Raw genomic sequence first — 57,671 nt, forward strand, 5'->3', positions numbered from 1 at the left:
AGATTCACCTGATTTGGTGAAGAATACTAAGAATATTAAATCTTATAATGATATAAAAAACGTTGAGTATTTCGGAGATAACATTGAAGGTTTTAATAAATTGAAGAAACAAGTTAAAGAAAAATATAATCTAAATTAGAGAAGTAGAGCTTATATGTTCTACTTCTTTTAATTTTCAAATAAAAGATATCTAACAAATTCAAATTCATTGGCTACTACATTTTATACATTAAAATAAAATTCAATGCAAAAAATATTGTTATTCATGTTTAATCTTTATAAGAAAGAGGTAAAAGTATGTTGTGGGTTACTATGGAATCCAAAAAACTACAACAAGTACTAACATCCATGGTAATCCGTCTTCTTTTGAATCTTTTTGAAATCTTTATGATTCTATTTAGTAGGCTTAATGCTTCTACGACCCCTAAAGACACCTCAATTCTATTTTGGGGTGTTTTATAACGAATTACCAAGAATAATGTATCTATAATTGTTTACTTGCTATTAAAAAGTCCCTTATTTAAGCATGGCATTGTAAGTATTTTTGTGCTTGAATTAAGACAAACATCCTATTTAAACTTCTTTTCTAATGTTTCCTATTATAGAACAGAGGACTTAAAACTCCTGGTGTTTCACTGACATCAGGAGTTTTTTCGTGTATTTTATATATTGATTACCTGTTAATATAAAGATGAGAAATAAAAATATTTAGAATATCATCGAAATATAAGGAAAATATAGAAAAAGTGAAAATAAAATAGGAGGTTATGTTTATGAGCTCGAATGGTTTATCTAGTGATGATTTAGCTAAGATTCCTACTTTCAATAGCCATAAACAGGCTCGCGAATGGTTAAGGCAGCAATATGGTCAAGATTTAATATTAGTAAATGCAGAACTGGTAGATGACAAGAAATGTTATTACTATTATTTAATATTGGATTATGAAGCGTTAAGAAAGGTTCAAGAAGAAATTGGTGAAAAAGGTTTTGTGGAAAATGTAGAAAATTTCATTGGAAGTTTTCAGGGCATTGAAATATATGAGGATGGCAGCATCGTTTTCAACTGATTAAAGCAGTAAAAGTTGAAGATTACTAAAATTTAATTGATATCATTATTAAACACGAAAATTGCAAAAAATTAAGCCTACTGATGAATAAATCAGTTAGGCTTTTTTATTGTAGAAAAATGATGTTAGTTATTCTCTTTCAGCATTTCTTCTGCAAGTAATTGATAGGACAGAATCCGGTCTTTCGGAGAATGTGTGATCGTCAGAATCATCATTTCATCAACTTTATATAAAGTTTGTAGCTCTTTTAATTTTTGTGACACTTGATTAGGATTTCCGATAATCATATTTCGTTTTAAAGAATATAGTGTCTTTTTTTCTTTTTCATTCAACACATATTGCTTTGCTTCTTGAATAGAAGGTACACCTTTATGCCCTTCTCCTTTTTCTTTTTGCAACGACCAAATAAGGGAACTTAAGGCAACTTCTTCTGCACGTTTACTCGTTTCTGCACAGATAGCTGAAACCGTCAAGATCACCTTAGGGAGGTCCCCCTGTTTTCTTGGTATAAATGAATCCATGTATTGCTGAATAATAGCTGCTCCATCATTGTCGCTCATAAATTTTCCAAAAGCATAGGCTAAACCATTTTCAGCTGCCAATAGTGCACTTTTTTTACTTGTGCCCAATATCCAAGGCTCTGGTGAAACTTCTGGGAGTGGAGAAGCTTTAACTTTCGAGTACTCATGATTTTCAGGAAACTCATCATCTAAAAAATGAAGTAGATCATTCACTAAATTTGGCATTTCGTAAACATGCTGCAAATAGTTATCAGATAACGCATTACTTGCTTCCGCTGCCCCACCTGGAGCTCGACCAATACCGATGTCAATTCGGTTGGGAAACAATGTAGCTAGCATATTATAAACTTCTGCCACTTTAAATGGTTTATAATATGGCAATAAAACCGCTCCTGATCCGATACGTATTTTATTGGTGTTAGCGCCAATATAGCTTAACATCACTTCAGGTGCTGAACATGCAAGTCCTGGTAAATCATGATGTTCGGCAATCCAATAGCGAGAGTAGCCCAAATTTTCGCAAGCTTGAACTAATTTCAACGACTCGTTTAATGCCTCTTTCGCTGTTTGATTTGAAGAAATGGGCGACTGATCTAAAATGCTTAGTTTCATCATTATTACCCTACTTTCTTAATTCTTCACTTCGACCAATGTTAATGAATAATTTCCTACTTGCCCTTCTTCATATAAATTTGTAACCGAAGTAGAATATTGCTGTATGGTCCCTCTAAACGATAAGCCACTTTCAGGTACTTTTACATCAAATGTCCCTTCGTAAAGTAATGTTGCTATATTATGATATTCCTCACTCGTGACTTCAAAATCAATTGAAATCTCAAGGGAATTATTCACTTTTCTTTGTTCAAAACTTTGCAATTTAATTAACGTATTATTTAATAATATTTCTTTTACCATACAATCAGCTCCAATTTTTCCTTTTATATAAAAAGATATCACTTGGATTTTAGAGTAGCAAATATGCTGATTGTAAAGATTGAAAGAAGGTTGTTTTTTTCCTTGTAGTTGCTTCAATTTAACGATACGAAGAATTCTCACCTCTGTTCCGCAAAGAGCAAAGTCTAAAATTTAATCAATAAAATTAATAATCAAATTAATATTTCTTATTTATTTTATTAAAAATTTTAATTTTGTTATTTATACTTTTAATTTCTTGTTATATAATCTGATTAACAAGAAGGAAGGTATTTCATTATGGCTTATAATTTAATCACCAATTGTCCTGTTTGCAATCAAACATTGAAAATTACAAAGCTGCAGTGCTCACATTGTCACACTACGATTGAAAATGAGTTTGAATTATCAAAGCTTGCATCTTTATCACAAGATCAGCTTCATTTTGTAGAAGTTTTTTTAACATGCAGAGGAAATATCAAAGAAGTTGAAAAGGAACTGGGCATCTCATATCCTACAGTTCGAGGCAAGCTAACAGACATCATTTCATCGCTTGGATATGAGCAAAAGAAGAAAAATGAAGTAGACGAGAAAAAAGTGATTACTATGTTGGAAAATGGCGAAATCACAACAGAAGAAGCCATTAAGCTCTTAAAAGAGGAATAGGAGGAATGATGATGAAAGAGGAAATTACGAGAGTATTAACAATGGTCCAAGAAGGGAAAATTGATGCGGATAAGGGATTAGAATTGATTGAGGTATTAAAAGAGAAAGAAGAAACGGGAAATACTTCTGAAAAACCAACTAAATATTTAGATAAAACATTAAAGGTTCGTGTTGTATCAGCCGAAAATGATAATGTTAAAGTCAATTTGCCTATAAAACTTGTCAAGGTCGTATTAATGGCTGGGCACAGCATCGCAACGAGTATTCCACAATCAGAAAAATATGTTAAAGACATAGACATAAACGTTATTATTGAAGCAATCGAAAACGAATTAGATGGCCAAATTGTTGATATTAAATCGGCAAACGGAGATACCGTTTCAGTCGTTATTGAGTAGTGATTTGCTTATGATGCATGTAAAAGTAAAAGCAAAAGGCATTCGCTTTATCATTCCAGTTCCATATGCAATTTTAAACATAGCTATTTCAGTCGTATCTTCAAAACTTTTTCATAAAAATATCAACAAATGGACAAAAGACTACTTCGAAAGAAAAAAACTAGACTTTACCTTCCCCCTAATAGACAAAAGAACGCTCAAGCCGATCGTTAAGGAGTTGAAAAGTTATAAGGGAATGGAGCTTGTCAATGTCAAAGCACAGGACGGGACTGAGGTTAAGGTGAGACTATAGTTTATACAGAGAATACAGAACAAAAAACAGTAGCATAAGTTCATTGTTTAAAAAAGAGTTGCTTCTACAATTAAATAGAAGCAACTCTTTTGATTAGCATAATGAGTACATGGAATGATTCACCAACGAATCTTTTTACTATAATAAGATTTGGATTCAAGATTGTTTTTCCCAAAGTTCAATCCATCTTCCATCTGGATCAGAAATCCAAATAAACGTTCCAAACTCACTTTTTTCAGGTTGTTTTAAAAGTGGGATTCCAATTTTATTGAAATGTTCTATATAAGCTTCTAAATTTTCCACTTGAAAATTTAGCATGACTGATTGTTCCTTTGGAAAATACTCATTGCTTTCTTCAAACAATGAAAAGATTATTTCGTTGTCAGCATCTGTCTTAAAAATGGTACCATTCCATTCTCCCATCGATATACCTAGCGTTTCTTTATACCAATTTTTTAATGAGACAACATCTTTTGTTCTCCAAAAAACTCCACCGAAACCTTTAATTTTCATACTCTTCGCCTCCTGTTTGATATTAATAAATTTTATTGTCAAGCAATCTGACCTAAGTATATCAGGATAAAGAGCTGACTCTATAACTTTTCGACCTGGCTGACAAGTTAGTCTACTTTAATGACTAATGCCATCATTCATTTTTCACCCCCTGTGATTAATGCCTTTGCCCTTATATCTTCTGAATTACATATCTATTCAAACTATTGGAATTGATTTAAACTAAATAAAAAAAAGATGGAGTGATCTTGCATGATGTATTCTCACTTATTTGAACTAGATGTTCCAACAATTCTTCTTCCTTAACGGTAGAAGAATTATTCTCCGTTAAGGGCATAGATATCTATGAAAAACGGAGGAAAAAACATGAGAAATAAAATAATTGGCGCCTTGTTTTTATCACTTGCTGCAAGTATTTGGGGCGGTATGTATGTTGTAGTTAAAGTAGTAGTTGATATTGTACCTCCTTTAGAACTTGTTTGGATTCGTTATGTGATTGCTGTCATTGCACTTGCCATTATTGGTGTTTTTATGAAGCAATCATGGAAAATAGCTAAAAAGAATTGGTTAATCATTTTTCTTGTTGGTTTAATTGGAAATACAATATCAATTGTCACCCAAGAAACAGGCACAATGTTATCTACTGCTCAAATGGGTGCTATAATTACAGCAACAACCCCTGCTTTTATGGTCATATTTGCCCGTTTTATTTTAAAAGAGAAGATAACAATTAAAAAATGTTTATCCATTTTGTTAGCAACAATTGGAGTTCTTGTAATTGTCGGAAATGGACAAATTGATGTTAAGCAACAATTAGGTGGATTCTCCTTATTAATCGCTGCCTTAACATGGGCGCTAATGTCTGTATTAGTAAAAAAAGTCCCTAGCCATTATTCACAAATTGTTGTAACAACATATTCATCATTGATTGCTGTTATTTTATTGACTCCACTTGTTTTACCAAAATTCAATGATTTGGACCTTTCGAACATTTTAGACCCTACAATTTCTGGAGGCTTATTGTATTTAGGTATTGTTTCAACAGCTGGTGGCTTTTTATTTTGGAATAAAGGCTTACAATTAATGAATGCTTCCAGTGGAGGCTTGTTTTTTTTCTTTCAGCCTATTGTTGGAACCTTTTTGGGTTGGTTATTGTTAGATGAAACAATTGGAATTACATTTTGGATAGGTACCATTTTAATTTTTAGTGGTGTTTTTATAGTCATTAAAGACGAATAATGTATTTAATAAGTGCGTTTCTATTTTATATAGAGATGCACTTTTTCCATTTTGATTATACAATCTGAAATTATTCAGATGACTTATAGGACAATACATTTTGAATTCCGACTTATAAAGAATCCTATTACAAGAATATTCCCAACGTATTGAACAGTTTCTCTATCAGTAACAATATTAATCTATAACTGTTCTCTTTTTTCCTACTAGTTTCGCAATGGTCCCTGATTTCGTGCGTGATTGATTACCAAATGCATATACTATTTTATTAATATTCTGATAATTCTGTAAAAAATACATCTATAGTAACTGTTCATATAAATTCTGAATTGTTAAACTATTAACAACTACCAAGAATACACTTAAAACTAAATTCTTTCAGGAGGGATACAGATGAAGCAAAAGTTACATTTAATTCCGTATGAAGTGAATGCAGTTGTAGAAACGGTGTCTGAGGTACCAAAAGGTATTGAACTTATTGCAGCTCCAAAAATCTGGGAGAAATCTAAAGGGAGAGGAATCACTGTTGCGATATTGGACACAGGCTGTGATGTCACCCATCCTGATTTAAGTGAGCGTATTATTGGCGGACGGAATTTCACTGGTGATGATAATGGAAATCCTGATGTTTACAACGATTATAGTGGCCATGGAACACATGTAGCCGGCACAATTGCTGCTACTCTTAACGGTTCAGGAGTAGTTGGTGTTGCACCTGAAGCAAACTTATTGATAATAAAGGTGCTTGATAAAAGTGGCTCAGGTCAATATGATTGGATCTTAAAAGGAATTAATTATGCTATTGAACAAAAGGTGGATATCCTCTCTATGAGCTTAGGTGGTTCTCAAGATGTAGTTGAGTTGCATCAAGCGATTCAAAACGCAGTCGCTAATCAAATTCTAGTAGTTTGTGCTGCTGGAAATGAGGGAGATGGACAGAGTTCTTCAGATGAATTTGCCTATCCTGGTTGCTACAATGAAGTCATAAGCGTTGGATCCGTTAATCTGCAACGCCATTCTTCTCAATTTTCAAATTCGAATAATGAAGTCGACTTAGTAGCTCCGGGTGAAGAAATCCTTTCTACCTATAAAAATGGAAAATATGCAACATTAAGTGGAACTTCTATGGCAACTCCGCATATATCCGGTGCACTTGCACTCATAAAATCGATTGCCAATAAGAACTTTGAGCGAAATCTGACAGAGGACGAGCTGTATGCACAATTAATAAAGAGAACCATTCCTTTAGGAAACTCACCAAAACTTGAGGGCAATGGATTGCTGTACTTAACTGTAGAGGAGTACTTATCAGAAGTGTTCACCCAAAAATTAGTTGCACAGGCGTTGGAAATATAATGGAAAAACTTGAATTATTAAATAATGAATGGGAAACGGCCAAAGCAGACTTTTTGAAATATAAGGAAAATCAACCCTATTATGATGAAAAGAAAGATACTGAAGTCAGGAATCAATACTATCAGAATATTTCCTTCACTGAAGCTAATATTTCTGAAAGCCTTCAGTCATTGCTTGAAAAAACACATACAGATCAATTAAACTACAGCCCGCACCGTTATGTGTACCCATGGGTTGATTTGCAGGAAAACAGTTCATTAAAAAGCCTTTATTCCGGAAATCGGATGGATCCACTCTCTGTCATAGAGAAAGACATTCGACTCCATGAAATGCAAGCAAAAGGGCTAATCGGCATCTTTTCTGATGATCAATTTAACTGTGAACATGTAGTACCTCAATCATGGTTTAATAAAAAAGAACCGATGAGAGGAGACTTGCATCACCTTTTTGCCTGTGAGCCTACTTGCAATAGCAGTCGCAGCAACTTTCCTTACTACGATTTCAACGATTATGTCCCTGAAGGAAGGATCTTAGGAATCAAAGATGGCTGTGGCAAGGCTGAAGAAAGTAAATTTGAACCAGAATACGGCAAAGGAATCGTTGCCAGAGCAACACTCTATTTCCTAGTTCGCTATCCAAACACGATAAAAAAAGAGTTAGTGAATGTTTCATTGTTGCTAAAATGGCATCAAACATTTCCGGTATCTATCTATGAAAAGCATCGTAACCTAGCGATTTATGAACTTCAAGGGAATCGGAATCCTTTTATTGATTTTCCAGAGATGGCAGAAAGTATTGTGACTTTAGAATAGAACTGATGTAGGCGCAAAAAGAGAGCAGCCATTCGGTAGCTCAAATTATAGATAAACGGCATCCGAATGTATTATTCGGATGCCGTTTGTCATTTTTATGTTTGTCTTGTTCAATTAAAGCATATGATGGTTGATTAAAAGGACTCGCTCGACAAAATTAACTACAATTAGTGGACTACTTTTAATTTAATAACCGGAGTCTTCCGATGTAAGATTGTCAATCATCTTATAATCATATTTTTGTAATGGTTTTTCCGCTGGACCTTCAACTACTTCACCGGTATACGAAAATCTAGATCCATGGCACGGGCAATCCCAAGTCCGCTCTCCGCTATTCCATTCAACTTCACATCCTATATGAGTACAAGTTGTGTCTACAATATGCAGTTTTCCTTCCGTATCCTTATAGGCACCCTTTCTTTCACCTTCAATGCTTATGATAGCCCCTGAATCGTTAGGTAACATACTTGGGTTAAGATTGGTCATTTGAAGTTTTCCTTTAATTAACTGAGAAACAACATTTGCGTTTTCAACGAAAAAGGTTTTTAGGCTAGGATTGACGTAAAATCTTGATGGTGTGTATAGTTTTTTAAATCTGTTTTTTTCACCCAATACAATGTCACTTAATAGAAGTGCAGCAGCAGTACCGTTCGTCATTCCCCATTTTCTATATCCTGTAGCAATCAATATATTTGGCTGACCAGAAGTAATTTCTCCGATATAAGGTACCTTATCCAGTGTTGTTAAATCTTGCGCGGACCAGCGATAAGGAATTTTTTCCAGTCCGAAGACTTGTTGGCCAAAGTTCTCCAGCGCTTCGTAGTGTTTCATAGTGTCTATTCCCTGGCCAGTTTTATGGCTTTCCCCAACAATAAGTACCATATCTTCTCCGTTAATCGTAACAGATCTAAGTGAACGTGTTGGTGTGTCTGCGCTAATGAAGATTCCACCCGGAAATTTACTTTTAGTCTTAGCTGCAAGAGCATAAGAGCGATTGGCATACATTCTCGTCGAATAAAGCCCAAGTCCCTCATAAAAAGGAAAGTGCGAACAAGCAAGAACACAATCTGCTGTAACTTTGGCCCCGTCTCGTGTAAGGACTGTTGGACTTGTGCCTGTATCTACATTTTCAGCTACTGTATTCTCAAAAATGAGCCCACCTTTTTCCGTAATATTTTGGACAAGATGCTTTAAGTATTTAAGTGGATGAAACTGCGCCTGATTTTTCATAATTAGCGCATTTTCAACTTTTATATCTAAGGGAATGGTATCAACTAGTTCTCCATCAATATTAAGCCTCTCATATGCCTTCAACTCCTTTTGAATCTTTTCTTTATATTCGTCCGTGGTTGAATACATATATGCATCCTGTGTACTAAAGTCACAGTCAATTTGATGCTGGTCGATTGTTTTTTTTATAAAGTTTAAGGCTTCCATATTGGCTTCATAATATAACCTTGCTTTATTTATTCCCATTTTATTTATCAACTCATCATATATTAAATCATGTTGGGCGGTAATCTTTGCAGTGGTATGTCCTGTTGTTCCATTCAATAATTTGTTTGCCTCCACTATGGCAACCTTCACTCCCTTATTTACCAAGAGATAGGCAGCTGTTATACCGGTAATTCCCCCACCTACAATGACAACATCAACTTGAATATCAGAATCCAGCTTAGGAAACTCCGGCAAATCCGTTGAGTCTGTCCAAAAAGATTTGGGGGTTTCCGGTAAATCTCCCCCTACATAATCTTTGTTCTTCATCATACATCCTCCATTCAGTACATTCGTAATAGTAGTAGTATAGCCATTCCCCATTCAGCTATACCCTTCCTTATAAAATAGGCTTCATTACTTTTTTGGAAGGGGGGGTGGATGAAGCACCCATCCCCATATAAAAAAAAATATTTAGTGTGCGGAGAAAAAAAGTGCAGATAGCCAACAAGGTTGTATGGGACCTTATTCGGAGTAAAGAAAAAAGCCCGATTTCTCAAAATGGATGGCGAGAAATTGAGCTTTTTATTTTTGTAATCGCGTTAATGTTGTTAATCTCCTGACGGTATCCGTGTATCATCAAAATCAATTTAAAGACTTAATTTTAGAGAATTAATCTCCTCAACTATTTTCATTGGTTCGTCAGCCCTAAATACAACAGTTTTAACATATTTTTTTCTGCCATACGAACTTTTCACTATAGTAGGTTCTTTTAATAGAATTTCATACTGTGGAGAATCCATATTTAACATTGCAAAGTACGTTTCTTTAGATACTTTCTCCCCAATTCCACCTTGTTTTTTAGCAGTTTGTATACTTTCAATATTTTTAATATCTAGTTCGATACTACTCTGATATCCAAAGCGAATAATGAGCTTATCAAAATAAATAATATGAGGCAGTAATCTTACAGAATTGTATAATCCTATCATATAAAGAAAGGCATAAATATTCAGTATTGTAAAAATCCAAGCAACCATGTCACTCCAAATCTGAATAAGAAAATGAAAGAATATCCCTTCCAACGTAATTAGGGTTGAAAATACGATTACAATCGTCTTTATTTGTGATGTTTTATGATAATAATAGACTTTTTTATTTTCAATCACGGTTGGCTTCCTGAACCATGCCACTATTGAATAATAGAAAACACTTAGTTCTATTAATATCAGCTCTAAAAGAAAAACATTTCTCAATTTAGGTGCAAGGGTTATTCTCATTATTTCTAGAAAATCATTTTCCTTACTTTTATTGTTTTCCTTATAACGGATTATGATTTTAATAATACTATATACAACTACAATCACGATGCTAACTTCCAAAACAGGTATAAGCCAAAATAAAATTTGATCAAATAAGCCCTTATGAGAAGTAGGGATTATTAAATAGGAAGCTCCCAAACAAACAATAAAAGATAGATAGACTAGTAATGTTGGCATTGAACTTGGGCGTATCAATAACCAATAGATGCCCGTTGGTGGAAGAATTATTAGATTTAATATTAATAAAATAACTGCAACGTTGTTAATATTATTCATTCGTAAGATAAAGTAACTTCCTCCCATTAAACTACTTAGGAGTAATATAAGTAAAATTGGGACAAAGGACTTTTTTATGATCAACAACTCCCTAAATAATTTCATTACCTTTTATCAAGTTCCACACCATAAACTCTATCATTTCGTTTTTACGTAGCTATATGTGTGTTATAAACCTTTTTGAATTTCGTATAACTTATAATTCTCCATAATCCAACATAAACAAACAAAGAAATGATAGATAGAGCATTTAATGTCAAAGCATCAATTCCTGGTAAATAGTATTTAACTAATTGTCGGATAATAAATATTGAGATTAAAGCAATCACAAAACCTATGCTCTTTTTTGCATATATATTCCCATCCTCTCGAATCTCATAACTTGTTGTATAAATCAATGGAACAGAAAAGATGATACCAAATATCACAGAGACCACTATTTCAATTGAAGTCATGTGTACGGATGGTTGAATCACCACAGAAAAGGCAGGTGACATATAGAGCAGCGGCAACAAAATTCGCAAACCAGAACCTTTAATTGGTCGGACCATCGCTCTTGTACGCCTCCAAAGGATTAATCCAAAGATAACAAGTAAAAATGCGTACATTCCAAATTGCACGTTTATTATTCACTCCTTCTCATATAATTAATTTTAATCGAAATGATTATTGATAATAAATACTCCTATCAATTTGATTTATTCATTCCATTAGATTTTTGATTTGAGTATTTAAATATTCAATGAACTAAGGCAGAATTCCTCTTTGTATCTATCTTGTTGTAACATTTTCTTATTAATCTATACTGGCCGGATTGTTCAAATACATTTTCTTCATTTGCCGATTAACAGTTTATGTTCTATCTCTTATGTTGTTTAAACGGTGACTATCTTTTTGGAAAATTCATTTATAATAAAACATGTAATAAATGTAACAGTTGCAACGATTATTGCGGAAACTAATCCAATAGCCCTCATAAAGTAGCCTCAACTGGGTAGGAATGTTTTAATGTCAGTAATCAATAAACTAACATAATTATCAAAAATATATAAAGCCTAATACCCCATTAAAAACAGGGCATTAGGCTTTTTAAACTATTCAATAATTAAAGTTTTTCGCTTATTTCTAAGCAGGATTTGTATGAGACCTTTAAATTCTCTTTATAAATTACCAATTGATAAATATTTTGTTTCCAAGTAAGGCTCAATACCTTCGATTCCACCTTCGCGGCCCAATCCACTTTCTTTCATACCCCCAAATGGGATATGAGCACCGGATGGGGCACCGTCATTCCAGCCGATAATACCAAAATCTAAATGATCATGTAGGTAAGTACCTGTTTTGTAATTATTAGTGAAGAAATATGCAGCAAGTCCAAATGGAGTATTATTTGCAATTTCAACAGCTTCTTCAAGGGTTTTGAAGGTAACGATAGGAGCTACAGGCCCAAAAGTTTCTTCCTGCATGATTACCATATCATCCGTAACATTTGTCAAGACAGTAGGATAAACAAAGAAATAGCCCTGTTCTTTATCGGCAATATATTGATTTCCCGCTCGTACTTCTGCTCCTTTATCAACTGCATCTTTAATTTGGGCTACGATTTTGTCGTACCCTTTTTCATTGATAATCGGTCCGACTTGTGTTTCTTCATCAAGTCCATTCCCCACTTTTAATTTGCTGGCTTCATCCGCTAATTTTTGTGAAAAAGCTTCGGCAATATTTTCATGAACAATAATGCGGTTCGCGCATACACATGTTTGTCCGGCATTTCTAAATTTAGTCATGATCGTTTGCTTTACAGCAAAATCAAGATCAGCATCTTCAGCTACTATGAGAGGGGCATGCCCGCCTAATTCCATTGTTACATGCTTTACAGTGTCGGCACTTTCCTTTATTAATAACTTTCCAACAGGAGTAGAGCCAGTAAAAGTAATTTTCCGAATATACTTACTGCTTGTGAATATTTTCCCTACTGAAGAGCCTGACCCATTTACACACTGGATGACATCTGTTGGGATACCAGCTTCATGTGCAAGTTCTACTAATCGAATAGTGGTTAAAGGTGTTTCGACAGCGGGTTTTACGATAAACGGACAGCCAGCAGCTAATGCAGGTGCTGCTTTTCTTGTCATCATCGCAGCGGGAAAATTCCAGGGCGTAATTGCCGCCACAAGTCCTATAGGTTGTTTGCTAACGACGATTCGCTTATCATTCGTTGATGCAGGGACGGTACGCCCATATATTCTCTTTGCTTCTTCTGCATACCAATCAATGTAACTTGTTGCATAATCAACTTCGCCTAAAGATTCGCGCAAAGGCTTTCCGTTTTCTAGAGTCATGATTTCAGCTATTTCTTCTTTATGGTCCTGTATGATTTGTGACCACCTTGTTAAAAACCGAGAACGCTCATGAGCAGAGATTTTTGCCCATTTTTTAAAACTTTCATGCCCTGCTTTTATGGCTTGATTAATTTCTTCTTCAGAATTAATTCTTATTTCTTTGACAACTTGTCCTGTAGCTGGGTTTTTGACTAGTAATGCATTATTCATATTTGTCCTCCTTTATATGTTTGGTATCATGTCCAAAAATTATTGGAATGCATTTTCCAGTATAGCTAAACCTTTTGCTAATTCATCGTCCGTAATAACTAATGGAGCTAAAAATCGAATGACATTGCTTTTTATCCCAGCAGTGAGAAGTAATAGGCCATTATCATTCGCATACTTTGCGATTTCTGATGTTTTGGCTTTATTTGGACGTTTACTTTGTCGGTCTTCAACAATCTCGCAAGCAACCATTGCACCTAAACGGCGAATATCTCCAATTTCTTCATGTTCTTTTGCTAATTCCTTCAGCTTTACTTCAATTTTTTGACCCATCAATTCTGCTTTTTCTATTAGATTTTCTTCTTTTATAACATCAATAACAGCCAATGCTGCAGCACATGCAACAGGGCTTCCTGCATAAGTTCCACCTAGTTCACCCGGTTCAGCAACATTTAGAATTTCAGTTTTCCCTACGACTCCACTTAACGGTAGTCCAGCAGCCAATGACTTAGAAACTGTCACTAAATCTGGTACGATATCAAAATGTTCAATCGCAAATAATTTACCTGTACGGCCAAAGCCAGTTTGAATTTCATCTGCTACAAAAACAATTCCATGTTCCTTACAAAACTCGCTTACAGCTTGGACAAACTTTTTAGGAGGAATAATAAAACCCCCTTCACCTTGTACAGGCTCCATCACAACACATGCAACCATTTCAGGAGCAACAGTTGCTATAAAGAAATCTTTGAAATCCTCAATCACTTGGTCAATGTAAGATTCATCCGTCATCCCTGCAGGTTTGTGGTACATATTAGGAAATGGAGCTTGATAAATTTCAGGTGAAAATGGACCAAATCCAAACTTATAAGGTTTAACTTTACTTGTCATTGCCATCGTTAAATTAGTTCTACCATGATAACCACGCACAAATGAAACAACAGCTGGTCTCTTTGTAAACCGGCGTGAAATTTTAATGGCATTTTCAACTGCTTCGGCGCCAGAATTAAAGAAAATAGCCTGTTTATCAAAATCTCCAGGTGTGATTTCACATAATTTTTCAGCTAGATTGATATATCCGTCATACATCATAACATTAAAACCCGGATGTAGAAATTTATCTACTTGATTTTTTACAGCCTCCGTTACCTTTGGATGGCTATGACCCACATTCAGCGTACCAATTGCACCAGCAAAATCTATCCATTCTTTTCCTTCAATATCTATAACAGTGGCCCCAAATGCATGATCTGCAAAATTTAAGTTGCCATTACTTACTCCTTTAGGAACATATTTTTTTCTCTTTTCTTGCAAATCTTTCGTAATTGAATATGAAACTGTCATCTCAAGCCCACCCTTATCTGAATATTTAGATTACATGTTTATAATATAGTTAATTCCTGATATAATGAAAAGTACCAAAATGAAAAAAGCTTAGGTACCAGATGAATCGAGGATGGGTGAATATGCTACTATCGATAGATAAGAATATGGATTCTAATTATATTTATAAGCAAATCTATGAAGGGATTAAAGAAAAGATTTTAAATAAACACTTTCAGTCGAATGAAAAATTGCCTTCTAAAAGAGTACTGGCCGATCAGTTAAAAGTCAGTGTAAATTCGGTTTCTAACGCGTATGAACAGCTACTAGCAGAAGGATACATTTATACAATTGTAAGAAAAGGGTACTATGTAGAAAACATTACTCAATTTATTGAAAATGAGGGCTTTGTTAAAAACGAATTACCTGAAGATTTAAAAGAGGCACTGATTAGTAGAGAAGGATGGCTTTCATTGTCACATATGACATCAGATATTTCGAACTTTCCTTTTAAAGAATGGAGAAAATGCCAACAACAAGCAATTCAAAAGTTTAAGAGAGAGTTGTCGGAAATTACTCATTCTCAAGGCCCATATATTGTAAGAAAGACTATCTGCCGTATGATTGCCTTATCGCGAGGAGTAAATTGTGAACCCGAACAAATCATTATTGGAGCAGGTACCCAGCTATTAGTACGACAACTAATGTCATTACAAAATAATGCCAGCATTATCGCTATGGAAAATCCAGGATATGCCCGTAATTATAATCTATTAAGGAACATGAATTTTAACGTTCAACCAATACCATTAGATGAGCAAGGTATTAACATGGGTGAAATAGAATCTTCAAAAGCAAATTTTGTCTTTGTGACACCTTCTCACCAATTCCCTACAGGAAAAATTATGCCCATTTCTAGACGCATAGAGTTATTAAATTGGGCTGCACAATCTGATGACAGATACATCGTGGAAGATGATTATGACAGTGAGTTTAAATATGAAACTGACAATATTCCTTCCCTGCAAAGTTTGGACCGAAATCATCGAGTCATTTATATCGGAACATTTTCGAAAACCATGCTGCCGGGCATGCGGGTCAGCTATATGGTATTACCACCTGAACTATTAAGGGAATATCGTCGGCATTATGATGATTTAATGCAATCTAGCAATTCCCTAGTTTTATACACACTACATTTTTTTATCGAGAACGGCGAATACTCAAAACATTTAAAAAGAATGAATCATCAATATGAAACTCGCAGAATAACCTTAATCAAGCAGTTAAAAATGCGTTTTAAAAGTAATATTCAAATTGAAGATATTCCCGCAGGTCTCCATTTTCTAGCACATTTTCGCTCTGAAAAAAGTTATGAAGAAATTGAAGAAAGAGCAGCTAACATGAAGCTTGAAGTCTATTCTATGAGACGATTTATGCTGCCAAATGATAACAAAAGGGATCATCAAATTGATTTAGTATTGGGATTTGCCAATATTAGTGGTGATAAAATTTCTGAAGCAGTGAATCGATTATATCAAGTTTTTTACGGGGAGTAGATTAAGTGTAAGAAAAGGTCACCAATTATATTGGTGACCTTTTTTATAGTAATGCTTTTTATACATTATCATTTATATAATCTTTAGCATGGTGTATTTCCTTACTACTTTCAACAACATGTTCTACCTTTTTCCGATTTGATAGGAAGTATGAAGAAACTACCAAAGCTGTGATTAGCATTGTTAAGAAGAACTGAGAGCGCATTGAATCAATGAATGCCATAGCAATCAAGATAATAATCATAGCGGCAATGATGATGTAGGTTAAATATGGAAACAGCCACATTTTCATACCCAGTGCTTCCGGATTTTCTTTCTCATATCTTCTTCTTAGTCTAAAGTGAGAGACAGCGATGACGATATAGACAAGCAAAGCTATTGCCCCAGACGCATTTACCAAAAAGACGAAAAGTTTATCTGGAGACACAAAACTGAAAATCGCGCATATATAAGCTGCAATGGTGCTCAGTAAAACAGCCGGCACCGGTACGCCTTTTTTACTTACTTTTAATAAAAACTTCGGAGCATCTCCACGTTTTGCAAGAGAAAACAGCATGCGTGAATTTGTATATAAGGCAGAATTTAAACAAGAAAGTACAGCAACTAAAACTACTACATTCATAATTTGTGCTGCACCATTAATTCCGACCATTTCTAACATTGTTACATAAGGGCTTTTTAATAGATCTGCTGCATTCCAAGGAAGTAACATAACGAGAATAGAAACTGAACCTATATAGAACAATAGAATTCGAACAACAACACTGTTTATAGCCTTGACAATTGACTTTTGGGGATTTTCTGTTTCACCTGCTGCGATTGCAGCAATTTCAGAACCGAAAAATGAAAAGATAACAGTGATGATTCCAATAAAAATAGAAGAGATACCATTTGGCAAGAATCCGCCATGCTCTGTAAGATTGGCTAATCCCGGTGATTTAATATTTGGGAAAAATCCAAATAGAATGGCTAGTCCAATGCACATAAATACGACAATCGCGACAACTTTAATCATTGAGAACCAATATTCAAATTCACCGAAAGATTTCACTGAGTAAACATTTGTTAAAGTAAGCAGCAAGGTCAACACTAAGCTGATTGCCCATATTGGTAGTGATGGGAACCAGCCATGAACGATTGCCCCACCTGCTGTTGCCTCGATAGCAATAACAATAACCCAGAAAAACCAATACAGCCATCCAATTGTATATCCTGCCCAAGGACCTATTGCTTCTCTTGCATAGGTAGCGAAAGAGCCACTGTCCGGATTGACAATTGCCATCTCACCAAGCATTCGCATTAAAAAAATAACAAGCAAGCCGGCAATTCCATATGAGAGAACAGCGCCCGGTCCTGTTGTATTGACAACAGCACCACTTCCAACGAACAAACCTGCTCCGATAATCCCGCCGATTGAAATCATGGTAATATGCCTTGTTTTTAATGTTTTCTGCAGTTCATTTCCTTTTTGCTCCATACTGAAACCCCCTATGTATTTTTTAAAATTATTTCTAAGTTGCTCATCCCCATTTTTTAATTCTTACTGACTAGATTTATACTACAAACTTAAAGTACATCTAGTTTATTAAATTTTATGATAATTTACTATATAATGAAAAGTACCAGAAATAGAGCAAAAATGGTACCAGTTTAAGAAAATAAACGATATATAAGCAACTTTCGCAATCTAGTTCTTTTGATTGCGATGTAGTGGAAGAACACTTCAGACAACTGTACCTATTCTTTCATTTGATGATGAATAAGTTATTGAATTACAAAACTAAAGCATCTTTGGTTTAACAAGATCAGTATGTGGCGAAGAAGAACATGCCATTAAAGTAGCACGACTTATCGAAGCTAGTACAACGATGATTAACACTGTCACAGTTCAAGGGTTAGACCTTCGCTTCTCATGGGGGAGTTAGTTGGAGTTACCTAACATCCCGGAATAAAAGAGTAAGTTTAATCAAAAGAAAAAAGTAAAATTTATTTTAATCAAAAGAAAAGAGCATTAATCCTCCTTGGATTAATGCTTTTTTGTTTAAATTAATTGATTTTATCTTTTTTAATAACGGTGTTTTCATGACTGAATGCACCAAAGAACTGTACACTGGTAACTAAACCAAACTTAATTCATAATGATAAAATTGCGAATCCCGTTCATATCCATTTTTCTCATATAACCTTTGAGCATCATGATTATCTGGTGCTGTTTCCAAAATAATACTTTTAGCACCTGTTTCAATAGCATAATTTTTAGCTTTATTTAAGAGCATTTCTCCTAACCCTCTTTTTCTAAATCCAGGATCTATGTACATATCATTTAGTACCCATGCTTTTTTCATAGATATAGATGAAAACGTAGGATAGAGTTGAGTAAAACCTGCATATTCATTTTGATCTTTCACAACGAATATAACAGAATCATTATTTTCTAAACGATGTTTTATATACGTTTTAGCACCTTCCAAATCTGATGTTTGCTGATAAAAAATACGATACAAATTAAATAACTTTGAAACTCCTTCTAAATCTTCTATGGTAGCTTTGTAGATTTCCATTTATGTTCCTCCTAATTTATTCGATTGAAAATTCCCATTCACTAGATAAATACCTACTATAATGAACAATCCTCCGACGATAAGAGATGGGTATAATTTTTCTCCTAAAAGTAACCACCCACTTAATACACCAAAGAAAGGTGCCAAAAATAAAAAAGCACTTGTTTTTCCTGGATCCCCTTTTTGCAACAGATAGTACCAAACAGCAAATTGAACAATCGAAGACATAATGCTTAACCATATTAAAATAAGGTAGGAATGACTGTTTGCAATAAAAAACGGTTTTTCAAGTACAAAACTACAGAGTAAAAGAATGATACCGCCAAAAAACATTTGATAGGCTGATAGAACCCAGGTATCAAACTCCTCTCCCCACTTTTTCGTAAGTAATGTGGCAATTGCCCAGAATATAGCTGAAAGAATGCCATATACGACGCCACTCTTTAGTTCAATTTTCGCCCCCAATGTAATGCTAACGCCCACTATTCCTAAAATAACACCCAACCATTGATAGAATTTATAACGTGTTTTAAAGTAAATACTTCCGAATACTACGACAAGTAATGGATTTGTAAATGTCAGTATAGACGATTCGCTAGCTGTAATGGTACGTAAACTCAAAAAAATACATCCCATTACTCCTGCTGTTTGAAAAGCACCAATTACAAACATTTTAATCCAGTTTTCTTTAGTCTTTGGGTGTGGCCTTTTAAAAAAGAAGACCAGTAACCCCATGATGATTCCAGCAAGCAAGAAGCGCAATGCTGCTAATAATAATGGGGATGCATAGGGTAAACCAAATTTCACAACTGAAAAAGATGACCCCATCAAAAATGTTGTTAATACAACCAATAGAATGAACTTGAAAAAATTCAATTTCTCCCCTCCCCTGTTTATTATAACAACTAATTTTTGGAAAATCGCTATTGATTTTCTTACACATTATAAGCATTTCTAAAACTAATCCACCTATTTACGAACGTCTTCATTTTGCTTGAGCAATTTACCAACGTTTCCAAGCAGGCTCAAAATAGTTCATAGAGAATTCCATCTGAAAATCCATCACCTAGTTTTTTATAAACATACCTCATGCAAAGTAGGAAAAAGCCTTCGACAAAGAAAGACAGATAGTTATCCATTATTTTTTTCGTATGCTATCATAAGTATTAATTTATAAAAGGTGCTATTCAATAGAAAAAATCAAATATCATTTAATGAGGATTGATTATACTTTATATGATCCATTAATCTGTTAAAAGGAGATTTTTATGCCAGAGATACAAAAGGATAATACAAAACATGTTGAACAGCATTTTATGGCATCTGATCTAATACGTGATATTGTAATAGGTATGTCTGATGGATTGACAGTTCCGTTTGCACTCGCTGCAGGTCTATCTGGTAGCATTTCAAATGCAAGTTTAGTTGTAGTAGCAGGTGTTGCGGAAATTGCTGCAGGATCAATTGCAATGGGACTTGGTGGCTATCTTGCTGCACGTACAGATGAGGAGCATTATGCATCAGAACTTGATCGGGAAAGAAGAGAGATTGTGGAATTGCCTGATCGAGAACGAGAAGAAGTAGCTGAGATAATGCGTGAATGGAATATTCCAGACTCCGCAATCAAAGAAGCAGTTGATGCAATGACCAAAGATCCAGAAAAATGGGCAGATTTCATGATGAAGTACGAACTTGGACTCGAGAAGCCAGAACCAAAGCGTGCATTAACTAGCTCTGCTACGATTGGTTTTTCCTATATAATTGGAGGTCTTATTCCTTTATCCCCTTATATGATCGTTTCAAATGCTAACTCCGCCTTACTTCTTTCTGTAATTATGACACTCATCGCATTGTTTATTTTTGGATTTATTAAAGGTAAGTTCACAGGGTCGAAACCATTTAAAAGTGCTTTCCAAACAACATTGGTTGGTGGCATAGCTGCAGGTATTGCCTTTTTAATTGCAAGATTAATTTCGTAATATTTTCACCAAATAATAGATTTGGGCATGTAAGGTAATATGACTTATGTGCTTTTTTATTTTCCCTAAAAATGGAATTGCACGGATTATATACAGAATTCTCATCATCAAAAGTTACAATAATCTTCCTGTAAGTAACATGTCTGAAATTATTCATTACCCATTACCATCGAATAGAATCCACATGCTTGAACCTTGGTAATTGACGAATACAAGACCATAAGTAGATTGGATTATTCCACAACCTAAAAACCAAATAATACAAATAATACATTTTCGATAAAATTCAACAAGATATGAAACAAAACTGTAATGATAGACAATAGATATAAAAGATATAATGAATTTTGTGAAAAAAGAAGATTTCATCTTTGAAAACCACTGTGGAAAGTAAGTAATTTAGATAAATGAATCTTTAAATAAAATTATACATAGCGAAGAAAGAGCAATTTCAGGTGGAATTTTAGTCCTTGGTGTGAAGTAAAACGAAATTATAATTATTTACTACTTCAACCTTTTTAGACTGGAAGGTATCTTATTCGCAAATCTACATAGTACATTGCATTCAAAATCGGAGAGACAAGATAGATTGGTTATATTAATACTAATTATTTGAGTATCTCTAAAGTTTTATATGTGTACGCTTAAAAGTTTAATAATTTACGAGGTGGGTTACTAATTGAAAACACAATCAAATTTAAGCAAAATAATTGCAGCAACATTAGCGTTAACTGTAGCCATTCCATCAGTTAGTGCCGGGGCACAATCTTTGGATGATTTAAAAACACAACAACAAGAAGTAAATCAAAAAAAATCTGATTTATCTTCTACTATTAAACAAAAATCTTCATCCATTAATCATAACCAAACAAAAATTAATGGATTTATGAACCAAATTAAGAAATTAGATTCGAAAATCAATAGTACGGATCAAAAAATTAATAAAATTCTAGCAGAGATTGAATCTACTACTAGTGAAATAGAGGAATTAAACAAATCAATTGCAAAATTAGAAAAGAACATAGAAGAACGTGATGCTTTATTAAAAGATAGAGCTCGTTCTATTCAAGAAAGTGGCGGCTCTATTAGTTACGTCGATGTATTGTTAGGTGCAAATAGTTTTGTTGATTTTATAGACAGAATATCTGCTGTTAATACATTAATAGATGCTGACCGAGATATTATAACTGCACAAATGAATGATAAAAAGAAACTTGAAGAACAACAAAATGAACTGAAACAAAAACTACTTAAACAACAAGAAAACCGTAATCAATTAGAGGCTTTGCGAAATTCACTTGATACTCAAAAGAAAAGCAAAAATAAATTGATTGATAACTTAGAAGCAGAACAAGCAAAGCTTGTATCCGATAAAAAATTGGCCGAAAAAGAATATTCAGAAGCACTTTCAATTAGCAACAAAGTTCAAGCAAGTATTGAAAAAGAACAAGCGCGTTTAGCAGAAGTTGCTCGTCAAAAAGCTGAAGAAGCGCGTCAAGCCGAAGCAGCCCGTCAAAAAACTGAGGTAAAACAAAGTCATGCAAATACCGCTAAAACAACTTCCGTTTCAAAACCAAACCAATCAACTAATACGCCAAATGTTTCTAGTGGTACTTGGACAAGACCTACAACCGGTACAATAACTTCTAACTCCGGTGTCCGTGATATTGGTGCAGGTGCTGAAGTCCATTACGGAACTGACATTGCAAATGCACAAGGTACACCAATCGTTGCTGCTGCAGATGGTGTTGTATTCCGTGCTAGCCCATTATCTACATATGGGAATGTAATTATGATTACCCATTCAATTGGAGGTCAAACATGGACAACAGTCTATGCTCATTTAAGTGGCTATAATACGAGTGTTGGACAATCTGTTAAAAAAGGTCAACTAATTGGCTATATGGGATCTACAGGACGTTCAACTGGCAGTCATTTGCATTTTGAAATGCATAATACTCCTTGGCAAGGCCAAAAAGTTGGTTTAGTAAATCCTTTACGTTATATTTCATTCTAATTATTAAAAGAGGTCATAATAGAGTAATAATTTACTTTATTATGACCTCTTTACCCTTTCTCAAAACACTTTACTCCATTCTAATCAAAACTCCTAAATTTAGAATACAATAAATAAAAGCACCTTCAGAAGATAAAAAAACCACCTCCGTTAAGTGCTTAAATTTAGTAACGTTTCAATTATTAATTTTTAATGAATATCTTGCTTTTTAAAGTTACCACCCTTTACCTCTGCTACATCATATACGGTAACGAAAGCATTAGGGTCAATTTCATGAATGATTTCTTTAATTTTACTTTCTTCTAAACGGTTAATTACACATGTAATTTCTTTAAATTGTTCATTTGTATAACCGCCGTAAGCATCTTTATAAGTTGCTCCACGGCCTAATCGATCTCGAATCGTTTCAACCATCAGTACTGGTTCTTTTGTGATAATTTTAAAGGTTTTCGACCCACTTAAACCTTCTTCTACGATATGAATAACTTTAGAAGCGATAAAGTAAGCGATTCCTGATAGAATAGCACCTTGTAATCCGAATACTGAAGAGACAACTATAAAAACAAACAAATTCAAGAAAAGAATGAGGTCACTCGTCCCAAAAGGTAATTTTCGAGATAGTAATACAGCCAACATATCAATACCATCTAAGGCTCCACCATTACGCAATGCTAACCCCATCCCAAAACCAATGATAATACCACCAACAACCGTTACTAATAGTGTATCACCATGAATAATTGTATGGACGTGATGCATAAGGCTAGTACCAATTGCTAATGATACAATCCCAATAATTGAATAGATAGCAAAACTCTTACCAATTTGTTTATACCCCAAAAATATAAACGGTATATTAATAATCCCGATTAGTAATCCTAATGGTAACCCAAATAGCTCTGAACCAACGATACTTAGACCTGTGACACCACCATCTGATACATTATTAGGTATTAAGACAGCTTCTAGTCCATATGCTGCTATAAAAGCACCACATATTATTAATAATGCACGCCACACTTTTTTTAGTAAATTAGACTTAGGCTTTTTAATCGTACTCAAAAAATTCCCCCATTTTCAAACAAATTTCTTTTTTATTTATTATGAAATTTTATTAGTTTAACTAATTTCATAATGATCATATGTATATTTTATCATTACTCCCTATCATTGTCCTGTCTCGCCCATCATGGAAAAGCAATAACCTTCAAGAAGAATACTCGAAAATTGTTGTATTATAAGGAATATTGTTCTATCTATGGGTAGAATCTAATCCTCTTTAGTGCTTTCTGTTTGCTCAAATGTCAAAAAAACATAAAGATAATAGCCTATCCTGTATGGCATTTCACTTTTGCCTTTTATAAATTTAAATAAATATTACAAAACTAAGCAAAACAACTAATCTCATGAAAGTACTTTGAATATTTTATAGTAAGCCAAAAAAAAGGGAGGGGACATCATGGAATATGGTAGCGGTCAAGGAAATTATGGCAACAAGAACAACTTCGCTTTAATTGTTGTCCTATTCATCCTATTAATCATCGTTGGCGCATCATTCATGAGCAACTATTATTAAAGAATAATAGTTGCAAGGGAACTCTATACAATATGGAGTTCCCTTTTTATACATATACATGCACAATGTAAAAGACGACTTCACGTACAAAATTTGTATTGAAAGTCGTCCTTTTAAAAGTTTTTTCAATATGAAATTCAATCTGTAATCCAGTTATTATTGTACACAGTTAAATCCTAATTTTACTAGATATTTCTTCCGCCGTTTCTTTCATTAACTTTCCTTTATTATTTAATTCTTGATCATCATATTGAGCTGTCAAACCAACTACTGAAATGGACATGTCAACTTTATTATTAGTAGTAAAGATTGGCACTGCTATTCCACATATTCCTTTTAAATTCCCTTCATAATAGCTAATATAATAACCATCATTTCTTACTTTTTCGAGTTTTATTTCAAGTAAATCAATTTCTTCTTGAGTAAACGATTTTCCTTTATAATGTTTTAAGTGATACTTTCTATCTATTTGATCCATATAAGCTAGAAAACACATTCCATATGAGCCATCAGTAATCGAAAAATGTCTACCTATTGAAACACTAACTCCGAAATTACTTGCTTCAACTTTTGCAGTAATGGCTACTTGTTCATCGCTTATTTTATTTACAAGCATCGAAGTCATACCGGTTTCCTTTGTTAACTTTTCAAGATAAGGCATAATAATTGATAAATAATCTAAATGTTCTTTTGCTCTTTCCCCTAAAACAACGAGATATGGCCCTAAAGTATAACGTTTTTTTTCCTCTAAATAACGAACAATTGATAATTCTTCGAGACTTTGTAAAATCCTATAGCAAGTTGCAGGACTTAACGACAAAGCATTTGCGATTTCTGTTACAGTACTTTCTCGAAAACTTTTTCGACTTAACAATTTCAATATGGTAAAAGCATTTTCTACAGCGGGTACTGAATACTTACGCTTTTCTTTTGTCTTTTGACCTTCCATTATTCCACCTCTTATATCTTATTTTATATACTAAATTTTTCTCGTCAAATAATATTAAAAATTTTCAATAAAATCGTTCCTACTTCGTAAAAAGATTCTACTACTACTGCATTTATACGGCTCCAAAATTAAATTTATAGACTCTTATACTAGTTTTTTACATAAAAACCTTTTTGAAATCATTAAGACAACTTCCTAGTGATTTCAAAAAGGATAAATTTCTGAGCCATTTTTTTACATTTACTAATTAATTTGATATTAAAAAAGGAAGCTAGACACAAAGCTCCCTTTATCTTAATCAAATTAATCTCTTAAACTTCTTTAAAGACATTGTTATTCAACCATTTCCCACCATCCATTGTGATACATTCTCCATTAATATACTCTGATGATGATGACAATAAAAAGTGTGCTAGATTTGCTATCTCTTCTGCCTTTCCAAAACGTTTTAGAGGAACATGATTGATCGCTCTTTGATAGTTTTCACCAGAATCAGTTTCTATTAATCGAGCAACACCTTCTGTATTTTCGATTGGGCCTGGGGCAATACAATTAGCTCGTATTCCATATTTGCTTCCCCACTCAACAGCAAGGGTACGTGTCATTGCTAGAATTCCTGCTTTTGCACTAGCAGCGTGTACATTACCTGGTGCTGCACCCCATGCCATCGTTGCGACAATATTAAGAATGCTCCCTTTTTGATTGTTTGCAATCCAATCTTTTGCAACTGCCTGCGTGCAATACCATGTACCATTTAAATCAATGTCAATAACAGCTTTCCAACCATTGAGCGACAGTTCTTCTGCTGCGCAGATAAAGTTTCCTGCTGCATTATTGACAAGTGCATCTATTTTACCGAAAGTTTTCTTTGTTATAGCAACCATGTCTTCTACATTTTCAGGAATTCTTACGTCCATTTGAAAATCTAAAACTTGCCCATCGAAGGTTTCGATTTCATCCTTTGCACTTTTTAAACGGTCAGCGGTTCTTCCTGTAATAACTACATTCGCTCCTTCTAGAGCAAACTTTTTTGCCATTGCTTTTCCGATGCCACTTCCTCCGCCTGTGACGATCACTGTTTTTCCTTTCAAATAATGTCACCTCCAAAAATTTCTTAATGTTGACCTTTTTACTTTTTAATTTCAAAGCTTCCTTTTACTTTTACTTCGCCATCTTCATTTACAGCTTCAGCAACACATATTAGGCGATCATCTTTTTCTTCTACCACTTTTCCTCTAACAGTGATCCGTTCTCCTGGTCTAGTCATCGCTTTAAAACGAACGGAAAACTTTTCTAAATCGTCAGTAGAAAACCACTCGCCGATTGCCTGACCGATAAATCCCATAATCATCATCCCATGTGCGATAACCCCGCCAAGACCTGCTTCCTCTGCAAAAGGCACAACCGTATGAATCGGATTAAAGTCTCCAGATGCTCCAGCATATTTAACTAGCTGTGTATGTGTAATTTCTTCTTTTACAATAGGCTCTAAAAGGTAAGTGTTATTCATCTCTTTCCTCCTAATGTCTTTCGATTATAGTAGAACGTGCGATCAATACGAGTTCCCCATTTTCTCTAAAAAACTCTTTTTTAAGTATCACAAAATTCATTGAAGCCTTTGTATATACATTTTCAACTATTCCTTTGACAGTAATGACATCACCTGGTTTGATTTGACCAACGTATTCATATTCTTGCTCACCGTGCAATACTTTTTTTACATTGAGTCCTAATAATTCAGATGTAGATTTTCCACCACCCCAGAAATCAATCACTGTTGCAAAGGTTGGTAACAGCTTTTCCCCATTTAAATATTCTTCTTTTAAATCCCCAATTGCTAATGCAAGTTCCCTAATCTTTCCTGATTCAACTTTGAACGTATATGTTTCTAATTGCATACCAATTTTTTCTTCTAAAGTTGTAGACAATAAACTCACCTCTATTTAATTTATTGAATATTAAGATAATTCTTTCCCTACAATGGATACGAACGAGACACATTGCATCGGGGTCCCACCAAGATTATGCGTTAAGCCAATCTTTGGATTATCCAATTGCCTTTTTCCGGCCTTGCCCTGGAATTGTAAGTACATTTCATACAACATTCGAAGACCACTGGCGCCAATTGGATGACCAAAAGACTTTAACCCACCATCTGGATTAACTGGGAGTTCTCCTTTAAGTTCAAATACACCGTTTAATACGTCCTTCCAGCCCTGTCCCCGCTCACTAAATCCTAAATCTTCATATATGACCAATTCTGTTGGAGTAAAACAGTCATGTACTTCGGCCATACTGATTTCTTTTCGTGGATCTTTAATACCCGCTTCACGATATGCCGCTTGTGAAGCGTAAAGGTTTTCTTTAATCGATGTAAAATCGAAATCTTGTCTTAACCGTCCATCTCCAGGTCCTGCTGCAATTGAAAGAGCTTTTACATACATTGGATCCTTCCGATATTTATGGGCATCTTCCGTACGTACGATAATAGCTGCGGCTGCACCATCTGCAACCCCTGAACAATCCATTACCCGAAGTGGAGCTGATACTAATGATGAATTTGAAATTTTCTCCATTGGCACTACGCTTCGATATTGGGCCTTTGGATTTAATGAGCCATTGTAATGATTCTTATAGGCTATTCGAGATAATACTTCTCTTCCTTCCTCATTCGTTAAACCGTATTTTTTGAAATATGCTGGTGCTAGAAATGAAAAAGAAGCAGGTGACGATATATTTGGTGCTGTTCCATCACTTGGCGGCTTTGGAGTATTTAATCCGCTATAGCCAGAATCCTTTAATTTTTCCACACCAATCGCCAAGACAATGTCATATGCACCAGAAGCAACTGCATAACAAGCATTACGAAATGCTTCAGATCCTGTCGCACACATGTTTTCAACTCTCGTAACAGGTATATATTGCGTTTTTAATGGACCAGAAAGAGTAAAACCCGCATAACCTGATATCATCGTCCCCAACCATGCTGCTTCAACGTCTGATGGCTCAATGCCTGCATCATTAAATGCTTCATAAGCTGCTTCTATTAATAAATCATCAACACTTTTATCCCAATGCTCTGCAAATTGTGTACAGCCCATGCCTATTACCGCTACTTTATCGTTTATTCCCTTTCTGACCATATTATTCAATCCCCTTTTCCCTGATTGGACGTGCTTTCCAGAAATAATTATGGATGCCTCCTGCTTCGAAAAGACGTCTAAATGTCATTTCTACGCTCATACCAATTTCGATTTCCGACTTTCCACAATCAGTTACTTCACAAAGGATTCGTCCGCCGTCATCAAAGTCAACAATTGCAGCAATAATCGGCGAAGAGATGGATGCTGCCAAATGATCGTGTGTATAGGTCATCACTTTAGCGGACTGTCCTACAAAGCGGTAGTCATCCATCTCATCTTTGGCTTGGCATTCTACACATACACGTTGTTTTGGAAATTGTGCGGTTCCACATTTTCGGCATTTTGAACCTGTAAATGAGAGGTTTTGATGAGAGCCTCTAAATAATGCAGGAGCTGAAGGACGGTCTGTTTCAGGTCTTCGTGGTGGCTCCGTTTTAATGATTTCTCTCCATTTAAGATAGTCACTATATAAAACTTGATTATTCTTAACGGCTAAAGAGTTTTGAATACCTTTTCTTTCTTCAAACCTAGTAATTGCATCTGTAACTTCAAATAATAGAAAATCTAAGCCTTCAGAAAATGACATCACGAGCAATCGATCACCAGGCTTAGCATGTTCCAAGGCTGAAACGAGCATCATTGGTGCATGCGCATTTCCTGTTGCTCCTACAGAATCTAAAAGAGGGTCTTGAATTTGTTCTTTTTGAAAGCCAAGTGTTTTTGCTGCTTGTGTATGCGCACGATTTCCTTGACCAGCAATAATTACTTTTGAAATAGAGTCATTTGTTAGATCATTTTTTTCTAAAAATGCTGGAATCGCTTCTTTTACTTGTTTTAAAAAGATACTAGAACCAAGACGTTCTTCCCAGTTTCGAGTAAAATCATCCTTTTGGTTGCGCCATTGACTAATTATTTCCTCTTGAATACTACCTGCATCTACTAAGTTCGCAATAACATCATCACCGCTACCGATTAACAAGGAAGCTGCTCCGTCCCCAAACCAAAGCTCGTTCTGCCCATTTGGTGCCCCTATCCGACAATCTGCTGTAATGACCAACGTTTTCTCATTATCTTTGGCAGCCATAAAGGAAGATGTGCCACTCCTTAGAGAAGCCCCCAGTTCTATTCCACGTATATCTTCCCGTAAGTTGAGTGCTGTTGAAATTGTAGGTACTGAACTTTTTTCTTTGTAGGGTGCTGTGGCTGTAGCAAAGTACACTACATCCACAGCGTTTGGATTTACATTTACTAAACAATCTAGAGCTGCTTCTACTCCCATAGATACGCTATCTTCATCATAGCCAGCAATTGCCTTCTCCCCAAGAGAAGGCGATGTTCCATAAAACTCACCAATTGTTTTTCGTTGCAGGCGATTATAAGGAATATACGCCCCGTAAGAAATAATTCCCTTCACTCCTGTTCCCCCTATTAAATGATCTTTTATTTAGTACTAAACATTTACAGTTGGTACCTTTTTTATATAGTCTTTATGAAGCTGTGCAGCAATAATATTTTTTTGAATTTCTGATGTTCCTTCATAAATTTTGGTAATTCTAGCATCTCGATAATATCTTTCAATTGGAAACTCTTTTATATAACCGATTCCCCCATGAATTTGAACAGCTTTGTCGGCTACGCGATTATATATTTCTGATCCAAGTAATTTTGCCATTGCAGCTTCTTTGATTACGTTCATCCCTTGATCTACCATCCAAGCCACTCTGTACGTTACCGAACGCAATGTTTCAACATCTAAAGCGATTTCTGCTAGATAATGTTGAATGATTTGCTGTTCAAAAATTGGCTTTCCAAACTGTTCTCGCTCATGAGCATACTTAACAGATAATTCTAATAATTTTTGACATGAACCAAGGTTTCGAGCTGCTAGACCTGCGCGACCATTTGCCAGGATTTTTAACGCATTTACATAACCAAGGCCTTCTACTCCAAGGACATTCTCAACTGGAACTTCACAATCTTCAAAGAAGATTTCAGAGGAATGCGAACCACGGAGACCCATTTTTTCTTCGGTTTTCCCTACGATTAATCCTTTAAAATCTTTTTCTACTATAAATGATGTTATGCCTTTAGCCCCTTTACTTGGGTCTGTGACTGCCATTACAGTAAATACATCTGCAATAGGACCATTTGTTATATAATGTTTGGAGCCATTAAGAATATATTTATCGCCTTTTCGAACTGCTTTTGTCTTCAGTGCAACAGCGTTTGATCCTGCACTAGGTTCTGTTAAAGCAAAAGCACCAATAAATTCTCCTGATGCCATTTTTGGCAAATATTTTCTTTTTTGCTCTTCATTTCCCATTTCGACAATTCCAACTGAACCAATTCCCGTATGTGCTCCTATAACGGTCGTAAAGCCATTAGATGTTCGTCCGATTTCCTCATAAATTGCGCATTTCCCTACCATATCAATTCCTAAGCCACCGTAGTTTTCAGGAATACTTAGACCAAATAATCCTATATCCTTACTCATTTGCATAATGTCATTAGGAACTCTGTCTTCTCTTTCAATTAGGTCAGCAACAGGATCGACCGTATTATCTATAAAATCTCTTATTGCTTTCTTCATTTCTATTAATTCTTGAGATAAGTTAAAATCCATGGTAATCGCTCCTTTAGTGTTTTATAATTTTCTTCGAATGATTATACATTTTGACTATTCATATATTCTTCTACAAGCTTTCTTCTCAGTATTTTCCCAACAATCGTCTTTGGAAGTTCATCTTGAAAAACAACGCCTCTTGGGACTTTATATCTTGCTATTCTTCCTTCACACCAAGAAAGCAATTGTTGTTCAGTAAGTTTTTCCCCCGATTTTAAAACAACAATGGCTAAAAGTTTTTCACCAAGATAAGGATCCGGAACCCCAAACGCACAAGTTTCAGCTATTGCAGGATGCTGATAAAGCACATCCTCAACTTCAGCTGGGTAAATATTTAACCCTCCAGCAATCACCATATCTTTTTTTCTACCTACAATATAATAGAATCCATCTTCATCACGCCTTGCAATATCACCGGTGAAAAGCCATCCATCTCGAATTACTTCGTCAGTTTCTTGTGGCTTCTTCCAATAGCCTTTCATCACCTGAGGCCCTTTTATAATCAGTTCTCCTTTTTCTCCAAAAGGCAATTCATCCATGCCGTGTTCAATATCGACTATCTTCGCTTCTGTATATGGAATTGGTTTACCAACACTACCTATTATTCTTTTTTCCCCTAATGGCGTTCGATGGGTAGAAGTTGTGGCCTCTGACAACCCATATCCTTCAAAAACAATTGCTCCAGTTTTTTCTTCTAACTTTTTGATTACTTCAACTGGTAGAGGAGCGGATCCTGAGAGGCATATTTTAAAGCAAGATAAATCGTAATTTTCTACATCAGGATGATTTAATAATGCAATGTACATAGTTGGTGAACCTAAGAAATAAGTCGGTCTATATTCACGCACTAACTCAAGTACTTTTGAGGCATTAAACTTTTCAAGAATTATATATGTAGCTGCATTTAAAATAGTATAATTCATGTTCGTCATAGCCATAGCATGAGTTAGCGGTGCTACGCCTAATATCCTTTCAGACCCTTTTTTTATAACTTCTTCAAATACCTGACCGGTTTGATGGATGTTAGCTAGAATATTGAAATGAGTAAGCATTACACCTTTTGATCTTCCTGTTGTACCGCCTGTATACTGAATAACTGCTATATCTTCTTTTGGATCTATGTTCAAAGGTGGGAGTAGCTCAACAATTTTTTTCAATTGGAGCTGGTCAATATCATTTTCATCCTTTGTATAAATGATATTAATTTTTTCAAACATTTCGATTTTCGTTAATTTCTCTTCTTGATGAGGTTCACAAACAAACCATCTAGGCGTTGCATCCTCCACTATATATTCCAGTTCATACCTTTGATAGACTGGATTCACTTGGACAACAGTTCCACCTAAACGTTGTGCTGCATAATAAGAAATAACATAATGAATTCCATTTGGTAACATTAAACCAATACGATCACCCTTTTGAAATCCTTTTTGAACTAAAACAGAGGCAAAAGCAATGACAGATTCCTTCAATTGCGAATAAGTCAGTTGAAGCGAGCCATCAATTACTGCTATATGATTTGGGTATTCCTTAGCGGTCTTTTCTAATATTTCATAAATCGACTGTCGGGATAAACTAGTAAAATTAATCAGTTTCAATACCCCCTCATTAATTTATTTTTTGATTTCATATTCATTTCTAATTTCTTCAAAATGCTGTCCTAGTCTAGGTGCAGTTGTTTGATTTGAAATAGTTATTACAGGTGAATATTTCGTTGATATGTGACGAATTCCTTCTTTCTCAACGATTAATCCACGATCTCTAAAAAGTTGTAAGGAATGTAATTCACTCGTTTCAAGGACTGGTGCGATACAGCAGTCTACTTCCTCCGAAAACTTAGTCCATTCAGCTAGTGTTTTACTAGCGAACATCTGCTTCATTTCTTCAAAAATAGGATTCTCTAGAGCGACTAATGAGAATTGCTCATTCAACCAATTCTCTTTGTTTAGAGCAGTGCAGAAATTTTGCCAGAACTTGAATTCTAATGCTCCTAGACTGACGTACCGACCATCCTTTGTTTCATATAGAAAATAGCAAACATGTTTATTGTGTAACTTGGAAACTCCATTTTCTTCTCCAGTAACGCTCTCAATAACACTATGATTTGACATAAGGGAAAGTAATGCATCAGTTATAGATAAATCAATATAGGAACCAACGCCTGTTCTTAGCTTTTTAACTAATGCTCCTAAAATCGCTTCACTTGCTGCGATACCTCCAACAAAATCTGCTAATGTTGTACTTGGCTGCACAGGACGCCCATTGCTGTCTTTCAGTTGTGATAAAACACCACTTAATGACAAGTAATTAATATCATGTCCGCCCATAGAACTCATTTTCCCTGTTTGACCATAACCCGTTAAAGAACAATAAATTATATCTTTTTTAACTTTAATTATTTCTTCATAACCAATTCCTAATCGGTTCATAACACCTGGCCGAAAGCCTTCAAGAACTACATCTGCGTTATAAATAAGATTTAGTGCTGTTTGTTGGTCATTCGGATCTTTTAAATTTAAGACAATGCTTTTTTTATTACGATTCTGCGTTAAGAAAACAAGTCCTTCTCCCTTTTCATCAGTGGCAGGACGTGATGGGTCCCCTTGTGGAGATTCTACTTTAATCACTTCTGCTCCCATGTCAACCAATCTTAAAGAGGCATGAGGACCAGGTAGATACTGAGAAAAGTCTATAATGCGAATTCCTTCTAGCACAAAGTATTCCTCCTTCCTATTAATATAATGAATAAGCTTTTATACATAAGGCATGAATATGGAGGATTATAAGCAATCAGAATCAACTGATTGCTTTTATCTTCTAAGTATTCTTTATACTAAAGGCTCATATGGGAAAACATCACTACTAACTTCAAGTGGAGTAAAACCAGACTTTAAAGAGCCTTTAATTTCATTAATCTTTTCAATGGACCATCCATCAGAGTTGTAAACTGAGCGAACTGGTCTTGGTTGAGAGAATAGTATAATTTCTTTTCCTCTCACTCCAAAAATTTGGCCACTTACATCACTTGCTTGTTCCGAACTTAAGAAAGCAACAAGTGGTGCTATATGTGCTGGTGACATTTGTTTTAATTTATCTACTCGCGCTTTTTCACTATCGGTTTCAGTTGGAATGGAACCGATTAATCTACTCCAAGCAAATGGGGCAATGGCATTAGCAGTTACATTGTAACGTTCCATGTCTAAAGCGGTGGATTTGGTAAGACCTGCAATTCCTAGTTTTGCCGCAGCATAGTTTGCTTGACCAATATTACCAATTAGTCCTGATGTTGATGTAAAGTTAATAAAACGGCCACTTTTTTGTTCTTTAAAATAAGGAGCAGCTGCTCTAGTTACATTAAAAGATCCTTTTAGATGTACCGAAATGACAGCATCCCATTCTTCCTCACTCATTTTAAACAACATACGATCTCTTAAAATACCAGCATTGTTGACAATAATATCGATTTGTCCAAAAGATTCTATTGCTGTTTGAACGATATTGTTAGCGTTTTCAAATTCAGCAACTGAATCATAATTTGCAACTGCTTCTCCACCAAATTCTTTGATTTCTTGCACAACTTCATCTGCTACCTTTGTATCATTACCTTGACCATCCAAGCTTCCTCCTAAGTCATTAACAACCACTTTTGCTCCTTCTCTAGCCAGTAATAGTGCAATCTCTCTACCAATCCCACGACCAGAACCTGTAACAATAGCAACCTTATTATCTAAATTCCCCATCAGAATCCCACCTTTTAGTTTTATATTTTACAATCCTAATTGTTTAGCAATAATCACTTTCATCACTTCGTTTGAGCCTGCAAAAATGGAGGTTACCGGTATATCCCTATAGCGTCGTGCAATTTTATATTCTTCCATATATCCGTATCCTCCGTGTAGCTGTACACATTCAAGTGATGTACGTTTGGCCATATCCGTAATCCACCACTTAGCCATTGACACTTCGGTTACAATATCTTGGCCATCCATATGTTTTTCAATTAGATCATCAACAAAGGTTCTGCCAATTTGAACTTCGGTAGCCATTTCAGCAATTTTAAATTGCGTATTTTGAAATTTACCAATTGGTTTACCAAATGCCTCACGTTCTTTAACATAATTTATCGTTAATTGGAGCATATCTTCAGCAGCGACTAATGCATTAAGAGAGGCAACTAATCGTTCTTGCTGAAGTTTTTGCATTAAATAATAGAAACCTTTTCCTTCATTTCCCAGAAGATTTTGAACAGGGACTCTCACTTCTTCGAAAATGAGTTCTGCTGTGTCCTGACTATGCATTCCCACTTTCTTTAACTTTCTTCCCTTTGAAAATCCTGGTGTATTACTCTCAACAAGAATTAAACTAATCCCTCTATGAGCTGGACTAGCATTTGGATCTGTTTTACATGCAACAACAATCAGATCGGAGTGAATACCATTTGTGATAAAGGTTTTTTGACCATTAATAATATAATGATCTCCATCTTTTATAGCGGTTGTTTGAATATTCGCTAAATCCGAACCGGCTCCTGGCTCTGTCATGGCAACAGCGGTAATCGTTTCACCCGTAACACATTTAGGTAAATACTTCTTTTTTTGCTCCTCTGTTCCAAAAGAATCTATATAAGGGACAATGATATTACTATGAGTGCCTATCCCCGTTAATCCTGCACCTACTCTTGCTAACTCTTCGCTTAAAATAGCCGCAAAACCGAAATCTGTGTTCATTCCCCCAAATTCTTCGCTTACCCAAGGGCAGATAAAACCTTTCTCCCCCATTTTCCTCCAAAATGAACGAGGGACTAAGCATTCTTCTTCCCATAGATCAAAATGTGGAATCGCTTCTTTTTCTAAGAATTTTCGAAGTGAATCACGAAACATATAGTGCTCTTCGCCAAAAAAGGGTCTTTTTGCCTTTTTACTTTCCAAAATGGATGGTGTAGACATAATTTTCTACCTCCGCTCAAGGATTTTTCTTATCCAAGGTATTTATGAAACCAATTCAGTTTCTTGATCCGATTCCAATTCTTTATTTTCATAAGGATCGTACATTTTCTCCCGTATAAACAGTGCAGGAATAATACCTGATAAAGCATAAGCAATACCCAATGTTGCTAAGCCGAATCCAATTGATTTAGCTTCTGCAATTATGCCTATAATTACAGGAGCGATGGCAGCTCCAAATCTTCCTATATTATAAGCACCGCCTACTGCAGTACCGCGGATTATTGTTGGGAAACTTTCACTCATATAGGTTGAGTTAACCCCATACTGTGCCCCATATACGAATCCTAGAACAGTCAGTAAAGCTATAATATTACTTGGTGTGTTGTACAAATAAATAATCGGCAAGAATATAGCTGTCACTATACCCGCAATAATATAGATGTTGCGTCTGCCAAATTTATCAGCTAGATACCCTGCAAGGACTTTCCCTAAGATCATGGCCGCATAGCTTCCTACAAGGTAACCCGTCATTGCTTTAAAATTAAACCCTAAATCTTCTACTAGATATGACGGAAGCCATGTCCCTACACCATAGTAACCAAACTGTAAAAATGTAGTTGTCAAAACCCAGAAAATGAAAATTTTTCGGATCTTCGCCTCTTTGAAAATAGATAACCACTCATTTTTCTTAATTTGTTTCGGCTCTGTCTTAGCCCTTTTCTTTTCTTCAACCCATGATTGTGGTTCAGGTACTTTCATTCTTAAAAAGATTGCTAAAAATACCGGAATAATGGTCATCATGAAAAGTGGTCTCCATCCATATGTCGGTAAAATGGCCCCTGCCAGCAATGCAGCTACTAAATAGCCGACAGAATAGGCTGCTTGTAACGTTCCCAATATTGTTGTTCTACTTTTTGTAGGAACATATTCTGCCATGAGCATTGTAATAATTGAATATTCTGCTCCAATCCCAATAGCAGATATAAAGCGTACAAGGATAAACTGTTCGTAAGATTGAACAAAACCAAGTGCGGCAGTACCTACACAAAATAGCACCAACATATATGTGGCCATTCTTACACGTCCAAATCGGTCGGATAACCATCCACCAATAATTCCGCCAACGGCCATTCCCACCAAGGACCATGTACCAATCGCTCCAGCTTGTGCCTTGCCAATATGGAATGTTTCCATTAATGAAGGCATCGATAGTGATAGCAACTGTATATCCATTCCATCTACTACTAAGCCCAAAAAACTAGCAATGAATACCAAAATCCAAGTTTTGTTGTTCGTTTTGGCAATATCCATTATTTTGCCTCCTTTTTTTGTATATTATTTTAGATTAAAACGCTTTTGTTTTTGAGGTTTTCAATTTGGTCGTTGCTATAACCAAGCTCAGACAAAACTTCGTTAGTATGTTCACCTAATGACGGAGGAGAGTATTTAACTGCTGATGGGGTTTCTGAAAGTTTTACTGGAAATCCAGGAACCTTTAGGTTAGGAATTTTGGGATGTTTCATGTCAATCATCATTTCCCTTGCAAGAACTTGAGGATGATTAAGTACTTGATCGATTGTATGAATTGGCCCGCATGGTACTCCTGCATTGTCCATCTTTTCAAAGATTTCATGACTCTCCAAATTTAGAAATCTCTCTGAAATAATATTTACTAGTAATTCACGATGAGCCACACGATCTATATTTTTTATAAACCGCTCATCTTCTAGTAAATCCATCCATCCGAGGGCCTCACAGCACTTTTTCCATAAACCGTCATTCGCAACAGCGAGAATGATATCCATATCTTTTGCCTTAAACGCTTGGTAAGGCACAATAGAAGGATGAGCGGATCCCATTCTTCCTGCTGGAACTCCTGTTGCCATATAACCTGTTGCCATATGATTTAATAAGGAAATTTGACCATCAAGCAAACTTACATCAACATATTGACCTATGCCTGTTTTTTGAGCATAGAATAGTGAGCTGAGAATCCCATATACAGCAAACAAACCAGTTGTTAAATCAACAATAGACATCCCAGCTTTTGAAGGTCCTCGATCAGATTCCCCTGTGATACTCATTAAGCCGCCAAACCCCTGTAAAAGAAGGTCATATCCCGCTCTATATTTTTCAGGTCCTGTTCTTCCAAAACCAGAAATAGAACAGTAGACTAAACGCGGATTAATTTCCTTTAACGTTTCATAACCCAATCCAAGCCTATCCAGTGTACCTGTTCGATAGTTTTCAACTAATATGTCAGCATCTTTGGCTAATTTATAAATAATTTCTTTTCCTTCTTGACTCTTGAAATCAACCGTAATACTCCTTTTGTTACGGTTTGATGTGACAAAATAGCAGCTTTCTCCGTTCCACGTAGGAGGGGTAAAACGTCTTGATTCATCTCCTTTTCCTGGCTGCTCAACTTTTATGACGTCAGCTCCTTGGTCTCCAAGTAGCATCGTGCAATACGGTCCTGCTAAAGTTCTTGATAGATCGAGCACTTTTATTCCTTCTAGAGATTGCATTTTACTTCAACTCCTATTGTTATCGTTTTCAAAAAGTAAGTTACGAAATTTACTTTATACGTTAGACTTTTAATGCATTATTGAATTCTGCAGAAAGTTCTTCATGGAATTTGGGATGAGCAATCGCAATTAGTTCTTTTGCACGTTCTTTTACTGTCTTTCCAAAAAGTGATGCAATGCCATACTCTGTTACCACATAATCAATTTCAGACTTTACTGAAGTTACAAATGGAATCTTCGCTTTAATTTTAGATTCAGTTCCTCTTTTTGCAGTAGATGGGAGAGCAATGATTGACTTACCCCCTTTTGAAAGTCTGGCACCATGGATGAAATCCATTTGTCCACCTACCCCAGCAATTGGATACGCGCCTACCTGCTCTGCATTGATTTGGCCTGTTAGATCTACTTCTAATGCAGAGTTAATTGCATAAAAATTACTTAATTTTGCAATAGTAGCAGCATTGTGAGTATAAGTTACAGGATATAACTCTATACTCGGGTTCTGATTCGTGTATTTATATAACTCTTCTGTACCTGTCAGCGTAGTACAGACCGTCTTGTGTTGGTTAATTTCTTTTCTCTCATTGGTAATTACACCGAGATTGATAAGCTCTACCATGGAGTCTGTGATGGAACCTGAATGTATTCCTAATCCTTTTTTCGATTTGAGTGACATTAATATGCTATCTGCAATTTTGCCAACCCCTACTTGAATCGTGGCATAATCAGGTATGAGTTCTGAAACGTAACTTCCAATTCTATTATCAATCTCTGTTAGAGATCTACTAGGAATCGTAAGTAATGGGCGATTAGACACGACAAAGTGATCAATTTCTGAAACATGTACATGTGTTTCCCCGTTTGTTAATGGGAGTTCATCATTTACTTGTGCAATAACGATTTTTGCTTTATTGATTAGAGTTGGGACGGTATCGACCGATAACCCTAAATTACAATAACCTTCATGATTTGGAGGTGAAACTTGAATAAGTGCTACATCAATTTCTTCTTGCTCTACAAATCGTGGTATTTCAGAAAGATTTAGCGGCAAATAGTCACATGCATTATGTTGATAGGCACTTTTTAAAGAACTTGAACCGAGAATTGTTTTTATTTTAAAACTTTCATGACAATCCGCTGCAGCATATACACATGGACTTCCGATTATTGCGTTATATAGAGAAACACTCCTCAAACGATCCTTTTGTTTAACCAATTCTTCTACAAGGGTTTGGGGTTCATTGCAAAATGGTGCAAGAAATACTTTTTGAAATGATTGAATAGTAGAAATCGCTTTCTCAGCACTTGTTATGCGGGAATTATAAATCATGTCATCCTTCCTACTCACTAGACTTCACCACCTTTTATGTTTGAATCGCCCTATCAAAGCACTACAAATCGGTTATATGTTACCAAAAAATACAAACTATTCAGAATTTAAAAATTAAACTTGTAGGTTTTCAACAACTGTTGTAATCCCTAACCCTCCACCAATACAGAATGTTACTAATCCATACTTTTCTCCACGTCTTTCCATTTCATGGATCAGCTTCGTCATTAACACTCCACCTGTTCCTCCGATTGGATGACCTAAAGCAATGGCTCCTCCATTGACATTCACGCGGTTTATATCAAGCTCCAGTTCCTTTATAACAGCAAGAGATTGTGCTGCGAAAGCTTCATTTAACTCAATAAGTCCGATATCGTTAAGCGTTAGGTCTGCTTGCTTTAATGCTTTGCGTGTTGCTGGAGCAGGTCCAATCCCCATGATTTCCGGTGAAACCCCTGCAACTGCTTGAGCAATAATTCTCGCTTTTGGTTTTTTATCGTAACGCTCTGCTGCTTCTTCCGACATAAGCAATACTACTCCTGCTCCATCATTGCGTCCGCTTGTATTTCCAGCAGTAACTGTCCCATTTTCTTTAAAGACTGGTTTTAACTTAGATAATGCTTCCATACTAGTTTCTCTAGGATGTTCATCAACTTTAAAATCAAATGTACTTTTTTTCGTTTTCACTTCAAATGGTACAATTTGGTCTTCAAACAACCCAGATGAAATAGCTCTCTTAGCATTTTCTTGGCTTCGTAATGCAAATTCATCTTGCTCAGTTCGTGAAATATTATATTTCTCAGCCAAATTTTCTGCCGTCATTCCCATTGTTAGATCTCCGTAGGTTTCCATAGGTTGCGCTCTTGGCTGACTTTCTGTGTTCGGATCAAGAAGCAACCCTCTACCTGCACCGTAGCCATAACGAGCATTTCGAAGGTAGAATGGTGCAGTACTCATACTTTCAGCTCCGCCTGCAATAATGATATCTGATAAACCGCACATAATTTGTTGTGCACCATTGTTCATAGCTTGAATACCAGATCCGCATTGACGGTGTACAGTATAGCCTGTAATTTCAATTGGAAATCCAGCTCGTAACAACGCTAAACGTGCTAAGTTTGGCGAATCTGTGCTCTGTTTTGCTTGACCCATAATTACTTCGTCTACTGCACTCTTATCAATTCCTGTACGAACAACAATTTCGTCTAATACTTTTGCTGCTAAATAGTCAACCTCTATGTCTTTTAATGTTCCTCCCATACGACCTACTGCAGTTCGTACAGAATCTATAATTAGAGCATTTCTCATTCAAATCTCCCCTTATCTATATCACGTTAAAATTTTGCTAGATAAACTCTTTGCAAAAGGTACAATTTTTATTAGTTCATCGTAATCTACATTGGTTTTGCACCCCATACTCGTAACCATGTTTAACAATTCTTCCGTAGAAAGATTACCCGTTGCTCCAGGAGAATAAGGGCAACCTCCAAGGCCACCAACTGAACTATCAAACTTCGTAATTCCTGCTTGCATTGAAGCAAGTACATTTGCTAAAGCCATTTTATTTGTATCATGGAAATGACCAACAAAAGTTGTATCAGGATATAAGTCTCTTAATCTTGAAAATCGTTCATAAACGAGTTTTGGATCTGCCTGCCCATTTGTATCGCCAACATCAATTTCGTCTGCCCCAAGCTCTACGAAGCGATCGCAAACATATTTGACTTCTTCAAAGGAAACATCTCCTTGGAATGGACACTTAAATGCCATTGAAATATAGGCCCGTATAAAAGTGCCTGCTTTTTTAGCTCTTTCAAACATTGGTACACATTCATCCAATGATTCAGAAGTAGTCTTGTTCACATTCTTTTTATTGAATTGTGAGCTTGCACCGATAAAAACGGCTATTTGAGGTACTTTTACTGCAAGTGCCCTATCTAGTGCTTTAAGATTTGGCGTCAAAGCAATATAGGTAAGCCCGAGCTCATTACAATAGTTCGCAATTTCTTCAGAATCCGCCATTTGAGGAACCCATTTGGGATGGACAAAAGATGCTGTTTCTATTCTAGAAAAACCAGCTTTTGCAAGATTCGCAATCAGCTCTTTTTTATCTTCTGTTGAGATTGGAAGGGATTCGTTTTGCAATCCATCACGGGGTCCTACCTCAATAATTTCTACTTCTTTAGGAATGTACAATAGTCCCGGCCCCTTTACTTAGTAAGATCTTGGTAATCCAAGTACATGCTCAGCAACAAATGAAAGAATTAAATTTGTAGATATTGGAGCTACTTGATATAGTCTCGTTTCTTTAAACTTTCGTTCGACATCATATTCTTCTGCAAAGCCAAATCCACCATGAGTTTGTAAAGCTGTATTTGCCGCTTCAAAGGAAGCATCTGCAGCAAGTAATTTTGCCATATTGGCCTCAGCTCCACATTTCAAACCAGCATCAAATAATGCAGCTGCTTTATAACGCATAAGATCTGCGGCTTCTATATTGACATGATTTCGTGCAATCGGGAATTGAATGCCTTGGTTTTGGCCAATTTGGCGATTAAAAACTTTTCTCTCTTTTGCATAGTTTGTAGCACGCTCTACAAACCAACGGCCATCTCCAATACACTCAGCTGCAATTAATATTCGTTCTGCGTTCATCCCGTCTAAAATATATTTAAATCCTTTTCCTTCTTCTCCAATTAGATTTTCAACTGGTACTTCTAAGTCCTCTATAAATAATTCTGTTGTTGAATGGTTCATCATTGTACGAATAGGTTTGATGGTTAACCCTTTGCCTACAGCTTCTCTAAGATCCACTAATAATACGGAGAGACCTTCTGACTTTTTCTTTACTTCCTCTATTGGAGTAGTCCGTACAAGTAAGATCATTAAGTCAGAGTACTCAGCGCGAGAAATAAATACTTTTTGGCCATTTACAATATATTTATCGCCTATTCGTTTTGCAAATGTCTTTAATTTTGTTGTATCGGATCCAGTATTTGGTTCAGTAACACCAAATGCTTGTAACCTTAAAGATCCATCAGCAATTTTAGGGAGATATTTTTCCTTTTGTTCTGCACTACCATGACGAAGAAGCGTACCCATTGTATACATTTGAGCATGGCAGGCACCTGCATTTCCGCCAGAACGGTTGATTTCCTCCAATATAATAGAAGCTTCTGTAATGCCAAGACCCGAACCGCCGTATTCTTCCGGAATAAGAGCTGCTAAAAATCCATTTCTAGTAATCTCATTTACAAATTCCTCAGGATATGCTAGTTTTGCATCCAATTCTCTCCAGTAGGAATCTGGATATTTGTTACAGATAGCTCGAACACTTTGTCTTAATTCTTCATGAAATTGTGTATTTTCTTTTACAGTTGTACTCAAATGGATTGCCCCCTTAAAGTAATTTATGGATTAAAAATAGGTTTACGTTTTTCGAAAAAAGCTTGAACGCCTTCTTTAAATTCAACAGATTCAAAGCATAAAGATTGTGCTAATGCCTCCATTTCTAGTGATTCATCAAGTTGATCACAAACACTTCGATTTACTAACTTTTTCATTAAACCTAATGCATTTGCAGGTCCAGCTGATATTGTTTGTGCTATTTTACTGGCCTCATCTAATAGATTCTCGTCATCAACAACCCGATTAATCATTCCGATTGATTGAGCTTGTTCAGCGGTTACCCTCTCACCTAAGAACATTAACTCTAATGCGCGGTGACGTCCTACTAACTTTGGTAAAAAGTAAATAGAACCAAGATCTGGAATCAACCCGACTTTAGCAAAGCTTTGAATAAAAACTGTAGAACGGCTCGCTATGATTAGATCGCAAGCAAGAGCTAAACTAACACCTGCTCCCGCAGCTGCCCCATTTACAGCAGCAATTACAGGCTTTTCCAGATTTAAGATTGCCTGAATCAATTCATGGCCGGCTTGTAATCGCTTTCTACCTGCAATGGCATCTACATGCTTTAAGGCACTTAAATCTCCGCCTGCAGAAAAGACATTTCCTTCACCAGTTAGGATAATTGCTTTTACTTCATCTTTGTCTTTTACTTTCAAAAAGAATTCTTTCAATTCTTCTCTCAACTGAAGACCCATTGCATTTCTCACTTCTGGTCGATTGAGTGTAACTGTACAGACTCCGTCTTGTGCTGTAGTTACTTTGATTGATTGATAGTTCATACGGTATGCCTCCAATCTTAATTATTTCCCAAGAAATTGTGGCTCTCGCTTTTCTACAAAGGCGCGAACTCCTTCTAAGCGGTCCTCTGTGTTGATACAACGATTGTAAAAGCTGATTTCTACTTTTTTAGCTTCTTCATTTGGCATTCCAAACAAGTCATCAACTGAACGTTTGCAATTTTGAACAGCTAAAGGTGCATTTTTTGCAATTTGTTCAGCGATTTCAAGTGCTTTAGCTCGGAGTTCATCTGATTTTGCCAATACATTTAAGAGACCTGCTTTATCTGCCTCTTCTCCGCTAACGATTTTGCCTGTACAAACCCATTCTTTTGCACGGTGTACACCAATACGTTTTGATAATAGTCTTGTTCCTCCACCACCAGGCATAATTCCTCTTGTCACTTCAGGTAAACCAAATTTAGCTGACACTGAAGCTACAATCATGTCACAATTCAATACGATTTCAAAACCACCCGCTAGTGCATAACCATCTACTACTGCAATAACTGGCTGTTTTATATTTTGGATTGTATTAAACATCGTTTGAAAAAGTAAATGTTGCTCTTTCCATTCCGTTTCTGTCATATTATTTCGCTCTTTTAAATCTGCACCTGAGCAAAAGGCTTTTTCAGTAGATGAGGTGATCAATACGGCTCTAATCTCACTGTTGTTGACTTCATCAAAAATTTCTATTATTTGTTGTGCCATCTCCGTCGTAAATGCATTTCGTGCTTCCGGACGATTTAAAATGATTTCTGCTATCGTCGCGTTTTCTCCTGTTTTTTTCCATTCTACTAATGCCATATTTCTGCTCATTCCTCTCTAAACTATTTAATAATTTGATAGATTTGAATTTTCAGTTTTTAATAGATGCTCGTTGCCCTATTACCCCATCAAGTCGCATTTGATCAATCATTTCTTTTGAGTAATTCAACTCTGAAAGGATTTCCTCCGTGTGTTCCCCTAGAATCGGTGAATGGCTATAAATTTCGCCGGGAGTTTGAGAAAATTTAATCGGGAAACCAATTTGTTTAATCATTCCTGCTATCGGGTGATTCATTTGTGTAAATAATTCACGTTCGATGATTTGAGGGTCATTAAAAATTTGGTTAATATCGTTAACTGGTCCTACACAAGTATCCTCTAATGCCAATAAATCCAGCCATTCTTGTTGATTCTTTTGCTTGAATAATTGTGACAAATCTTTTTTTAATTTTTCTTGAACTTCATCAGATCCTTCATGAAGGTCAATCCATTCGGGCTTTCCGATTAATTCACAAATCCTCTTCCAGAATTTCAGTTCTGAAGCACCAACTGAGAGAAATTTATTATCCTTTGTTTCATAAACGTTATAATAAGCAAAATTTCCGTCTAAACGGTTATTTCCTCTTTCAGGTATTTTACCGGAAGCAAAATAATCTGATGCCGCTGCATAAAGCCAAGTAACAGCTCCATCCATCATTGATATATCAATATATTGGCCTTTTCCTGTCCGTTCTTTATGGAATAGTGCCATACAAATTCCAGATAGGGCCATAAGTGCTCCACCACCAATGTCTGCAATTTGAACGCCAGGTACGACTGGTTTTCCACCTTTCTCACCAATAAGTCCCAAAATTCCACTGTATCCAATATAATTGATATCATGCCCAGGTAAGTTTCGATACGGCCCCGTCTGACCATACCCTGTCAATGAACAATATACGATTCCTTCATTTAGCTTAGAGATTTCATCGTAACCAAGCCCTAAACGTTCCATTACACCAGGACGAAAGCTTTCTAATATTACATCCGCATTCGCTGCCATTTTTTTGAAAATTTCTTTTCCCGCTTTAGTCTTAAGATTTAATTCAACACTTTTTTTATTTCTGTTAATGGTTAAATGTCTAGCACCAATTCCTTCAATTGCTGGCTTTCTCCATCTAATGTAATCTCCATTTTCCGGTTCCTCTATTTTAATGACTTCTGCTCCATAATCCGCCATCATTAACGTGCAATATGGTCCTGGTAGTAATCTGGATAGGTCTAAAACTTTTACTCCACTAAGTGCTCCCATGTTGTATGCTCCTTCCTATTAAAACAATTGTTTTTTATTTAAAAGGATACATTGTATGGTGTCGATCCAAGTGATGATTAAACTCTTACTTGTATCTTTCAATTTTCCGCTCAATCTTCTTTTTATTATTTTATATATAAAATAATATTTTGTCAATGAAATTTCTGAATATTTTGTAATTTATATTTCATGATTACTAGATACTTCACAAGTATCAATTATGTCGATCATAATTGATGTATGAAAAGGGTGGAATTTTATTTAACATTTTCATTTTCCCTCTCGCGCAATACTGTTTTCAAAACCTTTCCCGCTTCATTTCTAGGTAATGATTCGATGAATTCTATGAAATGAGGTTTTTTATAAGAGGCGAGATTATTTTGGCAGTAGGCAATAACTTGCTCTTTACTTAAATGTTTTTTCGGTTTCAACACAATAAATGCCTTTACACATTCTCCCCATGCACTATCAGGAATTCCAATTACACTTGCATCTAAAATATCTGGATGGCTAAAAAGAACTTCTTCTATTTCTTTTGGATAAATATTTTCTCCTCCGCTAATAATCATGTCTTTTTTTCGATCTACAACATAGATAAACCCTTCTTCATCCATTCGTACCAAGTCACCACTATGGAACCATCCTCCAGTAAAAGCCTCTTTCGTTGCTTCTGGATTTTTGTAATATTCTTTCATGGTCGTAGGTCCTTGGTAAACAATCTCACCAACTTTCCCAACGGTAACATCATTCATATCGTCGTCCACTATCCGAACACGAACATTTATAGCCGGTTTACCAACCGATTCTGGTTTTCGTAAGGCGTCATTTCCAGTTAAATAGGTAGCTGAAGGGCTCATCTCTGTTTGGCCAAAAGCTTCTAATAATACAGCATTATTAAATACTTTCAAAATTCTTTTTTTAATTTCAATTGGACAAATTGCTCCCCCGATTGAACAAGAAGTCATAGAACTAATATCATAGGATGAGAGATTTTCGACTTGTAGCAGGAAATTCCACATAGTGGGAACCATGAACATGGAGTTGATTTTTTCGATATGGATTGTATTTAAAATGGCTTTAGGATTAAACTCGCGGTGAATATAAATCGTACCTTCCAATAAACAATTTTGTACAAGAGTAGACAATGCGGCGACATGAAAAAGAGGGGGAATAATAAGTTGCCTTATTCCCTTTTTCCATTGAGAATGGAAAAGTTTGTTCATTCCATTCAAATATAAATTTTTATGGGTTAAAACTGCCCCTTTTGGTTTTCCAGTTGTACCAGAGGTATATACAATAGCGTGTGGATCATCATCACTTAAAGCAACCGGCTTGTAATCAGTTGTCTTTTTATAAATAGAATCGTAAGTGATAGTTTCAATGCCTAATTCATGCTCGTCCTTACCTACAACGACGATTAACTGTACCTTTGAAAGCTTTTCAACAATAGGATAAACTTCTTTTAAAAACTCTTCTTCGACGAATAATATTTTGACGTCTGATTGATTTACGATATATTCGATTTCTTTTGAGATTAGTCGGAAATTTATTGGTACAAAAACACCGCCACTTAGAGAAACTCCAAAATACAACTCAACAAAAGGAAGTCCGTTTTTAAATAAACAACCTACTTTGTCATTTTTATCAATACCAGTTGTTTGAAGAAACCCAGCTAATTGTTTTGACCTTTGTAGGATTTCTTGATATGTTGCACGCTGTTCTCCATATATAAATGCAACTTGATTCGGGACATTATGGGCAGCACATTCCAAGGCTTCTCCTATTAACAATTGCTGAAACATTGGCGTTCTTTTTTGTTCCATTCGAATCTCCTCCCACTTTGCGTTTTAAAAACTCTTATAAAGAATTTAATATTTTAAAAGTTCCAGCTGACGTGGCCAAAATTGCCCCATTGCAATCTCTCACTTCACCTTCAGCAAATGCAACACTCTTTCCGCTTTTGATTAGATTAGCAGATGCAATCATTTGATCACCCTCTTTTAATGAAGAAACAAAATTAATCGTTGAATTAATCGTCGTAATTGGTTTCTTAGTAACAGAGCGAACTGTTGCACCCATAACAGAGTCGAGAATGCTAAAATAAACGCCTCCATGAACTGCTTGATTCACATTTTGATGATTAGGCGTGATTTTAATAGAATAAACTACGGAACCTTCCTCATATTTTTCTAACTTTATCCCTAAAAAATTATTAAATGGACTAGATTCATAGATTTTTCTTAGTTCTTCACTCGTTTCGAACATTAAGAAAGTCACCTCTTTTATTTGGTTTAGTATTTCATCCAGTTTTTTAGAAGTTAATACTATCCACCAAGATAGAGACGACGCACCTCATCGTTATTTCTCAATTCCGTCGAGTGTCCCTCTAAGGCAATATGTCCATTTTCTAATACATAAGCATAATCAGAAAAACCGAGGGCAAGATTGGCATTTTGCTCGACCAATAAGATTGATGTTCCATCTTGGTTTATTTTTTTAATGATTTCGAAAATTTCTCTTACAAGAATAGGTGCAATTCCTAAAGACGGTTCATCTAATAGAAGAATTTTAGGTCTCCCCATTAATGATCTTCCAATCGCAAGCATTTGCTGTTCACCGCCACTTAATGTCCCAGCTTTTTGCTTGATTCTCTCCTTTAGTCTAGGAAAATAAGAAAATACTTTTTCAATATCCTCTTTTTGATTTTTGTCTTTTCTGCAGTAAGCACCCATTCTTAAATTTTCCTCAACCGTAAATAATGGAAAAACTCTTCTATTCTCAGGACAATGGATTATTCCCCTTTTGACCATTTTGCTAGGATTCTCTTTGATCATTGATTTTCCATCAATTTCGTAGCTACCTTTTTTCGATTGTATAAGTCTAGAAATATACTTTAATGTTGTTGACTTTCCCGAACCGTTTGCACCAAGTAACGAAACGATTTTCCCGTCCTCAACCGTCATGGAAATTCCCCTTAATGCATGAACATGACCATAATATACATGAACATCAGCTAAGTTGAGCACTTTCTTCTACCTCCCCCAAATATGCTTCAATAACTATCGGATTTTTCTGAATTTCATTTGGAACACCTTCAGCAATTTTCTTGCCAAAATTCATAACCGTAACAAAATCAGAAACCTTCATTACTAAAGACATGTCATGTTCGATTAAAAGGACTGTATAATTCATTTCTTCCTTTAATCGTAAGATCAACTGACTAATCCTATTGGTTTCAACTGGATTCATGCCTGCTACAGGTTCATCCAACAAGATTAACTTTGGTGAGGAGATAATAGCCTTGCCAATGTCGACCATTTTTTGATAACCAAAGGATAAATTTGTCACTTTTTCATTAGCCAAATCTGAGATTGAAAGTAATTCCATAATTTCATATGCTTTTTTAATAGACTCTTTTTCAGTTCTCCTAACCGAAGCCAAATTTAATGCTATGGAAAATATATTTTTCTTTAATGTCGGATGCAGACCTGTTAACAAATTATCAAGGACTGTCATTTCGGCAAATAATTCTACATTTTGAAAGCTTCTCGCAATACCCAGATGAATAATTTGATGAGGTTTGAGTTGCAAAAGATTTTTTCCTTGGAAATGAATTTCTCCCGCTGCTGGTGTATAAAAGCGGCTTATACAATTAAAAACAGTACTTTTACCTGCACCGTTTGGACCAATAATTGAATAAATATTACCTTGAGGTACTTCAAAAGAAAGTTCATTAACGGCAGTAACTCCCGAAAATTTTACTGTTACATCTTTAAAGGTTAGCATCTCTTGCATTCCCCCCTTGTTCAATGTCAGGAATATACACTTTTGAATCATTAGTCTTCGTTTCGCTTGATTTATTGAACTTAAATAATCCTGCTAATGACAATAAACCACGAGGACGGAATAATATAACGATCACAATGGCAATTCCAATAATAATATTGGTTAGTCCAATAAACGATTTAGTAAGCTCAGGGAGAACTGTAAAGACAATTGCTCCTATAATTGCACCTGGGATGGATCCAAGTCCACCTACTACGATCATCCCAAGTAATAGAAATGATGTGAAGGAAGTAAAATCATTTGGACTTACGAAACCAATCCAATATCCGTAAAGACCTCCAGCAATACCAGTAAAAAATGCACTTATTACAAACATTAAGGTTTTATAAAATGCGACGTTAATCCCAGTAGCTTGGGCGGCAATTTCACTTTCACGGATGGCGATAAAGGCCCTTCCCAATCTGCTTTTCAAAATATTATGAAGTAACCATGTAATTAAAATGGTCATCAAAATGATGACATATATGAATTGGTTATCATTTAACAACCACTCTGGTCGAAATAATGCCATACCTGAATATCCACCTGTAAGTGCATCCCAATTAAGAGCAATTTGTGGGATCGATAGACCAAAACCTAATGATACAACTGCAAGGAAGTTGCCACTTAAACGGACAGCAGGGAGACCAATTAATAAGCCAATTATTCCAGATATCAAACCTGACATTGGAAGAACCAGTAAGAATGGGAGCCCTAATTTAGTTGATAGAATTGCAACAGCATATCCTCCAATCGCTAAAAAACCTGCATGTCCGATTGAAACCTGTCCACCAAATCCTGTGAGAAGGTCTAATGACATAGCGGTAATTGCATATACACAAATCATGACAAAAATGGAAACCATGTAGCTAGATTGTCCAACAATATGAGGATATGCAAGTAGAAAAAGGATGAGCAGTACTAACCAAGGTTTCTTATTTGCAAGTAACGTTTTCAATATTGATCACACCTTTTTAATAATTTTTGAACCGCCAAAAATCCCCTGTGGACGCACATACAAAACAAGGACGATTAACAGAAATACAAAAACAATTTTTAATTCTGGTGAAATATAGTAACTTACTAAGTTTTGAAAAACACCAATAATTAAGCCACCAACTACTGCCCCAGGTAAACTTTTAAACCCACCTAGAACTGCACCAGCAAAAGCGATGATTAGTACTTCTCCCATCATGTTGGTGCTCAAAAAGGTCACTGGTGCTGTCATAATCCCAGCAATTCCACCTAGGACAGTTCCAATCGCCCAAGATCCCATAAAAATTCCAGAAACCTTAACTCCCATTAGTTCTGAGGCCATAATATCTTGAGAGGCAGAACGCATGGCTAATCCCATTCTAGTAAATCTAAATAGTAAGAAAAACAATAGCATAAGAACGACTGTTAATCCGACCATAAATAGGTCATTGGGTGAAAAGTAAATATTTCCAATCTGGAATGTCTTGCCTTTAAGTGCCTCCGGATAGGAAGTAGTATCAAACCCCCATATAAGTCCGGCTAACCCGTTAAAAGTCATAAATAAACCTAATGTAAGAACAACTTGATTGATATGTGGAGCAGACTGGATTCTTTTCATAAACAAAAGATATACAACCATTCCAAAGAGTGTTGCAAAAACGAGGGCTAATACAAGAGAGAGTGAATATGAGAGTCCATAACTTTTTAAAAAGACATAACTGACAAACGTTGTGATCATAGCCATTTCACCTTGTGCAAAATTGACCACTTCAGTTGTTTTAAATATTAAAACAAGACCTAAAGCTGCCAGTGCATAGATACAACCAAAGACTAAACCACCTACAATAAGTTGCATAAGAGGGTCACCTTCCTTTTTTTACTAAAATCGAAAAACAAATTATATTTGAATATTCTGAATTCTAACAAAGGAGTGATCAAACGCAAATACGTCTGTTTTAAGTTAATTTTCAATTACACTGTGTGCCTTTTAATATTCTACAATTAATACTAAACTTCCTTGTCAGCAGAAAAAATCATCTGTTTGATTCCCCCTTTAATTTTCTATTTTGCTGAAATCGTTACCAAATTCCACTTTCACTAGAGCTTATACTTTATATAAAGTTGGAATTTTGAACCATTTCTAGAGCCTATTGAGATATTTTATATACAAAAAAATTTTTTGTCAATGATATTTATAGTTTGATTGTTCTCTTTTTATGAGGCTTGAATCTTACAAATTCTTAAAAATAAAATATAAAAACACATACAATATGAACGGATACACTCAATTAAAAATAATCACCGTTCAATAGTTTTTCAAATTAAAATCAATAGTTAAGTGATATTTTTGGTAAAAGCAAAGCCTTAAGCAATAACAAAGAACTCTTTCATTACCTACCAAAATTTCATCAATTATGTATATTCAATTGATACTAGTTTTATATGTTAAAATTTATTATTATATTTTTTAATTATTGTTGACAAAAAAACATTTTCAATATAAAATTTTTTCTTATAGATACCTAAATCCGATATCTAGCAATTTTATTAATAAATTCAAATTTTAATATTTTGCAAACGCTTTCGCCTATTCACACTAATGTTCACATAACAAGACAATATACACTTCAACCTACCATTCATTTACCTTAAATTTTCTGAATTTTTAACAAATTCAGTAAAATAAAATTTAATAATAGGAGTGATGAGAACCTCTTCATATTAATCGATTGGAAAACATTTAATACAATCTGATAAATCATAATTGGGGGGATTTTATTGAAGAAAAAGTTATCGTTCTTACTGGCAATTTTTATGGCTGCACTATTGTTAGTAGCCTGTGGTGGACAAAATCAAACATCTGGTGGAAGCACAAAAAATGGACAAAAATTAGCACAAGGAATTACAGATAAAGAGATAAAAGTTGGATTAACAGGACCACAGTCAGGACCTGTTGCTGAATATGATAAAGTGCGTAAAGGTTTACAAGCTTATTTCAATTATATAAATGATAATGGCGGTGTAAATGGAAGAAACATCAAATTAATCGCATATGACGATCAATATCAGCCAGCAAAATCACTCCAAAGTATGCAAAAATTGATCAATCAGGATAAAGTGTTTGCTCTTCTATATCCAATTGGAACGGCCAATATCGGCGCTTCCCTACCCTTGTTAGAAAAGTCCGGTATTCCAGTAATAAGTCTAGGCACAGGTGCAAAAAAGTTTGTTGAACCAACAATTAAAAATATTTTTGGCGGAACTTTTAACTATGAGATAGAGTCTACAATTTTCTTGGATTATGCTGTGAACAAACTACATGCTAAGAAAATTGCAATCGCCTTCCAAAATGATGACTTTGGTAAACAAGGTTTAGAAGCCGCACACAAGAACATTGAAAAATACAAAGGTGTATCGATTGTCAAAGAAGTTCCGTTCTTAGCTACAGATAAAGAATTCAGTTCTCAGGCTAAGCAGCTAAAAGAGGCACAACCTGATGTGATTATTATGAACTCAACTCCTGCTCCTGCTGCTGGTCTTCGTAAGGAACTGTATAAAATTGGTGCATCAAAAATACCGTTTATCGTATCAATGACTGGTGGCGATGATATAAACCAATATAATCTAGCAGGGAAAGAAGCATGGACAGGGGTTATTTCTTCAGTCGATCTTCTACATTATGATAAATTAAGTGGCCCAAAAGTAGAGAATTATATTAAGTATGTTTCAAAAGAATATGGAAAAGAAGCATTAGGACCTCTTACACAAAAAGCTTGGTCTGCTGGGCAAATATTTGTAGAGGGTTTAAAACGGTCGGGTGATGATTTAACTTGGGATAATTATATAAATAAGTTAAATACTTTTGATAACTGGACAGAATCATTCTACACCAGCATTAATTATTCACAAAATCACCATTATGGAAATACAACTTTATACATTACAGAGGCAAAAGACGGCAAGATTGAACCAATATCCAAAAAAATCTACTATGATGCTGATAAGAATGAAATAATTTACGAAAAATAAGAAATGATAAAAAGCTGACTGGAGATAACAAATCACCAGTCAGCTTATTTATTTGTGCCAAATAGCAGAAATTAATTATACATTTACCATTAACCTATTTCGCATTCTTATCTGGCTGATGAATACCGAAAATATTGCCTTCTGGATCTATATAATACCCTTGCCAAGCCATTCCAGGTAATGCGTATTTCGGTAATGCAATCTCACCGCCATTTTTTAAAATTTTCTCTTCTGTGGAATCATAATCTTCCACTCCCATTGTACATGCATAGCCATTTAAAGCTTGATTTTTTTCTGGTGGAGGACTTTGGCGTTTCATCAGTGCACCATTTATACCCATCTCATTTTCGTCGCCCGTTACAGCTCCAAAATAAGGCATACCAGCATATTCGCTCCAATCTTCAAATGTCCATCCAAATACATCTCCATAAAACTTTTTCGCTCGATCCATGTCATCAACATGTATTTCAAAATGCACTAATCTACCCATGTTTTCCTCCTAATTCCCCTTATAAATTATGAATTACAAAACTCTTTTCGTATGTAATTTCTACAATCGTTTTCGGCAATCCTTCATTATTATGGAAATTAATGTAGGAAATTATTCACTTTGTTGTTTCTTACTACGGTGAAATATGCTCACCAAATTACATTAAATCAAAAAAGATGATGTACTGTTAAGACATCATCTATTAGAGGTTCATTCCTGATTAAATGCACTCTCATCCATATAAGCAATTTCCCAAATATGACCGTCTATATCCCTATATCCCCAAACATACATAAATTCATGATCTTGAGGATCACTATAATTGCTACCACCTGAGGCAAGTGCCTTATTGACCATCTCGTCCACTTGCTCACGATTTTTTGCTGAAAGACAAAAAATTGCTTCTGAAGTGGAACTTGTGTCTACTACCTCTCTCTTCGTAAAACCTTTGAAGCGTTCCTCAATCATCAACATCACGAAAATATGATTGCTAACAATCATACAGGCAGCCGTTTCATCCGAAAATTGAGGATTGAATTCAAAACCTAATTCTTTAAAAAAAGAAGTAGATCTGTTCAAGTCTTTTACTGATAAATTAATAAAGATATTTTCTGATTGGAATGCCAATATTATATCTCCTCTTCATCAATGGCATTAATGCCATTGATTTATTATTTTTCAATCTTATATATGATTTAATCTTAGAAATATTTTATCAATTATAGCAACCTTTTGCTAATTCGAACTGATTTTTCTCACCATTAGATTTATTACAAATAATGGTTATTAAAGAATAGTATTGAAGAAAAGATTTTTTCATGGCAAGCTAGAAGAAAATATAATAATTCGGAGGAAAGAAAATGGAACAAATTCCAAGTTGCCCACAATGTCAATCGGAGTATACGTATGAAGATGGAGCATTATTTGTTTGTCCAGAATGTGCACACGAATGGACAGCACATGAGCAACAAGTGGCAGTAGAAGCGAGTATAATTCGAGATAGCGTAGGCAATCCTTTATCAGAAGGAGACACTGTAACCGTTGTAAAAGATTTAAATGTCAAAGGTGCATCTTCAAATATTAAAATTGGAACAAAAGTAAAAAGTATTCGCTTTGTCGATGTAGATGGTCACGATTTAGAAGGAAAAGCTGATGGATTTGGAGCCCTTTATATTCGCTCTAAATTTGTAAAAAAGCTTTAATTTAATTTTACATCATAAAAGGGCTTTACCCAAAAATCATGGAATCATGACTTTAGAGTAAGCCCTTTTACATCTACTGTCTTTTCTTAGTCTTTTTATTATTAAGCTTTTCAGTTGTTGTTAATGGTTCGCTCGAAAATTCCTGATTGAAATTACTCGATTGTTTTTTACGAAGCGCTTGTTTATCACTGAAATCTTTACCTAATTGCTTACTCATTTTCTGGGTTTTATTCACATTTGCCACCTCCATAAAAATAGGTTTTGCAAAATCGTATGAAGTATTCAGCATCCTAAAAGAAAATATGAGCCATATAAATCGAGCATAAATTCGCTTATTTGGAGCAACTTATTTTCTATGGAGGTGAACATTATGCCAAAGCAAAATGGGTATAAACCAAAGAATAAAAAGTACCATAACAGCAATTTTACTGATGTACAAGATCGCAATACTACAAATGATCCACGTAATAGCCCTGATAATTATAAAGAAGAGTTTGCAGCTGAATGGCGAGAAAAGGCTATCGCAGATATCAATAAACAATCGAATGATCGCAAAAGTAAATAATATGTAAAAAAAGTAGCTGGAGAAAAACAAACTTTTTTCTTCAGCTACTTTTAGTATAAAATCATGAAAGAAAAGCGGCAAAAAGGATTTACATCACATTTTACCGCCAAAACAAATAATTATTCTATTCTAAATTTTGTCGTGCTACTTGATTTGCTTGTTCTTTCTTCTCCTTCATAGTCTTCTCTTCGTCTTGCTTTTTGTCTTGTATTTGGTCATGCTTTTCCTCTATATTGACAAATTCTTCTCCATCTTCTGCAGTGTCAAAACGGCCATGTGATTTTGGTATATTAGTCTTTTCAGACATATAATTTCCTCCTTATCAGATTTTTGTTTCTTGTTTTTCATATACCACTTTATATAGACTCTTAAACATTAAAACTACTAAAAAATTCAATTTAATAGAAAGGTTAATTTGTTGACAAGAATAATTTGGTATTATACCTTTGTTTCGATAAGCGAAAATAATATTCTTAGAGTTTTGCATAAAAACATAACTAAATAAGATATTTATAAAGCAGTCTAAACTTTAAATATGGAGGGATAAATTAAATGGCAAATATCAATATACCACTTTCCGTATTGAATCTTGCCCCTATCCGTCAAGGACAAAATGCGAAACAAGCAATTGATTCAATGATTGACCTTGCACAGTCTGTAGAAAATATGGGGTATACTCGTTACTGGATTGCGGAACATCATAATTCTTCAACTTTAGTAAGTTCGGCTACATCTATATTAATTAAACATACATTAGAACATACCAATCATATCCGTGTTGGGTCAGGTGGTATTATGTTACCAAATCATTCGCCATTAGTTGTAGCAGAACAATTCGGTACAATGGCAACTATTTATCCTAATCGTCTTGACCTTGGCCTTGGCCGTGCTCCTGGTACAGATATGTTCACTGCAAGTGCGCTTAGACGATCAAAAAACGATTCGGTCTATACATTTCCTGATGATGTAAGTTCACTACTTACCTACTTTGGTCCAGCCGAACAACAAAGTTATGTGAAGGCTTATCCAGGCGTTGGAACAAATATCCCAATTTATATTCTAGGTTCTTCTACCGACTCCGCATACTTAGCAGCAAATTTAGGGTTACCTTATGTATTTGCTTCCCATTTTGCATCGCAACAAATGGAAGTGGCAATATCAATCTATCGTCAAAACTTCAAACCATCTCAATATCTGGACAGTCCATATATGATGGTTTGCTTAAATGTGATTGCAGCCGAAACAAATGAAGAGGCTGCAAAATTATCAACAACAATGGAACAATTTTTCCTTAATATAATAAGACGGACTAATACTCCTTTACAACCACCTGTAGATGATATCAATGAAATTTGTAATGCTGCGGAAAAAGAAATGCTTAACTCAAGATCAAGTATTACATTTTTAGGAGATAAAGAATCAGTACGGAATCAGCTGACAGAATTCC

58 protein-coding genes and 1 pseudogene (2 of these 59 only partly in view) are annotated in these 57,671 nt (G+C 35.3%); 17 read left to right on the forward strand and 42 right to left on the reverse strand.

Going from position 1 to position 57,671, the window contains the following annotated elements; genetic code table 11:
• Together ACWV26_RS12090 and ACWV26_RS12095 are read left to right on the forward strand one after the other, a co-directional pair.
• Positions 1–139 carry the 3' end of a hypothetical protein gene (locus ACWV26_RS12090; RefSeq protein WP_455894989.1) on the forward strand. Its footprint begins 494 nt before the window's first position, so only the last 139 of its 633 coding nucleotides appear in the window; its start codon lies off the left edge, out of view; it ends in the stop codon at positions 137–139.
• 634 nt (positions 140–773) lie between these two features.
• The gene (locus tag ACWV26_RS12095; protein WP_455894990.1) at positions 774–1,067 is read left to right on the forward strand and encodes a hypothetical protein; all 294 of its coding nucleotides are present in this window, start codon (positions 774–776) and stop codon (positions 1,065–1,067) included.
• A 125-nt stretch (positions 1,068–1,192) separates the two neighbouring features.
• On the opposite strand, the gene ACWV26_RS12100 is transcribed toward ACWV26_RS12095, so the two are convergent.
• Positions 1,193–2,200, reverse strand: coding sequence for an LLM class flavin-dependent oxidoreductase (locus ACWV26_RS12100; protein WP_455898244.1), 1,008 nt, complete (start codon positions 2,198–2,200; stop codon positions 1,193–1,195).
• Between the two features lie 18 nt (positions 2,201–2,218).
• On the reverse strand, positions 2,219–2,503 hold the full coding sequence (locus tag ACWV26_RS12105) for a DUF3219 family protein (RefSeq protein WP_455894991.1): 285 nt from the start codon (positions 2,501–2,503) through the stop codon (positions 2,219–2,221).
• Between the two features lie 297 nt (positions 2,504–2,800).
• On the opposite strand from ACWV26_RS12105, the gene ACWV26_RS12110 reads away from it, so the two are divergent.
• Genes ACWV26_RS12110 through ACWV26_RS12120 form a run of 3 tightly spaced genes read left to right on the forward strand, consistent with a single transcriptional unit; the run spans position 2,801 to position 3,856 of the window.
• Complete coding sequence (locus ACWV26_RS12110; protein ID WP_455894992.1) at positions 2,801–3,166, forward strand: DUF2089 family protein; 366 nt, start codon at positions 2,801–2,803, stop codon at positions 3,164–3,166.
• Between the two features lie 11 nt (positions 3,167–3,177).
• On the forward strand, positions 3,178–3,564 hold the full coding sequence (locus ACWV26_RS12115; RefSeq protein ID WP_455894993.1) for an SHOCT-like domain-containing protein: 387 nt from the start codon (positions 3,178–3,180) through the stop codon (positions 3,562–3,564).
• Positions 3,565–3,574: 10 nt separating this feature from the next.
• Positions 3,575–3,856 carry a hypothetical protein gene (locus ACWV26_RS12120; protein ID WP_455894994.1) on the forward strand — a complete coding sequence of 94 codons (282 nt, stop codon included), beginning with the start codon at positions 3,575–3,577 and terminating at the stop codon, positions 3,854–3,856.
• A 156-nt stretch (positions 3,857–4,012) separates the two neighbouring features.
• Here the strand turns inward: ACWV26_RS12120 and ACWV26_RS12125 are convergent, their stop codons facing one another.
• A complete protein-coding gene (locus ACWV26_RS12125) occupies positions 4,013–4,369 on the reverse strand; it encodes a VOC family protein (RefSeq protein ID WP_455894995.1) in 357 nt (118 codons plus the stop codon).
• Positions 4,370–4,735: 366 nt separating this feature from the next.
• On the opposite strand from ACWV26_RS12125, the gene ACWV26_RS12130 reads away from it, so the two are divergent.
• The 3 genes from ACWV26_RS12130 to ACWV26_RS12140 all read left to right on the forward strand — a co-directional run bounded on the left by ACWV26_RS12130 (position 4,736) and on the right by ACWV26_RS12140 (position 7,776).
• Positions 4,736–5,608: a DMT family transporter gene (locus ACWV26_RS12130; protein ID WP_455894996.1), complete on the forward strand. Its 873-nt coding sequence runs from the start codon at positions 4,736–4,738 to the stop codon at positions 5,606–5,608.
• A gap of 393 nt (positions 5,609–6,001) precedes the next feature.
• Positions 6,002–6,964, forward strand: coding sequence for a S8 family peptidase (locus tag ACWV26_RS12135; protein WP_455894997.1), 963 nt, complete (start codon positions 6,002–6,004; stop codon positions 6,962–6,964).
• Positions 6,964–7,776 (forward strand): endonuclease I family protein, encoded by an 813-nt coding sequence (locus tag ACWV26_RS12140; protein ID WP_455894998.1) that lies wholly within the window; start codon positions 6,964–6,966, stop codon positions 7,774–7,776. The genes ACWV26_RS12135 and ACWV26_RS12140 overlap by 1 nt, the downstream gene beginning before the upstream one ends.
• Positions 7,777–7,962: 186 nt before the next feature.
• Here the strand turns inward: ACWV26_RS12140 and ACWV26_RS12145 are convergent, their stop codons facing one another.
• The 5 genes from ACWV26_RS12145 to gabT all read right to left on the reverse strand — a co-directional run bounded on the left by ACWV26_RS12145 (position 7,963) and on the right by gabT (position 14,701).
• Entirely contained in the window at positions 7,963–9,540 is a 1,578-nt protein-coding gene (locus tag ACWV26_RS12145) for an FAD-dependent oxidoreductase (RefSeq protein WP_455894999.1), read from the reverse strand.
• Between the two features lie 320 nt (positions 9,541–9,860).
• Positions 9,861–10,577 (reverse strand): hypothetical protein, encoded by a 717-nt coding sequence (locus ACWV26_RS12150; protein ID WP_455895000.1) that lies wholly within the window; start codon positions 10,575–10,577, stop codon positions 9,861–9,863.
• A 380-nt stretch (positions 10,578–10,957) separates the two neighbouring features.
• Complete coding sequence (locus ACWV26_RS12155; protein WP_455898245.1) at positions 10,958–11,416, reverse strand: CcdC protein domain-containing protein; 459 nt, start codon at positions 11,414–11,416, stop codon at positions 10,958–10,960.
• A gap of 552 nt (positions 11,417–11,968) precedes the next feature.
• The gene (locus ACWV26_RS12160; protein WP_455895001.1) at positions 11,969–13,360 is read right to left on the reverse strand and encodes an NAD-dependent succinate-semialdehyde dehydrogenase; all 1,392 of its coding nucleotides are present in this window, start codon (positions 13,358–13,360) and stop codon (positions 11,969–11,971) included.
• 39 nt (positions 13,361–13,399) lie between these two features.
• A complete protein-coding gene (gene gabT, locus ACWV26_RS12165) occupies positions 13,400–14,701 on the reverse strand; it encodes a 4-aminobutyrate--2-oxoglutarate transaminase (protein WP_455895002.1) in 1,302 nt (433 codons plus the stop codon).
• Between the two features lie 122 nt (positions 14,702–14,823).
• On the opposite strand from gabT, the gene gabR reads away from it, so the two are divergent.
• Complete coding sequence (gabR, locus tag ACWV26_RS12170) at positions 14,824–16,239, forward strand: MocR-like transcriptional regulator GabR (RefSeq protein ID WP_455895003.1); 1,416 nt, start codon at positions 14,824–14,826, stop codon at positions 16,237–16,239.
• 58 nt (positions 16,240–16,297) lie between these two features.
• Here the strand turns inward: gabR and ACWV26_RS12175 are convergent, their stop codons facing one another.
• Entirely contained in the window at positions 16,298–17,716 is a 1,419-nt protein-coding gene (locus ACWV26_RS12175; protein ID WP_455895004.1) for an amino acid permease, read from the reverse strand.
• A gap of 253 nt (positions 17,717–17,969) precedes the next feature.
• Here ACWV26_RS12175 and ACWV26_RS12180 point away from each other — a divergent pair.
• A pseudogene (locus tag ACWV26_RS12180) lies at positions 17,970–18,158 on the forward strand (aldehyde dehydrogenase family protein); the annotation flags it as partial.
• A 198-nt stretch (positions 18,159–18,356) separates the two neighbouring features.
• On the opposite strand, the gene ACWV26_RS12185 reads toward ACWV26_RS12180, so the two are convergent.
• Positions 18,357–18,800 carry an N-acetyltransferase family protein gene (locus ACWV26_RS12185; RefSeq protein WP_455895005.1) on the reverse strand — a complete coding sequence of 148 codons (444 nt, stop codon included), beginning with the start codon at positions 18,798–18,800 and terminating at the stop codon, positions 18,357–18,359.
• Positions 18,801–19,676, reverse strand: a complete 876-nt coding sequence (locus ACWV26_RS12190) for a DMT family transporter (RefSeq protein WP_455895006.1) — start codon at positions 19,674–19,676, stop codon at positions 18,801–18,803.
• A gap of 392 nt (positions 19,677–20,068) precedes the next feature.
• Here ACWV26_RS12190 and ACWV26_RS12195 point away from each other — a divergent pair, with 392 nt between their 5' ends.
• The gene (locus ACWV26_RS12195; protein ID WP_455895007.1) at positions 20,069–20,779 is read left to right on the forward strand and encodes a VIT1/CCC1 transporter family protein; all 711 of its coding nucleotides are present in this window, start codon (positions 20,069–20,071) and stop codon (positions 20,777–20,779) included.
• 679 nt (positions 20,780–21,458) lie between these two features.
• On the forward strand, positions 21,459–22,796 hold the full coding sequence (locus tag ACWV26_RS12200; protein ID WP_455895008.1) for a murein hydrolase activator EnvC family protein: 1,338 nt from the start codon (positions 21,459–21,461) through the stop codon (positions 22,794–22,796).
• 189 nt (positions 22,797–22,985) lie between these two features.
• Here the strand turns inward: ACWV26_RS12200 and ACWV26_RS12205 are convergent, their stop codons facing one another.
• Positions 22,986–23,858 (reverse strand): YitT family protein, encoded by an 873-nt coding sequence (locus tag ACWV26_RS12205; protein ID WP_455895009.1) that lies wholly within the window; start codon positions 23,856–23,858, stop codon positions 22,986–22,988.
• 397 nt (positions 23,859–24,255) lie between these two features.
• Between ACWV26_RS12205 and ACWV26_RS12210 the strand changes: the two genes are divergently transcribed.
• Positions 24,256–24,372, forward strand: a complete 117-nt coding sequence (locus tag ACWV26_RS12210) for a YjcZ family sporulation protein (RefSeq protein ID WP_455895010.1) — start codon at positions 24,256–24,258, stop codon at positions 24,370–24,372.
• A 169-nt stretch (positions 24,373–24,541) separates the two neighbouring features.
• On the opposite strand, the gene ACWV26_RS12215 is transcribed toward ACWV26_RS12210, so the two are convergent.
• The 26 genes from ACWV26_RS12215 to ACWV26_RS12340 form a co-directional block, all read right to left on the reverse strand.
• Positions 24,542–25,321, reverse strand: a complete 780-nt coding sequence (locus ACWV26_RS12215) for an IclR family transcriptional regulator (protein WP_455895011.1) — start codon at positions 25,319–25,321, stop codon at positions 24,542–24,544.
• A 311-nt stretch (positions 25,322–25,632) separates the two neighbouring features.
• Positions 25,633–26,412, reverse strand: coding sequence for a 2,4-dienoyl-CoA reductase (fadH, locus tag ACWV26_RS12220; protein ID WP_455895012.1), 780 nt, complete (start codon positions 26,410–26,412; stop codon positions 25,633–25,635).
• Positions 26,413–26,450: 38 nt separating this feature from the next.
• Positions 26,451–26,831 (reverse strand): MaoC/PaaZ C-terminal domain-containing protein, encoded by a 381-nt coding sequence (locus tag ACWV26_RS12225; protein ID WP_455895013.1) that lies wholly within the window; start codon positions 26,829–26,831, stop codon positions 26,451–26,453.
• 10 nt (positions 26,832–26,841) lie between these two features.
• The gene (locus tag ACWV26_RS12230) at positions 26,842–27,249 is read right to left on the reverse strand and encodes an FAS1-like dehydratase domain-containing protein (RefSeq protein WP_455895014.1); all 408 of its coding nucleotides are present in this window, start codon (positions 27,247–27,249) and stop codon (positions 26,842–26,844) included.
• A gap of 30 nt (positions 27,250–27,279) precedes the next feature.
• Entirely contained in the window at positions 27,280–28,464 is a 1,185-nt protein-coding gene (locus ACWV26_RS12235; protein WP_455895015.1) for an acetyl-CoA acetyltransferase, read from the reverse strand.
• 1 nt (position 28,465) lies between these two features.
• Positions 28,466–29,878, reverse strand: a complete 1,413-nt coding sequence (locus ACWV26_RS12240) for an OB-fold domain-containing protein (RefSeq protein ID WP_455895016.1) — start codon at positions 29,876–29,878, stop codon at positions 28,466–28,468.
• A gap of 36 nt (positions 29,879–29,914) precedes the next feature.
• On the reverse strand, positions 29,915–31,087 hold the full coding sequence (locus ACWV26_RS12245; RefSeq protein ID WP_455895017.1) for an acyl-CoA dehydrogenase family protein: 1,173 nt from the start codon (positions 31,085–31,087) through the stop codon (positions 29,915–29,917).
• A gap of 41 nt (positions 31,088–31,128) precedes the next feature.
• Entirely contained in the window at positions 31,129–32,685 is a 1,557-nt protein-coding gene (locus ACWV26_RS12250) for a long-chain-fatty-acid--CoA ligase (protein WP_455895018.1), read from the reverse strand.
• A gap of 15 nt (positions 32,686–32,700) precedes the next feature.
• The gene (locus ACWV26_RS12255) at positions 32,701–33,801 is read right to left on the reverse strand and encodes a CaiB/BaiF CoA transferase family protein (protein WP_455895019.1); all 1,101 of its coding nucleotides are present in this window, start codon (positions 33,799–33,801) and stop codon (positions 32,701–32,703) included.
• Between the two features lie 114 nt (positions 33,802–33,915).
• Positions 33,916–34,827: an SDR family NAD(P)-dependent oxidoreductase gene (locus tag ACWV26_RS12260; RefSeq protein WP_455895020.1), complete on the reverse strand. Its 912-nt coding sequence runs from the start codon at positions 34,825–34,827 to the stop codon at positions 33,916–33,918.
• A gap of 27 nt (positions 34,828–34,854) precedes the next feature.
• Positions 34,855–36,033, reverse strand: coding sequence for an acyl-CoA dehydrogenase family protein (locus tag ACWV26_RS12265; protein ID WP_455895021.1), 1,179 nt, complete (start codon positions 36,031–36,033; stop codon positions 34,855–34,857).
• Between the two features lie 42 nt (positions 36,034–36,075).
• Positions 36,076–37,344, reverse strand: coding sequence for an MFS transporter (locus ACWV26_RS12270; protein ID WP_455895022.1), 1,269 nt, complete (start codon positions 37,342–37,344; stop codon positions 36,076–36,078).
• 29 nt (positions 37,345–37,373) lie between these two features.
• On the reverse strand, positions 37,374–38,561 hold the full coding sequence (locus ACWV26_RS12275; RefSeq protein ID WP_455895023.1) for a CaiB/BaiF CoA transferase family protein: 1,188 nt from the start codon (positions 38,559–38,561) through the stop codon (positions 37,374–37,376).
• A gap of 61 nt (positions 38,562–38,622) precedes the next feature.
• On the reverse strand, positions 38,623–39,909 hold the full coding sequence (locus tag ACWV26_RS12280) for an acetyl-CoA hydrolase/transferase family protein (RefSeq protein ID WP_455895024.1): 1,287 nt from the start codon (positions 39,907–39,909) through the stop codon (positions 38,623–38,625).
• Positions 39,910–40,005: 96 nt separating this feature from the next.
• Positions 40,006–41,199, reverse strand: coding sequence for a thiolase family protein (locus ACWV26_RS12285; RefSeq protein ID WP_455895025.1), 1,194 nt, complete (start codon positions 41,197–41,199; stop codon positions 40,006–40,008).
• A 21-nt stretch (positions 41,200–41,220) separates the two neighbouring features.
• Complete coding sequence (locus ACWV26_RS12290) at positions 41,221–42,087, reverse strand: hydroxymethylglutaryl-CoA lyase (protein WP_455895026.1); 867 nt, start codon at positions 42,085–42,087, stop codon at positions 41,221–41,223.
• A gap of 18 nt (positions 42,088–42,105) precedes the next feature.
• The gene (locus ACWV26_RS12295) at positions 42,106–43,278 is read right to left on the reverse strand and encodes an acyl-CoA dehydrogenase family protein (protein WP_455895027.1); all 1,173 of its coding nucleotides are present in this window, start codon (positions 43,276–43,278) and stop codon (positions 42,106–42,108) included.
• 23 nt (positions 43,279–43,301) lie between these two features.
• A complete protein-coding gene (locus tag ACWV26_RS12300) occupies positions 43,302–44,081 on the reverse strand; it encodes an enoyl-CoA hydratase/isomerase family protein (RefSeq protein ID WP_455895028.1) in 780 nt (259 codons plus the stop codon).
• A 21-nt stretch (positions 44,082–44,102) separates the two neighbouring features.
• Positions 44,103–44,897 carry an enoyl-CoA hydratase/isomerase family protein gene (locus ACWV26_RS12305; protein WP_455895029.1) on the reverse strand — a complete coding sequence of 265 codons (795 nt, stop codon included), beginning with the start codon at positions 44,895–44,897 and terminating at the stop codon, positions 44,103–44,105.
• 40 nt (positions 44,898–44,937) lie between these two features.
• Positions 44,938–46,137 carry a CaiB/BaiF CoA transferase family protein gene (locus ACWV26_RS12310; RefSeq protein ID WP_455895030.1) on the reverse strand — a complete coding sequence of 400 codons (1,200 nt, stop codon included), beginning with the start codon at positions 46,135–46,137 and terminating at the stop codon, positions 44,938–44,940.
• Between the two features lie 257 nt (positions 46,138–46,394).
• Complete coding sequence (locus ACWV26_RS12315) at positions 46,395–47,960, reverse strand: long-chain-fatty-acid--CoA ligase (RefSeq protein WP_455895031.1); 1,566 nt, start codon at positions 47,958–47,960, stop codon at positions 46,395–46,397.
• A gap of 34 nt (positions 47,961–47,994) precedes the next feature.
• Positions 47,995–48,402: a PaaI family thioesterase gene (locus tag ACWV26_RS12320; RefSeq protein ID WP_455895032.1), complete on the reverse strand. Its 408-nt coding sequence runs from the start codon at positions 48,400–48,402 to the stop codon at positions 47,995–47,997.
• 59 nt (positions 48,403–48,461) lie between these two features.
• Positions 48,462–49,163 (reverse strand): ABC transporter ATP-binding protein, encoded by a 702-nt coding sequence (locus ACWV26_RS12325; RefSeq protein WP_455895033.1) that lies wholly within the window; start codon positions 49,161–49,163, stop codon positions 48,462–48,464.
• Positions 49,147–49,932: an ABC transporter ATP-binding protein gene (locus tag ACWV26_RS12330; protein ID WP_455895034.1), complete on the reverse strand. Its 786-nt coding sequence runs from the start codon at positions 49,930–49,932 to the stop codon at positions 49,147–49,149. The genes ACWV26_RS12325 and ACWV26_RS12330 overlap by 17 nt, the downstream gene beginning before the upstream one ends.
• Positions 49,910–50,920, reverse strand: coding sequence for a branched-chain amino acid ABC transporter permease (locus tag ACWV26_RS12335; RefSeq protein WP_455895035.1), 1,011 nt, complete (start codon positions 50,918–50,920; stop codon positions 49,910–49,912). The genes ACWV26_RS12330 and ACWV26_RS12335 overlap by 23 nt, the downstream gene beginning before the upstream one ends.
• A 6-nt stretch (positions 50,921–50,926) precedes the next feature.
• Positions 50,927–51,793 (reverse strand): branched-chain amino acid ABC transporter permease, encoded by an 867-nt coding sequence (locus ACWV26_RS12340; RefSeq protein WP_455895036.1) that lies wholly within the window; start codon positions 51,791–51,793, stop codon positions 50,927–50,929.
• 923 nt (positions 51,794–52,716) lie between these two features.
• On the opposite strand from ACWV26_RS12340, the gene ACWV26_RS12345 reads away from it, so the two are divergent.
• Entirely contained in the window at positions 52,717–53,967 is a 1,251-nt protein-coding gene (locus tag ACWV26_RS12345) for an ABC transporter substrate-binding protein (RefSeq protein WP_455895037.1), read from the forward strand.
• A gap of 94 nt (positions 53,968–54,061) precedes the next feature.
• On the opposite strand, the gene ACWV26_RS12350 is transcribed toward ACWV26_RS12345, so the two are convergent.
• Both ACWV26_RS12350 and ACWV26_RS12355 read right to left on the reverse strand, forming a co-directional pair.
• On the reverse strand, positions 54,062–54,457 hold the full coding sequence (locus tag ACWV26_RS12350; protein ID WP_455895038.1) for a VOC family protein: 396 nt from the start codon (positions 54,455–54,457) through the stop codon (positions 54,062–54,064).
• A gap of 210 nt (positions 54,458–54,667) precedes the next feature.
• Complete coding sequence (locus tag ACWV26_RS12355) at positions 54,668–55,084, reverse strand: VOC family protein (RefSeq protein WP_455895039.1); 417 nt, start codon at positions 55,082–55,084, stop codon at positions 54,668–54,670.
• 233 nt (positions 55,085–55,317) lie between these two features.
• Between ACWV26_RS12355 and ACWV26_RS12360 the strand changes: the two genes are divergently transcribed.
• On the forward strand, positions 55,318–55,659 hold the full coding sequence (locus tag ACWV26_RS12360) for a zinc ribbon domain-containing protein YjdM (protein ID WP_455895040.1): 342 nt from the start codon (positions 55,318–55,320) through the stop codon (positions 55,657–55,659).
• Positions 55,660–55,732: 73 nt separating this feature from the next.
• Here ACWV26_RS12360 and sspO read toward each other — a convergent pair whose 3' ends face one another.
• Positions 55,733–55,894, reverse strand: a complete 162-nt coding sequence (sspO, locus tag ACWV26_RS12365) for a small acid-soluble spore protein O (protein ID WP_455895041.1) — start codon at positions 55,892–55,894, stop codon at positions 55,733–55,735.
• A gap of 135 nt (positions 55,895–56,029) precedes the next feature.
• On the opposite strand from sspO, the gene ACWV26_RS12370 reads away from it, so the two are divergent.
• On the forward strand, positions 56,030–56,224 hold the full coding sequence (locus ACWV26_RS12370; protein WP_455895042.1) for a hypothetical protein: 195 nt from the start codon (positions 56,030–56,032) through the stop codon (positions 56,222–56,224).
• 124 nt (positions 56,225–56,348) lie between these two features.
• On the opposite strand, the gene ACWV26_RS12375 is transcribed toward ACWV26_RS12370, so the two are convergent.
• Entirely contained in the window at positions 56,349–56,531 is a 183-nt protein-coding gene (locus ACWV26_RS12375) for a hypothetical protein (protein ID WP_455895043.1), read from the reverse strand.
• Positions 56,532–56,776: 245 nt separating this feature from the next.
• Between ACWV26_RS12375 and ACWV26_RS12380 the strand changes: the two genes are divergently transcribed.
• Positions 56,777–57,671, forward strand: partial view of an LLM class flavin-dependent oxidoreductase gene (locus tag ACWV26_RS12380; RefSeq protein WP_455895044.1) — the 5' portion only. Its footprint extends 107 nt past the window's final position; only the first 895 of its 1,002 coding nucleotides appear in the window; its start codon is at positions 56,777–56,779; its stop codon lies beyond the right edge, outside the window.

The organism is Rummeliibacillus sp. JY-2-4R (assembly GCF_053847205.1).

Bases quoted from the DNA above. Each gene is read 5' to 3' on its own strand.
- ACWV26_RS12095 (WP_455894990.1), top strand. From the start codon at position 774: ATGAGCTCGAATGGTTTATCTAGTGATGATTTAGCTAAGATTCCTACT.
- ACWV26_RS12100 (WP_455898244.1), bottom strand. From the start codon at position 2,200: ATGAAACTAAGCATTTTAGATCAGTCGCCCATTTCTTCAAATCAAACA.
- ACWV26_RS12105 (WP_455894991.1), bottom strand. From the start codon at position 2,503: ATGGTAAAAGAAATATTATTAAATAATACGTTAATTAAATTGCAAAGT.
- ACWV26_RS12110 (WP_455894992.1), top strand. From the start codon at position 2,801: ATGGCTTATAATTTAATCACCAATTGTCCTGTTTGCAATCAAACATTG.
- ACWV26_RS12115 (WP_455894993.1), top strand. From the start codon at position 3,178: ATGAAAGAGGAAATTACGAGAGTATTAACAATGGTCCAAGAAGGGAAA.
- ACWV26_RS12120 (WP_455894994.1), top strand. From the start codon at position 3,575: ATGATGCATGTAAAAGTAAAAGCAAAAGGCATTCGCTTTATCATTCCA.
- ACWV26_RS12125 (WP_455894995.1), bottom strand. From the start codon at position 4,369: ATGAAAATTAAAGGTTTCGGTGGAGTTTTTTGGAGAACAAAAGATGTT.
- ACWV26_RS12130 (WP_455894996.1), top strand. From the start codon at position 4,736: ATGAGAAATAAAATAATTGGCGCCTTGTTTTTATCACTTGCTGCAAGT.
- ACWV26_RS12135 (WP_455894997.1), top strand. From the start codon at position 6,002: ATGAAGCAAAAGTTACATTTAATTCCGTATGAAGTGAATGCAGTTGTA.
- ACWV26_RS12140 (WP_455894998.1), top strand. From the start codon at position 6,964: ATGGAAAAACTTGAATTATTAAATAATGAATGGGAAACGGCCAAAGCA.
- ACWV26_RS12145 (WP_455894999.1), bottom strand. From the start codon at position 9,540: ATGAAGAACAAAGATTATGTAGGGGGAGATTTACCGGAAACCCCCAAA.
- ACWV26_RS12155 (WP_455898245.1), bottom strand. From the start codon at position 11,416: ATGTACGCATTTTTACTTGTTATCTTTGGATTAATCCTTTGGAGGCGT.
- ACWV26_RS12160 (WP_455895001.1), bottom strand. From the start codon at position 13,360: ATGAATAATGCATTACTAGTCAAAAACCCAGCTACAGGACAAGTTGTC.
- gabT (WP_455895002.1), bottom strand. From the start codon at position 14,701: ATGACAGTTTCATATTCAATTACGAAAGATTTGCAAGAAAAGAGAAAA.
- gabR (WP_455895003.1), top strand. From the start codon at position 14,824: ATGCTACTATCGATAGATAAGAATATGGATTCTAATTATATTTATAAG.
- ACWV26_RS12175 (WP_455895004.1), bottom strand. From the start codon at position 17,716: ATGGAGCAAAAAGGAAATGAACTGCAGAAAACATTAAAAACAAGGCAT.
- ACWV26_RS12185 (WP_455895005.1), bottom strand. From the start codon at position 18,800: ATGGAAATCTACAAAGCTACCATAGAAGATTTAGAAGGAGTTTCAAAG.
- ACWV26_RS12195 (WP_455895007.1), top strand. From the start codon at position 20,069: ATGCCAGAGATACAAAAGGATAATACAAAACATGTTGAACAGCATTTT.
- ACWV26_RS12210 (WP_455895010.1), top strand. From the start codon at position 24,256: ATGGAATATGGTAGCGGTCAAGGAAATTATGGCAACAAGAACAACTTC.
- ACWV26_RS12215 (WP_455895011.1), bottom strand. From the start codon at position 25,321: ATGGAAGGTCAAAAGACAAAAGAAAAGCGTAAGTATTCAGTACCCGCT.
- ACWV26_RS12225 (WP_455895013.1), bottom strand. From the start codon at position 26,831: ATGAATAACACTTACCTTTTAGAGCCTATTGTAAAAGAAGAAATTACA.
- ACWV26_RS12235 (WP_455895015.1), bottom strand. From the start codon at position 28,464: ATGGTCAGAAAGGGAATAAACGATAAAGTAGCGGTAATAGGCATGGGC.
- ACWV26_RS12245 (WP_455895017.1), bottom strand. From the start codon at position 31,087: ATGGATTTTAACTTATCTCAAGAATTAATAGAAATGAAGAAAGCAATA.
- ACWV26_RS12260 (WP_455895020.1), bottom strand. From the start codon at position 34,827: ATGGGGAATTTAGATAATAAGGTTGCTATTGTTACAGGTTCTGGTCGT.
- ACWV26_RS12265 (WP_455895021.1), bottom strand. From the start codon at position 36,033: ATGTCTACACCATCCATTTTGGAAAGTAAAAAGGCAAAAAGACCCTTT.
- ACWV26_RS12270 (WP_455895022.1), bottom strand. From the start codon at position 37,344: ATGGATATTGCCAAAACGAACAACAAAACTTGGATTTTGGTATTCATT.
- ACWV26_RS12275 (WP_455895023.1), bottom strand. From the start codon at position 38,561: ATGCAATCTCTAGAAGGAATAAAAGTGCTCGATCTATCAAGAACTTTA.
- ACWV26_RS12285 (WP_455895025.1), bottom strand. From the start codon at position 41,199: ATGAGAAATGCTCTAATTATAGATTCTGTACGAACTGCAGTAGGTCGT.
- ACWV26_RS12300 (WP_455895028.1), bottom strand. From the start codon at position 44,081: ATGAACTATCAATCAATCAAAGTAACTACAGCACAAGACGGAGTCTGT.
- ACWV26_RS12305 (WP_455895029.1), bottom strand. From the start codon at position 44,897: ATGAGCAGAAATATGGCATTAGTAGAATGGAAAAAAACAGGAGAAAAC.
- ACWV26_RS12310 (WP_455895030.1), bottom strand. From the start codon at position 46,137: ATGGGAGCACTTAGTGGAGTAAAAGTTTTAGACCTATCCAGATTACTA.
- ACWV26_RS12315 (WP_455895031.1), bottom strand. From the start codon at position 47,960: ATGGAACAAAAAAGAACGCCAATGTTTCAGCAATTGTTAATAGGAGAA.
- ACWV26_RS12320 (WP_455895032.1), bottom strand. From the start codon at position 48,402: ATGTTCGAAACGAGTGAAGAACTAAGAAAAATCTATGAATCTAGTCCA.
- ACWV26_RS12330 (WP_455895034.1), bottom strand. From the start codon at position 49,932: ATGCAAGAGATGCTAACCTTTAAAGATGTAACAGTAAAATTTTCGGGA.
- ACWV26_RS12340 (WP_455895036.1), bottom strand. From the start codon at position 51,793: ATGCAACTTATTGTAGGTGGTTTAGTCTTTGGTTGTATCTATGCACTG.
- ACWV26_RS12350 (WP_455895038.1), bottom strand. From the start codon at position 54,457: ATGGGTAGATTAGTGCATTTTGAAATACATGTTGATGACATGGATCGA.
- ACWV26_RS12360 (WP_455895040.1), top strand. From the start codon at position 55,318: ATGGAACAAATTCCAAGTTGCCCACAATGTCAATCGGAGTATACGTAT.
- ACWV26_RS12370 (WP_455895042.1), top strand. From the start codon at position 56,030: ATGCCAAAGCAAAATGGGTATAAACCAAAGAATAAAAAGTACCATAAC.
- ACWV26_RS12375 (WP_455895043.1), bottom strand. From the start codon at position 56,531: ATGTCTGAAAAGACTAATATACCAAAATCACATGGCCGTTTTGACACT.